The organism is Paenilisteria riparia FSL S10-1204, assembly GCF_000525995.1.
Lineage (GTDB): Bacteria > Bacillota > Bacilli > Lactobacillales > Listeriaceae > Listeria_A > Listeria_A riparia.
In genome coordinates this window covers 1-57,671 of the sequence record NZ_AODL01000004.1, presented here as the reverse complement: position 1 = coordinate 57,671, position 57,671 = coordinate 1, and the positions used below count along the sequence as shown (strand labels likewise).

The 57,671-nt window shown below is 41.0% G+C and carries 48 protein-coding genes, 1 other RNA gene, 10 pseudogenes and 1 other annotated feature; of the genes and pseudogenes, 12 read left to right on the top strand and 47 right to left on the bottom strand.

What is annotated here, in order from left to right; genetic code table 11:
* Nucleotides 1-10: 10 nt before the first annotated feature.
* A complete protein-coding gene (gene hemW, locus PRIP_RS02320; protein ID WP_036099227.1) occupies nt 11-1,138 on the bottom strand; it encodes a radical SAM family heme chaperone HemW in 1,128 nt (375 codons plus the stop codon).
* A gap of 86 nt (nt 1,139-1,224) precedes the next feature.
* Entirely contained in the window at nt 1,225-3,048 is a 1,824-nt protein-coding gene (lepA, locus tag PRIP_RS02315) for a translation elongation factor 4 (protein WP_036099225.1), read from the bottom strand.
* 244 nt (nt 3,049-3,292) lie between these two features.
* Between lepA and rpsT the strand changes: the two are divergent.
* Nucleotides 3,293-3,544 (top strand): annotated as a pseudogene (gene rpsT / locus PRIP_RS02310) (30S ribosomal protein S20); the annotation flags it as partial.
* A gap of 111 nt (nt 3,545-3,655) precedes the next feature.
* Here the strand turns inward: rpsT and holA are convergent.
* The 12 genes and pseudogenes from holA to PRIP_RS02250 all read right to left on the bottom strand — a co-directional run bounded on the left by holA (nt 3,656) and on the right by PRIP_RS02250 (nt 13,421).
* Nucleotides 3,656-4,682, bottom strand: a pseudogene (gene holA, locus PRIP_RS02305) (DNA polymerase III subunit delta).
* A gap of 70 nt (nt 4,683-4,752) precedes the next feature.
* A complete protein-coding gene (locus tag PRIP_RS02300; protein WP_052008679.1) occupies nt 4,753-6,990 on the bottom strand; it encodes a DNA internalization-related competence protein ComEC/Rec2 in 2,238 nt (745 codons plus the stop codon).
* Nucleotides 6,991-7,145: 155 nt separating this feature from the next.
* Nucleotides 7,146-7,584, bottom strand: a pseudogene (locus PRIP_RS02295) (ComE operon protein 2); the annotation flags it as partial.
* 67 nt (nt 7,585-7,651) lie between these two features.
* Nucleotides 7,652-8,269, bottom strand: a complete 618-nt coding sequence (locus PRIP_RS02290; RefSeq protein ID WP_036099222.1) for a helix-hairpin-helix domain-containing protein — start codon at nt 8,267-8,269, stop codon at nt 7,652-7,654.
* Between the two features lie 107 nt (nt 8,270-8,376).
* On the bottom strand, nt 8,377-9,108 hold the full coding sequence (locus PRIP_RS02285) for a class I SAM-dependent DNA methyltransferase (RefSeq protein WP_036099220.1): 732 nt from the start codon (nt 9,106-9,108) through the stop codon (nt 8,377-8,379).
* 52 nt (nt 9,109-9,160) lie between these two features.
* Nucleotides 9,161-9,518: pseudogene (rsfS, locus tag PRIP_RS02280) on the bottom strand (ribosome silencing factor).
* Between the two features lie 3 nt (nt 9,519-9,521).
* Nucleotides 9,522-10,097 carry a bis(5'-nucleosyl)-tetraphosphatase (symmetrical) YqeK gene (gene yqeK / locus PRIP_RS02275; RefSeq protein ID WP_036099218.1) on the bottom strand — a complete coding sequence of 192 codons (576 nt, stop codon included), beginning with the start codon at nt 10,095-10,097 and terminating at the stop codon, nt 9,522-9,524.
* The gene (locus PRIP_RS02270; protein WP_149023740.1) at nt 10,090-10,659 is read right to left on the bottom strand and encodes a nicotinate-nucleotide adenylyltransferase; all 570 of its coding nucleotides are present in this window, start codon (nt 10,657-10,659) and stop codon (nt 10,090-10,092) included. Before PRIP_RS02270 ends, yqeK begins: the two co-directional genes overlap by 8 nt.
* A 15-nt stretch (nt 10,660-10,674) precedes the next feature.
* On the bottom strand, nt 10,675-10,965 hold the full coding sequence (gene yhbY / locus PRIP_RS02265; protein ID WP_036085231.1) for a ribosome assembly RNA-binding protein YhbY: 291 nt from the start codon (nt 10,963-10,965) through the stop codon (nt 10,675-10,677).
* The gene (aroE, locus tag PRIP_RS02260) at nt 10,959-11,786 is read right to left on the bottom strand and encodes a shikimate dehydrogenase (RefSeq protein ID WP_036099216.1); all 828 of its coding nucleotides are present in this window, start codon (nt 11,784-11,786) and stop codon (nt 10,959-10,961) included. The genes yhbY and aroE overlap by 7 nt, the downstream gene beginning before the upstream one ends.
* 16 nt (nt 11,787-11,802) lie before the next feature.
* Nucleotides 11,803-12,903 (bottom strand): ribosome biogenesis GTPase YqeH, encoded by a 1,101-nt coding sequence (gene yqeH, locus PRIP_RS02255; RefSeq protein WP_036099215.1) that lies wholly within the window; start codon nt 12,901-12,903, stop codon nt 11,803-11,805.
* A complete protein-coding gene (locus PRIP_RS02250) occupies nt 12,900-13,421 on the bottom strand; it encodes a YqeG family HAD IIIA-type phosphatase (protein ID WP_036085226.1) in 522 nt (173 codons plus the stop codon). Before PRIP_RS02250 ends, yqeH begins: the two co-directional genes overlap by 4 nt.
* A 139-nt stretch (nt 13,422-13,560) precedes the next feature.
* Between PRIP_RS02250 and PRIP_RS02245 the strand changes: the two are divergent.
* Nucleotides 13,561-15,367 (top strand): annotated as a pseudogene (locus tag PRIP_RS02245) (M3 family oligoendopeptidase).
* Between the two features lie 46 nt (nt 15,368-15,413).
* Here the strand turns inward: PRIP_RS02245 and mtnN are convergent.
* The 6 genes and pseudogenes from mtnN to mltG form a co-directional block, all read right to left on the bottom strand.
* Nucleotides 15,414-16,115 carry a 5'-methylthioadenosine/S-adenosylhomocysteine nucleosidase gene (mtnN, locus tag PRIP_RS02240; RefSeq protein WP_036099214.1) on the bottom strand — a complete coding sequence of 234 codons (702 nt, stop codon included), beginning with the start codon at nt 16,113-16,115 and terminating at the stop codon, nt 15,414-15,416.
* A 54-nt stretch (nt 16,116-16,169) separates the two neighbouring features.
* A pseudogene (locus PRIP_RS02235) lies at nt 16,170-16,808 on the bottom strand (YrrS family protein).
* An 85-nt stretch (nt 16,809-16,893) separates the two neighbouring features.
* Nucleotides 16,894-17,370 (bottom strand): transcription elongation factor GreA, encoded by a 477-nt coding sequence (gene greA / locus PRIP_RS02230; protein WP_036099213.1) that lies wholly within the window; start codon nt 17,368-17,370, stop codon nt 16,894-16,896.
* Between the two features lie 183 nt (nt 17,371-17,553).
* Nucleotides 17,554-18,183, bottom strand: coding sequence for a uridine kinase (gene udk / locus PRIP_RS02225; protein WP_036099458.1), 630 nt, complete (start codon nt 18,181-18,183; stop codon nt 17,554-17,556).
* Nucleotides 18,184-18,185: 2 nt separating this feature from the next.
* On the bottom strand, nt 18,186-18,833 hold the full coding sequence (locus PRIP_RS02220; RefSeq protein WP_036099212.1) for an O-methyltransferase: 648 nt from the start codon (nt 18,831-18,833) through the stop codon (nt 18,186-18,188).
* A gap of 82 nt (nt 18,834-18,915) precedes the next feature.
* The gene (gene mltG / locus PRIP_RS02215) at nt 18,916-19,983 is read right to left on the bottom strand and encodes an endolytic transglycosylase MltG (RefSeq protein ID WP_036099211.1); all 1,068 of its coding nucleotides are present in this window, start codon (nt 19,981-19,983) and stop codon (nt 18,916-18,918) included.
* Between the two features lie 159 nt (nt 19,984-20,142).
* On the opposite strand from mltG, the gene PRIP_RS02210 reads away from it, so the two are divergent.
* Nucleotides 20,143-20,766 carry a DedA family protein gene (locus tag PRIP_RS02210; RefSeq protein ID WP_036099210.1) on the top strand — a complete coding sequence of 208 codons (624 nt, stop codon included), beginning with the start codon at nt 20,143-20,145 and terminating at the stop codon, nt 20,764-20,766.
* Nucleotides 20,767-20,827: 61 nt separating this feature from the next.
* Here PRIP_RS02210 and PRIP_RS02205 read toward each other — a convergent pair whose 3' ends face one another.
* From PRIP_RS02205 to alaS, 4 genes and pseudogenes are all read right to left on the bottom strand, one after another.
* Complete coding sequence (locus PRIP_RS02205) at nt 20,828-21,121, bottom strand: DUF1292 domain-containing protein (protein ID WP_036085215.1); 294 nt, start codon at nt 21,119-21,121, stop codon at nt 20,828-20,830.
* A gap of 19 nt (nt 21,122-21,140) precedes the next feature.
* A complete protein-coding gene (gene ruvX / locus PRIP_RS02200) occupies nt 21,141-21,557 on the bottom strand; it encodes a Holliday junction resolvase RuvX (RefSeq protein WP_036085214.1) in 417 nt (138 codons plus the stop codon).
* Complete coding sequence (locus PRIP_RS02195; protein ID WP_036099209.1) at nt 21,554-21,823, bottom strand: IreB family regulatory phosphoprotein; 270 nt, start codon at nt 21,821-21,823, stop codon at nt 21,554-21,556. The genes ruvX and PRIP_RS02195 overlap by 4 nt, the downstream gene beginning before the upstream one ends.
* Before the next feature lie 120 nt (nt 21,824-21,943).
* A pseudogene (gene alaS / locus PRIP_RS02190) lies at nt 21,944-24,574 on the bottom strand (alanine--tRNA ligase).
* A gap of 403 nt (nt 24,575-24,977) precedes the next feature.
* On the opposite strand from alaS, the gene PRIP_RS02185 reads away from it, so the two are divergent.
* Together PRIP_RS02185 and PRIP_RS02180 are read left to right on the top strand one after the other, a co-directional pair.
* Nucleotides 24,978-25,427, top strand: coding sequence for a MarR family winged helix-turn-helix transcriptional regulator (locus PRIP_RS02185; RefSeq protein ID WP_036099207.1), 450 nt, complete (start codon nt 24,978-24,980; stop codon nt 25,425-25,427).
* Nucleotide 25,428: 1 nt separating this feature from the next.
* Nucleotides 25,429-25,857 carry an EVE domain-containing protein gene (locus PRIP_RS02180; protein WP_036099205.1) on the top strand — a complete coding sequence of 143 codons (429 nt, stop codon included), beginning with the start codon at nt 25,429-25,431 and terminating at the stop codon, nt 25,855-25,857.
* 111 nt (nt 25,858-25,968) lie between these two features.
* Here PRIP_RS02180 and PRIP_RS02175 read toward each other — a convergent pair.
* Together PRIP_RS02175 and PRIP_RS02170 are read right to left on the bottom strand one after the other, a co-directional pair.
* A pseudogene (locus tag PRIP_RS02175) lies at nt 25,969-26,656 on the bottom strand (ABC transporter ATP-binding protein).
* 14 nt (nt 26,657-26,670) lie between these two features.
* Nucleotides 26,671-28,162, bottom strand: a pseudogene (locus tag PRIP_RS02170) (ABC transporter permease).
* Between the two features lie 178 nt (nt 28,163-28,340).
* Here PRIP_RS02170 and pieR point away from each other — a divergent pair.
* Together pieR and pieS are read left to right on the top strand one after the other, a co-directional pair.
* Complete coding sequence (gene pieR, locus PRIP_RS02165) at nt 28,341-29,033, top strand: two component system response regulator PieR (RefSeq protein ID WP_036099203.1); 693 nt, start codon at nt 28,341-28,343, stop codon at nt 29,031-29,033.
* Nucleotides 29,030-30,470: pseudogene (gene pieS / locus PRIP_RS02160) on the top strand (two component system sensor histidine kinase PieS). Before pieR ends, pieS begins: the two are co-directional and overlap by 4 nt.
* Before the next feature lie 110 nt (nt 30,471-30,580).
* Here pieS and PRIP_RS02155 read toward each other — a convergent pair.
* The 8 genes from PRIP_RS02155 to PRIP_RS02125 all read right to left on the bottom strand — a co-directional run bounded on the left by PRIP_RS02155 (nt 30,581) and on the right by PRIP_RS02125 (nt 38,916).
* The gene (locus PRIP_RS02155; protein WP_036099201.1) at nt 30,581-30,937 is read right to left on the bottom strand and encodes a DUF4180 domain-containing protein; all 357 of its coding nucleotides are present in this window, start codon (nt 30,935-30,937) and stop codon (nt 30,581-30,583) included.
* Nucleotides 30,938-30,951: 14 nt separating this feature from the next.
* Nucleotides 30,952-33,345: an SF1B family DNA helicase RecD2 gene (gene recD2, locus PRIP_RS02150; protein WP_036099199.1), complete on the bottom strand. Its 2,394-nt coding sequence runs from the start codon at nt 33,343-33,345 to the stop codon at nt 30,952-30,954.
* Nucleotides 33,346-33,375: 30 nt separating this feature from the next.
* Nucleotides 33,376-34,044 carry a tetratricopeptide repeat protein gene (locus PRIP_RS02145; RefSeq protein ID WP_036099197.1) on the bottom strand — a complete coding sequence of 223 codons (669 nt, stop codon included), beginning with the start codon at nt 34,042-34,044 and terminating at the stop codon, nt 33,376-33,378.
* 12 nt (nt 34,045-34,056) lie between these two features.
* On the bottom strand, nt 34,057-34,782 hold the full coding sequence (locus tag PRIP_RS02140) for an alpha/beta hydrolase (protein WP_036099195.1): 726 nt from the start codon (nt 34,780-34,782) through the stop codon (nt 34,057-34,059).
* 69 nt (nt 34,783-34,851) lie between these two features.
* Complete coding sequence (mnmA, locus tag PRIP_RS02135; RefSeq protein WP_036099194.1) at nt 34,852-35,961, bottom strand: tRNA 2-thiouridine(34) synthase MnmA; 1,110 nt, start codon at nt 35,959-35,961, stop codon at nt 34,852-34,854.
* 18 nt (nt 35,962-35,979) lie between these two features.
* The gene (locus tag PRIP_RS02130) at nt 35,980-37,122 is read right to left on the bottom strand and encodes a cysteine desulfurase family protein (RefSeq protein ID WP_036099192.1); all 1,143 of its coding nucleotides are present in this window, start codon (nt 37,120-37,122) and stop codon (nt 35,980-35,982) included.
* Between the two features lie 204 nt (nt 37,123-37,326).
* Nucleotides 37,327-37,519, bottom strand: a non-coding RNA gene (ssrS, locus tag PRIP_RS16605) — 6S RNA.
* A 119-nt stretch (nt 37,520-37,638) separates the two neighbouring features.
* Nucleotides 37,639-38,916: a replication-associated recombination protein A gene (locus tag PRIP_RS02125; protein ID WP_036099191.1), complete on the bottom strand. Its 1,278-nt coding sequence runs from the start codon at nt 38,914-38,916 to the stop codon at nt 37,639-37,641.
* A 178-nt stretch (nt 38,917-39,094) separates the two neighbouring features.
* On the opposite strand from PRIP_RS02125, the gene cymR reads away from it, so the two are divergent.
* From cymR to PRIP_RS02105, 4 genes are all read left to right on the top strand, one after another.
* The gene (gene cymR / locus PRIP_RS02120) at nt 39,095-39,514 is read left to right on the top strand and encodes a cysteine metabolism transcriptional regulator CymR (RefSeq protein ID WP_036085183.1); all 420 of its coding nucleotides are present in this window, start codon (nt 39,095-39,097) and stop codon (nt 39,512-39,514) included.
* Between the two features lie 316 nt (nt 39,515-39,830).
* Complete coding sequence (locus PRIP_RS02115; protein ID WP_036099189.1) at nt 39,831-41,042, top strand: ammonium transporter; 1,212 nt, start codon at nt 39,831-39,833, stop codon at nt 41,040-41,042.
* A gap of 5 nt (nt 41,043-41,047) precedes the next feature.
* The gene (locus PRIP_RS02110; RefSeq protein ID WP_036099186.1) at nt 41,048-41,410 is read left to right on the top strand and encodes a P-II family nitrogen regulator; all 363 of its coding nucleotides are present in this window, start codon (nt 41,048-41,050) and stop codon (nt 41,408-41,410) included.
* A 138-nt stretch (nt 41,411-41,548) separates the two neighbouring features.
* A complete protein-coding gene (locus PRIP_RS02105) occupies nt 41,549-41,923 on the top strand; it encodes a hypothetical protein (protein ID WP_036099184.1) in 375 nt (124 codons plus the stop codon).
* 187 nt (nt 41,924-42,110) lie between these two features.
* On the opposite strand, the gene PRIP_RS02100 is transcribed toward PRIP_RS02105, so the two are convergent.
* From PRIP_RS02100 to hisS, 3 genes are all read right to left on the bottom strand, one after another.
* Nucleotides 42,111-42,488 (bottom strand): hypothetical protein, encoded by a 378-nt coding sequence (locus tag PRIP_RS02100; RefSeq protein WP_036099183.1) that lies wholly within the window; start codon nt 42,486-42,488, stop codon nt 42,111-42,113.
* A gap of 181 nt (nt 42,489-42,669) precedes the next feature.
* Nucleotides 42,670-44,439 carry an aspartate--tRNA ligase gene (aspS, locus tag PRIP_RS02095; protein ID WP_036099181.1) on the bottom strand — a complete coding sequence of 590 codons (1,770 nt, stop codon included), beginning with the start codon at nt 44,437-44,439 and terminating at the stop codon, nt 42,670-42,672.
* A complete protein-coding gene (hisS, locus tag PRIP_RS02090) occupies nt 44,439-45,719 on the bottom strand; it encodes a histidine--tRNA ligase (RefSeq protein WP_036099180.1) in 1,281 nt (426 codons plus the stop codon). The genes aspS and hisS overlap by 1 nt, the downstream gene beginning before the upstream one ends.
* 80 nt (nt 45,720-45,799) lie before the next feature.
* Nucleotides 45,800-46,032 (bottom strand) — a binding site (T-box leader).
* 156 nt (nt 46,033-46,188) lie between these two features.
* Between hisS and PRIP_RS02085 the strand changes: the two genes are divergently transcribed.
* A complete protein-coding gene (locus tag PRIP_RS02085; RefSeq protein ID WP_036099177.1) occupies nt 46,189-47,472 on the top strand; it encodes an N-acetylmuramoyl-L-alanine amidase family protein in 1,284 nt (427 codons plus the stop codon).
* Nucleotides 47,473-47,539: 67 nt separating this feature from the next.
* Here the strand turns inward: PRIP_RS02085 and dtd are convergent, their stop codons facing one another.
* The 10 genes from dtd to yajC all read right to left on the bottom strand — a co-directional run.
* The gene (gene dtd / locus PRIP_RS02080) at nt 47,540-47,995 is read right to left on the bottom strand and encodes a D-aminoacyl-tRNA deacylase (protein ID WP_036099175.1); all 456 of its coding nucleotides are present in this window, start codon (nt 47,993-47,995) and stop codon (nt 47,540-47,542) included.
* Between the two features lie 23 nt (nt 47,996-48,018).
* The gene (locus PRIP_RS02075; RefSeq protein WP_036099173.1) at nt 48,019-50,238 is read right to left on the bottom strand and encodes a RelA/SpoT family protein; all 2,220 of its coding nucleotides are present in this window, start codon (nt 50,236-50,238) and stop codon (nt 48,019-48,021) included.
* 168 nt (nt 50,239-50,406) lie between these two features.
* Nucleotides 50,407-50,928, bottom strand: coding sequence for an adenine phosphoribosyltransferase (locus PRIP_RS02070; protein WP_036099172.1), 522 nt, complete (start codon nt 50,926-50,928; stop codon nt 50,407-50,409).
* A complete protein-coding gene (gene recJ, locus PRIP_RS02065) occupies nt 50,925-53,291 on the bottom strand; it encodes a single-stranded-DNA-specific exonuclease RecJ (protein ID WP_036099171.1) in 2,367 nt (788 codons plus the stop codon). The genes PRIP_RS02070 and recJ overlap by 4 nt, the downstream gene beginning before the upstream one ends.
* A gap of 100 nt (nt 53,292-53,391) precedes the next feature.
* Nucleotides 53,392-53,727 (bottom strand): LapA family protein, encoded by a 336-nt coding sequence (locus PRIP_RS02060; protein ID WP_036099170.1) that lies wholly within the window; start codon nt 53,725-53,727, stop codon nt 53,392-53,394.
* 110 nt (nt 53,728-53,837) lie between these two features.
* Entirely contained in the window at nt 53,838-54,086 is a 249-nt protein-coding gene (locus PRIP_RS02055) for a hypothetical protein (RefSeq protein ID WP_036099169.1), read from the bottom strand.
* Nucleotides 54,087-54,123: 37 nt separating this feature from the next.
* Entirely contained in the window at nt 54,124-54,390 is a 267-nt protein-coding gene (locus tag PRIP_RS02050; protein WP_036099168.1) for a hypothetical protein, read from the bottom strand.
* Between the two features lie 100 nt (nt 54,391-54,490).
* Nucleotides 54,491-56,752 carry a protein translocase subunit SecDF gene (gene secDF / locus PRIP_RS02045; RefSeq protein WP_036099167.1) on the bottom strand — a complete coding sequence of 754 codons (2,262 nt, stop codon included), beginning with the start codon at nt 56,750-56,752 and terminating at the stop codon, nt 54,491-54,493.
* A 70-nt stretch (nt 56,753-56,822) separates the two neighbouring features.
* A complete protein-coding gene (locus PRIP_RS02040; RefSeq protein WP_036099166.1) occupies nt 56,823-57,110 on the bottom strand; it encodes a post-transcriptional regulator in 288 nt (95 codons plus the stop codon).
* A gap of 225 nt (nt 57,111-57,335) precedes the next feature.
* The coding region (gene yajC, locus PRIP_RS02035) for a preprotein translocase subunit YajC (RefSeq protein WP_077912879.1) at nt 57,336-57,671 on the bottom strand (336 nt) is incomplete at its 5' end.

Below are 57,671 nucleotides of genomic sequence, written 5' to 3'. Positions count from 1 at the left end.
CGAGTGATACTTACAAAAATTCCTGAAAAACATTGTTCCCTAAAAAACGGCCTCGTCGTGTTAAGCGGACGCTTTCTGGCGTAGACTCTAGCCAGCCTTTTTCGGAGGTTTTGTCAATAGCGTTAGCAAATATTGTATCTAACGACTGACCGAATTTAGCTTGAAAATGGGCTTTGTCAACCCCTGCGACTTTGCGTAAACCGAGAAACATTTCTTCTTCCATTTTTTCTTTGAGCGAGAGTTCTTTTTGTTGGAAGATTGGTAGCTCGTCGTTTTGTAGAGGCTGCATGTATTTTTTGAGTGGGCCGTAGTTCGCATAGCGTGTTTCTCCGATGTAGCCATGTGCGCCAGCGCCAAATCCGAAATAGTGCTCGTTGCTCCAATAGACGATGTTATGACGACTTTCGTAGCCTGGTTTCGCAAAGTTACTAATTTCGTATTGTTTTCGCCCGTGTTTTTCCATAGTAGACATTAATTTTTCGTACATATTTGCCTCTGCATCTTCGCCGGGCAGAATTAGTTTGCCTTTTTGCATGAGGTTGTAGAAAATTGTTTTTGGTTCGATGATTAGTGAATACGCGGAGTAATGCGGTAAATCTAGGTCGAGCGCTTTTGTTAAAGTGTCTTCGAAATCGGCTTCCGTTTGACCTGGCAAACTGAAAATAAGATCGATGCTCACATTTTCAAAGCCAACTTGTTTTGCATTATTAACAGATTGGTATACATCGTCCACAGTATGGATGCGTCCAATTTTCTTTAGCAATTCATTGTTAAAGCTCTGTACACCCATGCTTAAGCGATTGACGCCATGATCTTTCATAACTTGTAGTTTACTAATCGATAAATCACCAGGATTGGCCTCAAAACTGAATTCTGCGTTCTCCGTCATCGGGAAAAGGCGCGAAATAGCAGAACATAATTTGGCTAGTTGCGCTTCGGTCAAGGTAGTCGGCGTTCCTCCACCAACAAATACTGTCTCAACAGGACTTATCGGATGCTTCTCCGTCAATATTTCCATTTCTTTAATCAATAAATCGACATATTCATCGACTGGCTGACCTTCTAAAAATACTTTGTTAAAATCACAATAGTAGCAAATATGTTCACAAAACGGAATATGAATATATACCGCGGTCATTTTGACTCACTCATTTCTTTAAGGGAAAAAGCGACAATTCTCTGTTCTACCTAAGCACAGAGAAAATCGCTTTTCCTACCAACTCTTTATTTATCATCCATTTTCAAAATAGCCATAAATGCTTCTTGTGGTACTTCAACAGAACCAATGGACTTCATACGTTTTTTACCTTCTTTTTGTTTCTCAAGTAATTTACGTTTACGCGAAACATCGCCACCGTAACATTTAGCAAGTACGTTCTTACGCAAAGCTTTGATTGTAGAACGCGCAACTATTTTCGTGCTAATCGCTGCTTGAATCGGAACTTCAAACTGCTGACGCGGAATAAGTTCTTTTAATTTCTCGACGATGATTTTCCCACGATCATACGAAAAATCACGATGGACAATAAAGCTAAGCGCATCAACTTTCTCATTGTTAAGCAGAATATCCATTTTCACAAGTTTCGATGGGCGATAACCAATGAGTTCATAATCAAAGGAAGCATAACCTTTCGTACCCGATTTCAACTGATCGAAAAAATCATAAACAATTTCTGAAAGCGGCATTTCATAAATAACACTCACACGGATATCATCCAGATACTCCATCGTCATGAAATTGCCACGTTTATTTTGCGCAAGTTCCATCACAGCACCAACATAATCGTTAGGAACCATAATCGTTGCTTTTACATATGGTTCTTCTACCGATTCTATCACACCGGGTTCCGGCATTTCAGCAGGATTATCAACGACGATTTGCGTACCGTCTGTTAAATTCACGTGATAGATAACACTTGGCGCCGTTGTAATCAAATCAATATTAAACTCACGCTCAATACGTTCTTGGATAATTTCCATATGGAGCAAACCAAGGAAACCACAACGAAAACCAAAACCTAAGGCCTGCGAGGTTTCTGCCTCATACTGTAGTGCCGAGTCATTTAATTCTAATTTCTCCAGTGCATCACGCAAGTCATTGTATTTAGCAGAATCGATGGGATACAAGCCACAGTACACCATAGGATTTAATTTACGATAACCTGGCAATGCTTCTGCGGCGGGGTTATTAGCCAATGTAATCGTATCCCCAACGCTTGTGTCGCTCACATTCTTAATTGCCGCAGTCAAATATCCAACATCTCCGACCATTAATTGATCTCTTGGCGTCGATTTAGGAGTGAAGACACCAACTTCTGTTACTTCAAATTCACGACCATTTGCCATCATACGAATTTTATCACCGGCCTTCACAGAGCCTTCCATGATTCGAATATTGGCGATAACGCCACGATAAGCATCAAATACAGAATCAAAGATAAGTGCCTTCAATGGCGCATCGATATCCCCTGTTGGAGCAGGAATTTTAGCAACCACTTGCTCTAAAATTTCTTCAATACCAATGCCAGATTTCGCCGATGCCAGCACTGCATCTGAAGCATCTAGCCCAATAACATCCTCAATTTCACCACGAACCCGTTCTGGTTCAGCAGCCGGCAAATCAATTTTATTAATAACAGGCATAATTTCCAAATCATTGTCTAACGCCAAATATACATTGGCAAGCGTCTGCGCTTCAATACCTTGTGCCGCATCTACAACTAAAATAGCACCTTCACAAGCCGCCAAACTACGTGACACCTCATATGTGAAATCGACATGTCCAGGTGTATCAATCAAGTGAAAAATATATGTTTCACCATCTTTGGCCGTATAGGATAATTCCACGGCGTTCAATTTAATTGTAATTCCACGTTCACGTTCCAAGTCCATCGAATCAAGCAATTGAGCCTTCATTTCCCGATGCGTTAAAGCATTCGTTTTTTCAAGGATACGATCGGCAAGCGTTGATTTACCATGATCAATATGTGCTATTATCGAAAAATTTCTTATTTTCTTTTGTCTTTCTAGCATTTCTTCTTTCTTCATTTCTCCAGCTCCCGAATTCGAACTCATCTTATTAAAACGATGGCAAGCTAAGATAGATTATATCAGTAGAGCTCGCTATTTTCAATCACTTCCGATGTTTTTCATGGAAAAATAAATAAATTAGTAAAGTAATATTGCAATATCCGCTCCATTTAGGTATAATAGCATTTGTTCTAGTGTAATTTTGAAAGGTATGGTATATATAATAGATACTACCTCATAAATTTGGGCGGAGGTGAATGAAATGCCAAATATTAAATCAGCAATTAAACGTGTAAAAACAACTGAAACTCGCAACAGTCGCAATGCATCACAACGTACTGCAATGCGTACAGCTGTTAAGAAATTCGAGCAAGCTGCAGAAAACAATGCAGATAACGCAAAAGAATTATATGTTGAAGCTAGCAAGAAATTAGACAGCGCAGTTAACAAAGGTCTACTTCACAAAAACAATGCAGCACGTAACAAATCTCGTTTAGCTAAAAAACTAGCTAAAATAATCCGATTGAATGATCACCGAAACATCGCACATTGTGTGGTGTTTTTTGTTTTAAAGAAGAAAAGATTCCTAACCTTTTCTTCCCCGCTTAACCTCATATCTAAACTACTATTTAACTCTTTGATCCTGTAACGAGAATAAAAACCATTCTAACTTCTGCGCCTTATCTCCGTACCCTGTCTTCATTTCAAAATCCATTTCTGCCAAACGTTCCAATGTTGTAGTTAGCTGTTCATATGAAAAACTTTTCGCCTGTCTAGCGCCAATTTTAACTCGGAAAGGATGTACTTTTAGTTTCTGAGCAACTTGTTGTTGGCTAAACCCTTGTTTCTCTAGTAGCTTTATCTGCGTTAATAAGCGGAACTGGCTTGCGATAAGCGCCAGTATTTTTATCGGTTCTTCTTTTTGCTTCAACAAATCATAATAAATACTAAGCGCACCACTAATATCTAGCGTAATCATCTTATCTAGCAGCAAGAAAATATTCTGTTCTAGTGATCTAACTACCAAGCTTTCGACATCTGTTACGCTAATTTCACGGCTTTCTAATTTATATAACATCAACTTATCTAGCTCATTCATCGCTGTAGTTAATTGTCCACCAGTCAGCTCCATCAACCGTTCAATAGCTGGCATTTCCATACTGAAATCATTATTTTTAATGGCTGACTGAATCCACTTTCGCAATTCAGCATCATTCGGACGTTTAGCATCCACAATAGTCGCTTGTTTCTTAAGCAATTTCGATAACTTCTTACGTTCATCAAGTTTCTCTACTCTTGCAATGAGAACTAAAATAGAATAATCGACAGGTTCATTTAAGTAATCTTCAAACCTAGCTGTTCGGTGTTCTATCTTGCTCTTCGTTTTTTCTGTCGTTAAAAATGATGGGTTCGAAGCTATAATTAGGCGGCGATCACCAAAGAAAGGAATCGTTTCGGCTTCCTCAATCACTTGTTCAATGGCTGTTTCACCTAAATCAAAATTAGCATAATTAAAATCGGTATCTTCTGTATCCAAGATGTTTGCAACTAGTCTTTTTTTTCGTTTCGTTAATGATATAATCTTCCGTTCCGATAATTAAATAAATCGGTGCAAATTGCTTTTTCTCGATTTTTTTCCACTCTGCAATCATCTCTTACCCCCACTTTCCATCGTCTCAACATCTATCGTAAATCAACTTCGGACTTTACGCAAGCACAAAATCATTCAAGCCCAAAGCTGAATCCTTTTGAAAAAGTATAAAGAATCTCTCCTTGTAAATCGGTTCGATAAATAGTAGCCTGTGCATCTTGCAATGTCGCCAATGTTTCTTCACGTGGATGTCCAAAGCGGTTTCCTAGTCCGCAAGAAATAATCGCAATACCTGGTTTAACTTTATCAATAAATGCTGGCGTTGTAGATGTTTTACTTCCATGGTGCCCAACTTTTAGAATGTCAGCTTTTATTAACGGGTTATCAAGTAAAGCATGTTCTGCCTCTGCTTCAATGTCACCTGTGAATAGCCATTTCTTATTATCTAATGTTGCCGCAATGACAATAGAATCGTTATTTCCACCTTCTCCTCTTATTTTTGGACTAATGACTTGAAACATAGACGCTCCTTTTCGCCAACTATATCCAGCTACTACTTTCCTTGTTGGCGTTTCCGGTAGCGCCTGTAATGCTTTTTTCATAATGCTTTTCGTTTCTCCACCATCTGCATAGATTAGCTCTTTTATGCGAATCATGCTTCCAACATCAATTAGCCCTTCCATATGATCCGCATCACTATGTGTAATGATTAACTTATCAATTTTAGAAATGCCTCTTGATTTGAGAGCAGGCACTACAATGTTTTTCCCGATGGAGAAGGGTTCTTTACGCTCTGCCCATTTCTCCTTCTCAAAAATCATTTGGCCGCCGACATCAATGACATAGTTGCCTTTGTTCCAAGGTAACTGGATTAATATGCTATCGCCTTGTCCAACATCAATTAAGGAAACCTTCCCTACCCAGTTAACGGAGCTAATAAACAGACATAACGCTATTGGGAATAAATAACGACAAGTCTTCCCAGTCTTCTCCCACTGATAAAAAAAGAAAAAGATAAGAATCACAAGCAAAATTACGAAGATGTTACTCGGTCTACCCGTTACCCACGTAGTAAATGGGATACTTTGTAACATGACGGCAAAAATTTCTGAAACTGTAACGGCTATTTTCATGATAGCTGTTGGAATGTCTAATAAAATCGGTACTAAATTCAAACAAAATAGTAGCAAAAAGCTGAGTGGTAGCAGTATAAATGTAAATAAAGGTACATATATGATATTTAGAAATACACCAATAATCGAGAATTCATAAAAATGATAACTCATAACTGCAATTCCAGAAACAGTGGATATTAGTGAGACGTATAATGAGCTTAATAAATTAGATGTTGCTCGCCGCATGATTTTTCGTCCAGATAAAATAATCGCAAAAGAGACTGCGTAAGAAAGTTGAAAACCAATTTCAAATACACAATATGGTGAAAATAAAAAGACAAGCATGAAGCTGCAGCATAATGCCTGTAAAGAAGTTATACGAATCGGTAGTAAGTTGCCGAGGATTAAGCAAATTGTCATGAGAGCAGCTCGAACAACTGGAGCATTACCGCCTGTCATTAGGCAATATAAAGGTAATAAACACATGATAGTTATGGCTGTTTTCTCAATTTGGAACCCTAATCTGCGAAATAATAGCAAGAAGCCTGACACAATAAGGTTTACATGCAGACCAGATATAGCTAATAGATGGACAACTCCTAAACGTTGATAATTATTATATACAGTTGTATCTATATAACTTCTGTCACCATAAATCAATGATGCAACATAGGGCGAGATTTTAGTATCTAATGTTGTATCTATCTTCTCCAACTGGGATTTTCTGAGATTCTTCATTGTATGCAGCGGCGATTTGTTCAATATCTTAGTAGGCTTCAATGAATTCGCTTTCCATAGCCAATGCACTTTCTTATGGTACAGAAAAGCTTGATAGTTGAATTGATCTTTATTTCGATTCTTTTCGGGAGCTTCCAGAACACCATTTACTTGCAACTGATCGCCGTACTTCAACTGTTTTAACTGTTGTTGTTCTTTTTCATTTTCGATTTTATAGCTCAGTTGAAGACGCTCTCCTCTGTACATAACTTGTGCTCGAAAGGTGTCTCCATCAATTGTAATCGCATCATTTAGCGTAGCAACCGCTTCTATATCGCCTGATTCAAGTACAGATTGATTCTGATTATCAGAAAACCAGAAAAAACCTCCTGCTAAAAGCGCAATACTGAAGAAAACTACTAGATTAAAACGTTTGAATAGGACAGTAAGTATAAGTAGTATGCCCAGTAACAGAAAGGTTTTTATAGAAATAACCGTACATATTACAGCAAAGATAATCGCTATAGTAGCCGTCAAAAAAAGACGCTCTATAAGACTCACCTCGCTTTATTTTAAAAATTGTTCTTTTAATTTATCTTCTAAATGCGTTATTGTTTCTTGTGGGATGTCTTCTTGTTGCAAGACTTCCTGCACCGTTTGAATGATAGTTTGCTCAATTTGCGCAGTATTGCTAAGCACATGTTCATCGAATGGTACTTTCTTTACTTCGACGCCAGCTCGTTCGAACAATTCAATCGCATATGGATGGTTCTTATAATCTTTCGCGTAATAAACGGCTTTTATTCCAGCTTGAATAATCGATTTGCAACAAGCCACACACGGAAAATGGGTGACATACATCTCTGCATGATCCGTTGATGCACCAAATTTTGCGCATTGCAAAATTGCATTCATTTCCGCATGAATGGTGCGAATGCAGTGTCCTTCTACTACATAGCAACCTTCTTCACTGCAGTGATCACCACCTGCAATAGAACCGTTATAGCCACCTGCGATAATACGTTTATCTCGAACAATAGTAGCGCCAACCATTAGGCGAGTGCATGTACTTCTAGAAGATATTAAATGACTTTGTGCTAAAAAGAATTGATCCCAAGCTATTCTTTGCATATTTGTCGCTCCTTTAAAGTTGATGCTTTAAGTATATGCTTTTCGAATTCGCTACGTCAATAACTTTTCACTCCACTGTAATATGTTCGCTCAAGCGTTCTACGGTTTTAGCTCCAATGCCTGAAACTTTTGACAGATCCTCTACTTTCTGGAACAGTCCTTCTTTTTCTCGATGATCGATTATTGCTTGTGCTTTTGCTGCGCCAATGCCAGGAATGGTTTGTAATGCTGTAGTATCTGCCGTGTTGATATTTACTCTCTTGGAATCACTACCCCCTGGCGCTTCGGCTTGCGCTGTCGTGACTGGTTGAATGCCCTCTTCACCTACTTTTCCAGCATAAATAACCATCTCATCAGTGACTTTTTGAGCCATGTTGAGAAGTTTTACGTCTGCTTCAGGTGATAGCCCTCCCGCTTTTAGAATGGCATCTTTCACGCGACTATCTGTTGCTAACTCATAGACGCCAGGCTTGTTTACAGCGCCTTTTACGTCCACGATTAATACTTTGGATATCGTTGGTTCCTGTTTCTCGGCTTTTGCCTCAACAACGGGGGCTTCTTTTGCTGCGGCGTCTGTTGTGGTCACTTCTTCGTCTTTTTGCATGAGGAAAAATAATCCTACTGCGGCTAATAATGCGGCGACAACAATAATGTACTTCTTGTATGTTTGCCATAAATCTAACATCTTCTTCACCTGCCTTTAATAATTTTATTCGCCATCCCCTTTCTTTTTCCTTCTTTCAATCGCCGCCTTCTAAAACGCAAAAAAAAAAGAAATGACCAGTAGAAAAGTCATTTCTCGCAGATGAAAAAGATTCTTTCACTTGTTTTAGTGGGCTCAGAATTTGTAAAATCCGCACAAATTTTTATTTTACGAAAGCCAGCTTCTGTAATTGCTTTTTGGTACCATTCGACAGGATATGTTCGTTCTTTATGTAGCTCGTCATAGCGCTCATACAAGCCGTTTGGTGTTTCTCGGAAGAACGTTAATTCATGTTCTACGGAATGTGGAAATTCCCCAGGAAACGAGTTCCAGACACATGAAATTTCGATATCACTATCGCCATAACTGTAATCTTTGAAGCATTCGTCCACTTTATAAACGGAATGGACGTCGAACAAGAAAATACCGCCTTCTTTTAAGTTGGCATATACGCTTTGCAGTGTGCCGTGAACTTGTGCTTGGGTTTCTAAATAGTTAAGCGAGTCGCAAAAGCACGTCACCAAATCAAATGTATCTAGCGCTTCTATCTGCGACATATCCTGTTTTAGCAACGTTAGTGGCACATCTTCGCGCAATGCTTTCTCACTTGCAACGGCTAGCATTTCTTCTGATAAGTCTACACCTGTCACTTCAAAACCGTTCTTTGCCAATCTAACAGCAAGCTCAGCCGTTCCACAAGCCACGTCAAGCACTTTTCCGCCTAGTTCGGGTAAATAGGGCTTTGCAAAAGAAAACCAATTGTCGTACAGCTCCTCGTCCATGAGTGCATCATAAAAATTAGGAAAATACTCGTAACTCATTTTTATCTCCTCCAATAAAAAAAGGAGCCGTCTCCAGCCCCTCTCGCATTCTTTACATGGTAAAAGCTGCTTCAATATTTTCTAACGGTGCATCTCCCCAAAGTTTCTCAAGGTTGTAGTAGCTACGCTCATCTTTGTGGAATACGTGAACAATCACATCGCCAAGATCAAGCAAAATCCATTTAGCGGCATCAAAACCTTCTAAGCGTTTCACATCTACATCATTTTCTTGCGCTTTTTCTTTTGATTTCTTGAGCAATTGCTTGTACTTGCTTATCGGAATTACCGTGACAAATAACGAAATAATCGGCAAATGCGGATAAGCCTTCCATATTAAGCGCCAGAATATCCTCTGCTCGCTTATCATCCGCTGCTTTCGCGGTTAACATTAATAAATCATGACTTTTCAATAGTTATACCTCACCTTCAATTTGTAAACGTGCAAAATAATTATATGCTTCAAATGTATCTGGAAAAATCGGTTGTCTTTTCGTGATTAAAAAAGTAATAGTGTTTGCTAGGGCAAAAAGCATCGCGGCATCCAACGAGTCAAAAGACAAACGGCGAGCCTTGTAAACGCCAGGGAAAGAGCGATTTGGTTCCGTATAGTCTGCCAAATAAATAATTTTATCCAGTGTACTCATCGCAGCATTTCCTGTTGTATGGCAAGCGATTGCTTGTAAAATAGCTTCGTCTTCTACGCCAAACTTTTCTTTTGCTAAAAAAGCGCCTACGGGAGCGTGCCACAGTTCTTGATTGTAGGTGAATAGTTTTGGATCCATTTTTTGTTCGACCATCATTGCCATCATTGCTTCTTTATCCACATATTTCGCATAATCATGCAATAAAGCCGCAGTACTCGTTTGTTTTACGTCAATATCGTAATGTTCCGCAAGCTCTAATGCTGTTTTTTCAACACCTAACGTATGGATGAAACGTTTTTCAGGCATAGCTTCTTTTACGGCTTCTAAAATTTCTTCTCTATTCATATAAATGATGCTCCTTTATATACTTGCTCACTTGTTCAGGAACGTAATAATCAATTGGCAATCCTGCTGCCAAGCGCTCTCGTAGCAAGGACGAAGATATGTCCATCGCGGGAACTTGAATTTCCTCAATGTCGTATGGCGTGTTTCCTTCATAGTGAGGTCGATTGACGCCAACAAAGTTCACAAGCTTTATCAATTCATTAATATGATACCACTTTGGTAAATATTCAACCATATCTCCGCCAATTATAAAGGAAAACGCGGCATTTGGAAACTCTTTTGTCATTTCCAACATCGTATCGTACGTATAGGACTTCCCTGTTCGCTTCATTTCGCGGTCATCTATTTCGAAATAGGGATTATCTTTAATTGCCAAGTCAAGCATTTGCAAACGGTCTGCATTGCTTGCTAAGCCACTTTCTTGTTTGTGTGGTGGAATAGCATTTGGTAAAAAAATAATTTTTTCAAGGCCTAGTTGGATGCGCGCTTCATTAGCAATAATTAAATGTGCGTGATGTGGCGGATCAAATGTACCACCTAAAATACCGATTTTTGCGTTCAAAGCAATTCCACCTTCTTATGGCAATTGGATTTGTTTTTTATTGCGCGATTCTTTGTATAGAATAATGGTGCGACCAATGATTTGAACAAGTTCAGAGCCAGAGCGCGAACTAATCATTTCGGCTACTTCTTCTTTTGGCTCGTCACAATTTTGTAGAATCGAGATTTTGATTAATTCGCGAACTTCAAGAGCTTCTGCGACTTGCTTGATTAAATTCGGCGATACTCCACCTTTTCCTACTTGAAAAATGGCATCGATATCATGAGCTTCTTTACGTAAAAAACGCTTTTGTACATTGGTTAACATTCGGTTCCTCCTACTTGTTTCAATACAATTTGTTTCATTAATTCACGGTCCGCATCAAGGCCTGTCCAGAGTTTGAAGGCAATAGCGGCTTGATTTACGAACATTGGTAAGCCGTTTTGAATGATGGCACCGCGAGTTTCTGCTTCTTCTAAAAAGGCTGTTTTAGCGGGATTGTAAATAATGTCTGAGGCGATGGTGCCTGGTGCTAAATTTTGCAGACTGATTGGTAATTCTGGGTTTTCTTTTGTGAGACCTGCGGATGTTGTTTGGATGATAATGGTGTAATTCGCGAGATTGGTCTCGGCTTCCTGCAAGCTAATTGCCGCGTGGGTGGTGCCCGTCACCATATTTACCGCTTTTTCTACTGTGCGATTGGCTATGGTTATGTTGGCATCTGTGCGATTGGCTAGCGCGTGGAAAATCGCTTTACTTGCACCGCCAGCACCTAAAATAAGCATTCGATCTGTATGTGTGATTGGTTTGATGGTTTGGAGTCCTTCCAAATAGCCTGCGCCATCTGTATTATAACCGGTCCATTTACCATCGCACACAACCACTGTATTGACAGCACCACAAGCTTTTGCTTCTGCATCAATTACATCCAGATACGGCAAAATTTTCTCTTTGAACGGGCTTGTGATGTTAAAACCACTGATACCAAGCGTTTTTAAACCTAGCATGGCATCAGCGAATGTTTCTTCTTCCAGCAAAAATGGAACGTAGCTTGCATCTAGCTGATTTTTTTCTAAAAGGGCAGTATGCATCGCTGGAGAAAGGGAATGAGCAATTGGGTTGCCGATAACGCAATACAATTTCTTCATAAATTGGCTCTCCTCCTTATACGATAGATCTGCGGATAGTAACACTTACGCCATCTGGTACCCAAGCAGTGACTTTTGCTCCGCCTTCTGGGACTGTAATCCAGCCTAATCCGGAAAAGACGATATCTGCTTTTTCTTTGATGGAGAATGTGTACGGTACTAATTTTGGTAAGGCTTCAACATCTGTCTCGCCTGGTGGATATAGCAATTTGCCGGCTTGTGTTTCGTATAGATTATCCGCTTTTTCAAGCTTCGTGCGGTGAACCATTAAATTATTTGATGTGTAGACGACAAACGATCTCCTGCCACCACTTGTGTAGTCAAATCGTGCCAGTGCGCCAAGGAATAATGTTTGCTCCTCGTTTAGCTGGAAGACAAGCGGTTTGATTTCTTTTTTCGGTGAAATGACTTTTAGTGTCGCTGCATCAACGACGTGCGCGATTTGATGGTGATTGATAATTCCTGGTGTGTCGACTAGTACGCTTCCATCATCGAGTGGAATTTCGATTTTATCTAATGTCGTACCTGGGAATTGGGATGTTGTAATGACGTTATTTTCGCCAGTAGCCACTTTGATAATGCGGTTAATTAGTGTGGATTTACCAACATTTGTACAGCCTACAACGAAGACATCACGACCATCACGTTCTTCTTCAATCTTCTCAAGCAGTGCTTCAAAAGAATGGCCTTTCTCGGCGCTAACAAGGACGCAATCTGTTGGCGCTAAGCCAAGTTCACGGGCACGACCACGCATCCATTGTGTCAAGCGCTCTCGTTTCAATGATTTCGGTAATAAATCCGCTTTATTTCCAACGAGTAGCACCGGATTATTGCCGACAAAACGGTGTAAGCCCGGTAACCAGCTGCCATCAAAGTCGAAAATATCGACAACATAAACAATCAAAGCTTCTTTCGTTCCTAATTGATTTAAAATCTTCAAAAAGTCATCGTCAGTTAGTGGTACATCTTGAATTTCATTGTAATGTTTCAAGCGGAAACAACGCTGGCAAATAACGTCTTCTTTTTCTAAAGAAGATTCAGGCGCGTAGCCCGGTTTGCTTTTATCGATTGTTTGAATCACGGCTCCACAGCCAATACATCTAATTTCTTCGGTCACAGAGAATCCTCCCATTTTAGTTCTGATTTTTTAGCTAGTTTTTTCAAAATTATTCGTTCCATGAAACGATTGAACTTCGTCGCAAAGCCGTCTGTGTCTTTTACAGGGCGCACGAAAATAGTCGTCAAACGTTGGCGATTGCCACCAAATATATCAGTCATGATCTGATCGCCTATCATCACGGTTTCTTCTGGCGTTGAACCAAGGTCGGCTAACGCTTGTTGGAACGCCGTTGCTAGTGGTTTCTTCGCTTTTGCTAAATACGGAATTTTAGTTGCGATGGCCACTCGCTTCACGCGTTCTTCGTTATTATTCGATACGATCATCACTTTAATACCTTCTTCTTCTAACAGACGAAACCAGTTCGAGATTTCATCGGTCGCATCGAGTTGATCCCAAGCGAGTAACGTATTATCTAAATCAGTTAATACCGTCGTTTTCCCCATTTTTCGCAGTTGGTCGGCGGTAATACCAAACGGCGATGTTAACATTTTATCCGGCGAGAATTTTTTTAGCAAAATAGGCACCTCTTCTTATTTAATCAGTTCACTAACTTGTAATCCTAATAAATTTTAACATCTTTCGGCGTATTTTACAAAAAAATCTGTAAGAAGTGCTATAATGAAGTGGAAAATACCTATTTCAAGGGGGATTATTATGTCAAAAAACTATGCTCTAGTCTGGGATTTAGACGCGATTTATTCGGGTGGAAGTGGCTCAGAGGCGCTTTTAGAAGCCTTGGCGGAAACAACGAAGGAAATCGCATCATTTAAACAAGCGGTGCGCACTTGGGATATTCCAAGCGGCTCAGCGGATGTGAGTGAATTTTTATTATTGATTAACCAAAATGCAGAAATTGCGAAACAATTAATGAACGCAGCGGCATTTTTAGAATGTTTATCTTCTGCCGATACGCGTGATTTGAGAGCGGTCGAACTTTCTGGCGGCGTGTACCAACAATTATCTGAATTAGAAACGATTGAAAATGAATGGCATGAGAAATTCACCCTTATTTCAGATGATGTCTGGACTTCTTTACTACAAGAAAATGGCTTGAACGAGATTGCCTTCGTATTAAATGAGGCTCGTGATAATCGGAAGAAAAAAGGAACACGTGATGAGGAAACGGTGATTAGCGCGCTAAATGTCGACGGTTATCGCGGTTGGTCGGATCATTACGATACGATTGTAGCAACGATTCGCGTGCCTGTAACGATTGATGGCGAGGACAAAGAAGTTTCAGCTGGTCAAGCATTGAATTTGCTTAGCCATCCTGACCGTGCCGTTCGTGTCGCTGTTTTTGAAGCATACGGGAAAGCATGGCAAGAGAAATCGCAATTATTTAGTGATACGCTAAATCACCTTGCTGGCTTCCGACTTGCTGTATATCGCACACGTAAATGGGACAACGTTCTCTCTGAACCGCTAGCTATCAACCGTTTGGATGAAAAAACGCTCGCAATTATGTGGGAAGTTATCGAGAAGCATAAAGCAACATTCGTGGACTTTTTTAAATCGGAAAGCCCAACTTTTCGGTATTGAAAAATTGAGTTTTCATGATGTTTTTGCACCACTTACGCTGGATTCTGAGCCAAAGAAATATACGTACCAAGAAGGTGCGGATTTTATTTTGACACAGTTCTCGAAATTTAGTCCCAAAATGGCTAGTTTTGCAAAACACGCGTTTGAACAGCAATGGATTGAGGCCGAAGACCGCGATAATAAACGCCCTGGTGGCTTTTGTACAGATTTCCCATTAGAGAGGGAAAGTCGGATTTTCATGACGTATGACGGCGCTCCTGGGACGGTTGCGACATTGGCTCACGAATTAGGACATGCCTTCCACTCGCACGTGATTCGTGATGAACCGTTCGAAAATACGAATTATGCGATGAATGTGGCAGAAACTGCTTCTACTTTTGCAGAAATGATTATTGCCGATGCTTCCGTGAAAGAGGCTACGACAAAAGAAGAAAAAATCGTTCTTTTAGAAGATAAAATTGGTCGTAGTATTGCCTTCTTTATGGACATTCGCGCTCGTTTCTTGTTTGAAACACGTTTTTATGAGGCGCGGAAGGATGGGCTTGTGTCCGCAGATCAACTAAATACATTGATGGAAGAAGCGCAACGTGAAGCGTTTAAAGATGCGTTATCAGAATATCACCCACAATTCTGGTCTTCCAAATTGCATTTTTACATCGCAGAAGTGCCATTTTATAACTTCCCTTACACATTCGGCTATTTGTTCTCGTTAGGCATTTACCACCAAGCATTAGCAGAAGGAAGCGGCTACGAAGACAAATACATTGCCTTACTACAAGACACTGGCGCGATGACAACCGAACAATTAGCTCAAAAACATTTAAACATCGACTTAACAAAACCAGATTTCTGGGAAAGCGCACTAGAAATCGCTGTTGACGACGTCAAGGAATTCCTAGAGTTAACAAACGACCTCGTATAAAAGCAAAGCCCGCCAAGCACAATCGTGTTTCGCGGGCTTTTTTTGACTATAATCGCGCTAATAACTGCAAAATGCACACAGATGAGTTCGCAGCAGCCGTCGCCAAGAATTCATCAAAAGAAATGCTCGCTTCACTATCTGCAACATCAGAAAGTGCACGGATAATTAAAAACGGTATCTCGAATTGGTAGGCTACTTGCGCAATCGCACAGGCTTCCATTTCTACAGCCTTCACTTCTGGGAAAAATGTCGTAAGCATCTCTCTTTGGTCTGGACGATGGATGAATGAATCCGTTGTTACAACAAGGCCATACACCGCTTTGTTACCTTCAGAAAAATTGTCTTGATATACTTGTTGCGCCAGTTGCATCGCGTTAGCATCGCCTTGATATTGTGCTGGCATTTGTGGAACTTGTCCATATGTATAGCCAAATGCAGTTGCATCCACATCTCCGTAAGCAACATTGTCAGAAATAATGACATCCCCTACTTCTAGTTCTGCGCCAATTCCGCCTGCCGAGCCCGTATTAATGATCAATGAAATATCATAATGATCGCATAATAACGTGGTGGATAACGCAGCATTTACTTTCCCGATACCAGATTTCAGCAAAACAACTTCCTTTCCTGCAAGTTCCCCTACGTAAAATTCTGCACTAGCAATCGTTACTTCTTCCAAATTCACGAGCTTTTCTCGTAATATCATTACTTCTTCTTCCATCGCACCAATAATAGCAATTTTCCCCATGTGTCATCCTCCTAAAAAAACTGTGCCCGAACAGAGTCGAAACACAGCTTTGTACTAATTTTTCTTGTCATTTGATTTCAGTTCTTCTACTTTTGTTGGTTGCCACCCTGAACCGTCTTTCCATGTAATGTAAATGCGGTACGCCTTGTCTGGATCTTCTTTTGTGGAAATAGTTCCTACAGATTGTGTTGCCGGATTTTCTCCACGTCCCACATACCAAACCGTCATATCACCTTTATCAATGCCTGTTGCTTCTGAAAAAGCAGCCACTTTTTCGCTCCAGTCTTGACTATCCATTTCATAGGAATTAATGTGATCGCCTTTTTGCTCTGTTGGGATCACTTTCCAGTCTTTCGTAATTACTTTCGATACGTTTGGATCATCGCTTTTCTCAGTAACTGTTTCTTCTTTTGGCTTCTCGGGTGTATCTTTTTTCTTGGTCTCATCTTTTGTTTGTATCTTTAGTTTGTTGTGTGGTTGCTTGCTTTGTTTCTTGCGGTTCTTTTGTATCCTCAGCCGTTAAAAAAAAAAACAGAGCCATAGAACTGCAATGATGAGTACACTTACTAAGATAATAAGAACATTCAGTGTGATGCTTGTTCTCTTATGTTTGCTATTTTGTTCGGAGCGTGATGCTTCTACTTTGTTTTCGGCAATGCGTCGTTGCTCTTCTTTTTGTGATTTTTGGTCCATTGTGACACCACCTTATTCATCCAAGGAAACAAACAAGCTTCATCTACTACTTGCTTCCCTGAAAGTTTCTCATTGTATGTTTTCGTTATGCACTAATTTTGACGATTTTAACGTTCATTTCGCCACCTGGTGTTTGGATGGAAACTTCGTCGCCTTCTTTATAGCCCAAAAGTGCTTTAGCGATTGGTGAGTCGTTGGAAATAAGACCTTCAAATGGATCAGCTTCTGCGCTACCTACGATTGTATACGTTTCTTCGTCGCCGTTTGGTAATTCTATGAAAGTAACGGTATTTCCTAGTGCTACTTCTCCGCTCATTGCACTTGCATCAATGATTTGTGCATTGCGAATCATATTTTCAAGCGTTGTGATTCGGCCCTCTACAAATGCTTGCTCGTCTTTTGCTGAATCGTACTCGGAGTTCTCTGAGAGATCGCCGAAGCTACGCGCAATCTTAATACGTTCTACGACTTCTTTACGTTTTACTGTTTTTAAATCTGCTAGTTCGTTTTCTAATTTTGCTTTACCTTCTAGTGTCATTGGGAATACTTTTTCTGTAGCCAAATTCTTTCTCTCCTTCATCTGTTTATTAAAAGAACGAAAAAGGTGGCTCCTTTTTCGCACTATAACATGTATTTACTTCACGCCTGAAAGATTAACACGATTTTCAGGAAATGTCCAGCAAATTTTGTCCAATAGTGAAATTCTATCTTAATTTGTTGATAATTACAAGCCTTAGTCTCACAATTATAGGTGCGCTTCTAGGATTGTTGCAACTTTTGTTGTCATTAAATCAATGGCTACCTTGTTTTCGCCACCTTCAGGAATAATAATATCTGCATATTTTCTTGTTGGCTCGATAAACTTCTGGTACATCGGCTTCACAACGTTTAAATACTGCTCAATAACTGATTCCATCGTCCGACCACGCTCGTTCACATCGCGAACCATACGTCGCAAAATCCGAATATCATCATCGGTGTCAACGTACACTTTAATGTCCATCAAGTCACGTAAACGCGGATCTTCAAGAATCAATATTCCTTCTAAAATAATGACTTCTTTTGGTTCTTGGTGAATAATTTCGCTGGATCGCGTATATAATTCGTAATCGTAAACCGGCTTATCGATTGGTTCATAACGTAACAATTGCTTCAAATGTCGAATTAAAAGGTCGGTATCAAAGGCTAGTGGATGGTCATAATTCGTCTCCAAACGTTCTTCAAACGCCATTTCTGCCTGATCTTTATAATAAAAATCTTGTTCTAACATTAAAATCGAGTGGCCTGTGAAATGATCATAAATCGCCTTGCTAACACTTGTTTTCCCTGAACCACTTCCACCAGTGACACCCACCACTATCGGCTTTTTCTGCAACATTATACATCCCCCTTTCTGCGACTAATCGCAAGACCATCTCCAAGTGGAATCGTTGTTGTTGTGAAATTAGGATTTTGCAGTAACCAATCGTTGAATTCGCGCATTTTTCGTGACACGCGTTGTTTTTGCTGCGCTCGTGGTGAATCGTGTAGCGCCAACCCTTTGAAAAGGACATTATCACTGTAAATAACACCATTTGGAGCCAGTTTCTCAATATAAATATCAAAGAACTTCGCATATTGGGCTTTGGCCGCATCGATAAAAATTGCATCAAAATTCTCTTTTTCAAGTATGATAGAGCTATCTTCTAACGCATCCATAAGTAAAACTTCGACACGGTCTTCAACACCAAACGCACGAACGTTATGCCATGCGCGATCGTATCTCGTTTCATCGCGTTCCATCGTCACAATATGTACATTCGGCAAGACATCTGCCATCCGTAAAGCAGAATATCCAATCGCAGTACCAATTTCTAAAATTCGTTTTGGCTGTTGAATCTGCATAATTTGCAACATAAAATGCATCGAATCAATTTCCATAACCGGTACTTCGTGTTCCTTAGCATAAGCTTCCAATTCCATAAAAAATGGTTTGCGTTCTGGAATATGTGAAAGCAAATAATTATGAATTAGCGTATCATTCACGGCTTTTTATCCCCTTTAATCAACTAATGATAAGCGTCTGTCATACCAAAGGCATACAACAAACGCTTATCGCAGCTTTCATTTAATCATTATTCGTAATGTGTTCTTGTTTTAACTTATTATGCTCTTCTAATGTTTTTGAAAAGTAAACTTGTCCCGTTTTCGTATTCGCTAAGAAGTACAGGTAATCCGTCTTCTCAGGAGCCAACGCAGCTTCCATCGATGTTTGGCCACTGTTAGAAATCGGACCAGGTGGTAGACCTTTATTTTTGTAGGTATTATATGGGGAGTCGACTTCTAAATCTTTGTACAGCGTCCTTGATTTATGTTTTCCAAGCGCATAAAGTACCGTTGGGTCGGTTTGTAATGGCATCTGGGCTTTTATTCGGTTATAGAAGACACTGGAAATCTTCTTGCGGTCCACATTCGCAGTTGCTTCTTTCTCAATTAGAGAAGACATCGTCAAAAAGGTATGGACAGACATTTTCTGTTTCGTAAGTTCCGGCTTAAACTGAGCAATATTAGTATCTGTAGCCTTCACCATTTGCGTAATCATTGCTTTCGCATCTTGCTTACTATCAAATTCGTATGTGGCTGGATATAAATAGCCTTCCAGAGGATGCTTCACATTCGGCGCTAACACGGCGTTGCTAAGCGTATCCGGGTAAGCCTTAATCAGTTCTTTCACGAACGCTTGATCATCCATTACTTTTAGAACATCTTCTTTTTTTAATGTCGGTTGATATATTACCATTCGATCAGCAATCTGATCTAGCGTATAGCCTTCTGGGATGACAAGCTTCGAAGGCGCAACAACCTGACCTTTCTTTAGTTCAGAAATAACTTGTTCCACAGACATCGATGGGCTTAATTTGTATCTTCCCGCTTTTAAATTCACTTCATTTTTATATTTCACATAATACGTAAAAATCATACTGCTATGAATCACTTGGTTTTCTTCTAGGATATCGCCTATTTCTGACACTTTAGAACCTTTTGGGATATCAACAATAATGGATTCATTGCTTTTGGCGTTCACGGCTTGCAATTGCGAATCCACATAAAAATAGCCTCCAACCGTTACGGCAACAAGTATCAACGCAATACTTGAAATAATTAGCGTGATCATTTTGCTCTTGGATTTTTTCATATCTAAACCTCTTTCATTCGTCTATACAAAACTATTCCTTATCTATTATAACGGTAATGCGTATGATTGTTCAACCACATTCTACAAAAAATATAAATTCGTGACGTTTTGGACATATTTAGCTATAATAGAACAATACAAAAAGAAAGAAGGCTTTCTATGCTACATTCTGTTATTGAAGGACTACAAAACTTTGTGATGACATTAATTGATTTATTTGGCCATTGGGGCATTTTCTGGGCAATGGTGATTGAAAGCGTCTGTATCCCACTTCCAAGTGAAGTCGTGATGCTGTTCGGCGGTTTCATGGCAGAGGCTGGCAATTTGAACTTTTGGCTCGTTGTTTTCGCGGGGATTGCTGGAAATCTAGTTGGCTCTCTAATCGCATACTATATAGGGAAATTTGGCGGTCGCGCACTTGTTTTAAAATTCGGGAAATATATTTTCTTAAATGTTGGTCATCTGGATTTGGCGGAACATTGGTTTCAGAAGTATGGCGCATCGGCTGTATTTTTCGGGCGAATTCTACCGGTTATTCGGACGTTCATTTCACTTCCTGCTGGTATTGCAAAGATGAATATTTGGAAATTCGTCGTTTATACGATTCTTGGCTGTATTCCGTGGAACATTTTCCTGACCTATTTAGGATACAAACTTGGTGCCAACTGGAGTGTTGTAGAACAATATACACGCCCAATAAGCTACGCCATGCTTGCGCTACTTGTCATCATCGTCATTTATTTAATCGTAAAAATTGTTAAAAAACGTAAACCAACAGCTTGAAGGATCAACAAAAGAGGCAGGAGATACACACACAACGCGTGTATATCTCCTGCCTTTATTTTTACTCTTCGTCCTCATCTTCCAGGAATGTTGCTAGAACTTCTTCAATCATATCCCACTCTTCTTCTGTTTCTACAGGTTTTAATTCACCTTGTGTACCATCTTCGTTTTCGATGAAGGAAGAAGCTTGTAATTCGATTTCTTCTTCATCTTCAGCGCTTTCTGGGTAATAAAGAACGTAAGATTTCTCAAACTCATCGGAATTAAACGAGAAAAGGACCGCATAAAGCTCCTCGTTACCATCTTCGTCTACTACTGTAATGTGTTCGTGATCATGTTCATGATTTTCTGTCATAATGGACACCTCTTTATCATTAATTGTTTGCATCTAAATAAGATTGCAAAATCATTACTGCTGCAAGCTTATCGATAACTTTCTTGCGTTTCTTGCGGCTTACATCAGCTTCTAATAATGTGCGTTCTGCAGCGGCTGTCGTCAATCGTTCATCCCATAAAACAACTGGAATTCCCGTACGACTCTCCAACACTTCTGCATACTTTTGCGAAGCTTCTGCGCGCTCGCCAATCGTGTTATTCATGTTTTTTGGCAAACCGACCACAATTTTCGTGACCTCATTTTGTTCTGCAAGCTCTTTTACTCGGTCGTAGCCGAATTGTTTCGCCTGCTCATTTATTGTGATTGTCTCAATGCCTTGTGCGGTCCAGCCTAGTGCATCACTAATTGCTACGCCAACAGTCACTGAGCCAACATCTAATCCCATTGTTCTCATTTGTCACCAATCTCATTGTTTTTTAGGTACGCCTTTACGAGTTCTTCGATAATCTCATCACGCTCTAAACGGCGAATCAAATTACGAGCGTCATTATGGCGTGGAATATACGCTGGATCACCAGATAGTAAATAACCAACAATTTGGTTAATCGGATTATATCCTTTTTCTTCAAGAGCCACGTAAACTTGCCCCATCAAAAGCTTTACATCTTCTTCGATTGAATCATCGCCAAAATTATAGAACATTGTTTTATCAGAAGCCATCTTGACCAGCACCTCTTTTCCATTGTTATCACACTACTGTTCATCATTCATTCTACACTAACTTGTGAAAAATAACAAAGGAGATGCTGATTTTAGATGATATTTATTACATGCCAGTGCTTATTGCTGGGCTGCAACCCATTCTGTGACGTAAGCTAATGCACTTGCTAACTTCTCTGGGTCTTTTCCTCCTGCTTGGGCTGTATCAGGACGCCCACCACCGTTACCGCCGCAACGCGTTGCTACTTCTTTTAGTAGTTTTCCAGCATGATAGCCTTGTTTGATTAGGTCCTCTGAGACAGCAGAGATGAGACTCACTTTATCGTCATGTGCGGCGCCTAGGACAAGAATGCCGCTTGCTTTTGTTTCTTTCCAATTATCCATGTATTGACGTAATTGGTTCATGTCTTTTGCGTTTACCTGCTTAGCAATAACTGAAATACCACCAACATCTTCTGGGTTACTGAAAATATCAGCACTTGCAACGTTTGCTAATTTAGCATGCAAAGATTCGTTTTCGCGTTTTAATTCGCGCACTTCTTGGTGTAATTGTTCTACTTTTTGCGGAGATTCTCTTGGTGTTGTTTTTAGTAAATTGGCTGTTTCTTTTAGATAGTGTTCTTGCTGGTTTAAGAAACGATATGCAGATTCACCTGTAACTGCATCGATGCGTCGTGTTCCTGCACCAATACCGCTTTCAGAAATGATGTTGAAAAGGCCAATTTCAGCTGTATTTTTGACATGGATACCGCCACAAAGTTCGATACTGTAATTGCCAATGCGTACCACACGAACAACATCGCCATATTTCTCGCCAAAAAGCGCCATAGCACCGAGCTCTTTTGCTTCTTTGATTGGCATTTCTTTAATGTCAACAGCCAATTGATCCCAGATTTTACGGTTAACGATGTGTTCCATTTTGGATAGTTCGGCTTCTGTAATTTGGCCAAAATGTGAGAAATCAAAGCGCAAACGGTTCGGTTCTACAAGGGAACCTGCTTGGTTGACGTGATCACCTAATACGTCTTTTAGGGCACGGTGTAATAGATGGGTTGCTGTATGGTTTTTGATGATCCCGCGGCGAGATTCTTTGTCTACTTCTAGTGTCACATGGTCGCCTTTGTTGAGACTACCCGATTCAATGCGGATTTCGTGGATATTTTGTTTGTTTGGTGTTTTTTGAACGTTTAAAACGGTTGCTGTGAATCCTGCTTTTGTGATGACGCCATGATCAGCTACTTGTCCACCACTCTCTGCATAAAAACGGCGTTTCTTTGAAGATGACTTGCGCTTTTTCACCACGTGACGCACTTTCGGCTAGACTACCTGATTTAATGATATAAAGCACTTCGGTAGCGACTGTTGTTGCTTCATAGCCTACAAATCGGCTCTTTTCAGTAAGACTCGTTAGTAATTCGGTTTGCACGCTCATCGATTTGACGTCAGCGCGGGCATTTCGAGCACGATCTCGTTGTTTGTTCATTTCTTCTTCAAAACCAGCATGATCCACTGTTAAGCCATTGTCCTCGGCGTATTCTTCTGTCAATTCGACTGGGAAACCAAATGTATCATACAACTTGAAAATATCTGCACCACTCATTTGGCCTGATTCTTTCGCAGCAGTCATCATTTCTTCTAAAATAGCTAAGCCTTCGTTTAGCGTCTCATGGAAGCGTTCTTCTTCTGTACGGATGATTTTTTGGATGAATTCAGTTTGTTTTTCAACTTCTGGGTAGTAGCTGTTCATGATTTGGCCGACTACTGGGACAAGTTTGTACATAAACGGCTCGTTGATGTTGATGTTTTTGGCGTAACGAACGGCACGGCGCAGTAAACGACGTAATACATAGCCTCGTCCTTCGTTTGATGGCAATGCGCTGTCGCCAATGGCAAATGCTACAGTACGAATGTGGTCCGCGATGACTTTAAATGCCGTGTCTGTTTCTGGGTTTTGACCGTATTTTTCTCCTGAAATTGCTTCTACTTCACGAATAATCGGCATGAATAAATCTGTTTCGAAGTTTGTTGGCGCATCTTGGATAATGGAAACCATACGTTCTAGCCCCATCCCTGTATCGATGTTTTTCTTTGGAAGTGGTGTGTATGTGCCGTCTGCATTGTGATTGAATTGCGAGAATACGAGGTTCCAGATTTCTAAGTAACGCTCATTTTCACCGCCTGGATATAGTTCTGGGTCAGTTGGATTATTGCCATAAGCTTCGCCACGGTCATAGAAAATCTCACTATCTGGACCACTTGGGCCTTCCCCAATATCCCAAAAATTATCTTCAATTGGCACAATATGATCGTCTGTTAAACCAACTTTTTCTTTCCAAATATTTTTTGCTTCTTCGTCTTCTGGATAAACCGTTACGTATAATTTATCGGGATCAAAGCCAATCCATTTCGGGCTCGTTAGGAATTCCCAAGCCCAGACGATGGCTTCTTCTTTAAAGTAATCTCCAATGGAAAAATTCCCTAACATTTCAAAAAATGTGTGGTGACGCGCTGTTTTTCCTACATTTTCGATATCATTTGTACGGATTGATTTTTGTGCATTGGTAATACGAGGATTATCTGGAATGACACTGCCATCAAAATATTTTTTTAGTGTTGCAACGCCACTATTAATCCATAATAATGATGCGTCGTTAATTGGTACGAGCGGTGCGCTTGGCTCCACTTGGTGCCCTTTTTCCTGGAAAAGTCTAGGAACATTTGTCTTACTTCAGCACTTGATAATTGCTTCATCTTTATTTCCTCCTTTTGATTGGCGCGAGCATGGATACAAAACAAAAAGCCTTATATCGTCTCGCAACACAGGGACGAATATGTTCGCGGTACCACCCTGTTTGCAATGATATAAGACTTGAATCATTACCTCTTTAAATCCCTTAACGCGGGAAAACGAAAAATAGCCATCGTAATCGTGAGTTAGCACAGAAATCGCATCTCGTTTGTGTTCTTACAGCCAAGGAACACTTCTCTAGTAAACGCGCGTCTTTCTTTAGGCTCACACTATTTTTAATTGTATGATACTTGAAATTATAAAGGATGTGTCTGGCTGTGTCAATGATTAATGAAGTATGTTTGCTTGACTGAAATTGTAAATAGACATATAATAAGTGTACATATTAAAAAGGAGGGGCTAGACATGGATTTCCCATCAAAATTCGGGCGTAATGCTTCTGAGTCTACTGGATTTCTATTCATGCGAGCATATAATCATTGGCATACACGCGTTAAACAAGCGCTACAAGGGATTGATTTAACGCATCCGCAATTTGTTGTTTTGACCGCTGTTGGGTATCTTTCTCAATCCAGTGAGGAAGTTTTTCAAGTGACTATCGCAAATTTTTCGGACATGGATGTAATGACGGTCTCTCAGGTTTTAAAATTGCTTGAAAAAAAGGCACTTATTTGGCGAACGGTAGCCAAAAATGATCCACGTGCAAAAGCAATTTCACTCACTCACGCTGGTCAGGCGAAACTTGAAATCGCACTTCCGATTGTTGAAAATATTGATACAGTCTTTTTTTCCAATGTGTCGGAGTTGAAACAATTCCAGCATGCCTTACAAGAATTAACGAAAGAAGATGATTAAAGTGACAAAATATTGGATTGGTGTGGCATCTTTGAATCATGTTACACTCGGTGTTGAAGGTGGTTTTTCACAGTTATGTCATGGAAAAGAGGCTCCATTGAAACGGATGAAGCCTGGGGATTGGTTGATTTATTATAGTCCGAAGCGGGAACTTGGAAGCAAAGAGATGTGCCAATGTTTTACAGCTATTGGGCGTGTGAAGGGTTCGGATGTGTATCCTTTTGCAATGACAGAGACTTTTATTCCTTATCGAAAGGATGTTGATTTTTTTCCTAATGCGAAGGAAGTTCCGTTACATGCTATTTCGAAACTAGATGCGTGGCAAAAATACCGTTCTTCTCTTCGTTATGGGCATTTCGAGATTGATAAAGCTTTTTTTCTAGTGCTTGCTGAGAAAATGGGCTTACCGATGAAGTATGAAAATGGATAATACGAGCTTATCTGGTATCATGAAGCAATGTGGAATCATCGTTTTTTAATCTTTTTATAAGAACAAAACTCGCCGAGTCAGCAATGACGCTTCATCAGGCGAGTTTTTTCGTTATACCATTGCGGCAATTTGTTCTTTCACTTCAAAATTACCGTTCTTCATCGTTATTTTTACGTCAGATACTTTAGCAATTTCGGGGTCATGCGTTACCATGATGACGCATTTGCCTTCTTTGTGTGCTAGGTCTTGGAATAGTGTGACGACTTCCTTACTTGTGCGTTCATCGAGGTTTCCTGTTGGTTCGTCTGCTACGATTAAATCGGTTTCGCAACACAATGCTCGGGCGATGGAAACGCGTTGTTGCTGGCCGCCACTCAATGTTAGTACTTTTTGGCGAGCCATTTTTTTCGTCGATGCCTACTTTAGCTAGCATGTCGAGTGCGAATTGTTTTTTGTCTTTTTGATTCACATGGGTGATTTCCATTGCGGTTGTCACGTTTTGAAGGGCTGTCATGTAAGTTAGTAAGTTGTAGCTTTGGAACACGATTGACACGTATTGATTGCGGTATCTGTTTAGGCCGATTTTTTTGAGTGATAAGCCTTTGTAAAAGATGTCGCCGCCTTTTGGTGCGTCAAGTCCGCCAGCCAAGGATAGGAAAGTCGTTTTTCCTGATCCTGAGCTACCTACGACGGTGTAAAAAACGCCGGTTGCGAATGTGTAGTTAATGTTGTCTAAAATGGGATTATCGCTTTGGTTATAGCTATATGTTACGTCGGTGAATTCGAGAATTTTTGTCATTGTGGGTCACGCTCCTATTCTTGTTTTGTTAAGATTGTTTTTGGATTCATGCGTAGAACAAGGATCGATGGTAGTAATACAGAGATGAAGGCAATGCCAACGCCGATTCCGCCCATTTTCAACATGTCTTCTAGGCTTACTTGGATATCTAGTGATTTGATTTCGCTTGTGTTCGCTGTTAGTGATGCGCCAAATCCTGGGCCACGACCGTTTCCGCCTGGACCTCTTTGGTTACTGCTTGATGTGTTTTCCGATGCGGTTGCGTTTTGTTGTGTCAATAATTGGTTTCCGACGACTTGCGCCACATAATGGCTACTTACCGCGGCAATTCCGAATGACAAGACCGCCACTACCAAAATTTCAACTAAGAACTGGCCAACTAGTTTCGAGCGTTTTTCACCGATTGCAAGTAATACACCCATTTCATATTTTCGTTCTCGAATTTGCATCATAACGAGTAGCCCTAGAATTAAAGCTCCTGCGATAGATACGATATATACGACATTTTTAGAGAAGGAAGCTACATTGTCGATTGGGCCAATCATTTGTTGGTAAACAGCGTCATTTGCGTCTAATTTGAACGTATCCCAATCTACTGCGGATACTTGTTTTGCTTCTTTTTCAAAAGCACTGATGTTTGCTGCGTCATCCATGAAATAAATCGCGGAATCAACGGTATCTTTGCTGTCGCTGCCTTTGATGGTATTAGCCACTGTGTATGGTACGTAAATCGTATTGTATGGATTTAAGAAGGAGAAGTTTGTTGCTGCATCGCTTCCTGAATCATTTGTTTCGTAAATACCTTGAATCGTAAGTTCTACTGTTGTTGCTTCGTCGCTTGATTGGATTTTAATTTTATCACCGACTTTAAGGTCGTTTTCTTCTGCAAGTGTTTTTTCAATCATGACAACATTCTTGCCAACATCGCTTGCTGTGATTGCTTTTCCAGATACTAATTTGTCTGTTCCAGCTTTAAATTTTGTTGCTGTGGCAGAGTCTAGAACGCCTGATACGCTCAAGTCTGCTTGAACCATTTGCGGACGGTTTGTATCATTGCTATTCTCCCCTCTTGGCCCTTGTTGTGTTGTGGATGAAGAGCTATCTTGGGATGTATCATTGGATGATTTAATTGGGTCAAAGCCAGATGCTAGTGCTTGTGTGTTGGAATAAAGATTATAACCCGCTACGTGGTCTAATTTGGCTAATTTTTCAGTTGCGGATACGGCGATTGGTGTTGATTCAAACATGCGTCGCTGTGTTGTGCTTCCATTGCTACTGCTGGAGGATTCTTTTTGTTGTGCCTCCATTTGTTTTTCGCGGTCAACGGATAATGTCACGTCTCCCCCCAAGTTCTTTTCGTGCTAGTTCACTCGCTTTATTTGCAGCGGATTGAATAGTAAATCCGGAAAGAATAAGGACACACACAATTGTAAAAATAAATAATTGCAATATTGTTCTTCCTTTTCGTGCCTTCATACTAAGTAATGCTCGTTTGATAAAATTCATATCGTTTCCTCCATTTCGTCTTGCTCTGTTTATAAGATTAGAGGTAAGGTGTAGAAAAAAATATGAACAAATTGTGTGCGGTGTTTTAAACTTTTAGGAAAAACATTATTTAGCTTGATTTCGAGGGCTTTTTAGTCTAGTTTTAAGAGAGAGCTATAATGAGAGCGAGGCAAAAATGATGAAGTTATTAATGATTGAGGATAATGTCAGTGTTTGTACGATGATTGAAATGTTTTTTATGAAGGAAAAGATAGACGCAACGTTTGTGCATGATGGGTTGGAAGGTTTTGAAACGTTTGGCAAGGACGATTGGGATATTGTGATTATTGATTTGATGTTGCCAAGTATGGATGGCATGACGATTTGTCACAAAATTCGCGAGACGAGTGATGTGCCGATTATTATTTTGACGGCGAAAGAATCAGAATCCGATCAGGTGCTTGGTCTTGAGATTGGCGCGGATGATTATGTGACGAAGCCGTTTAGCCCGCTGACGTTGATGGCGCGGATTAAAGCCGTAACTCGTCGTAAAGGACAAAGCCAGTCGGTAAAAGCTGTAGAAGACGATGATATATTAGAAACAACCTATTTCAAAATTAGTAAAAAGACGCGGGAAATTTATTTTGAAGGTAAGTTACTTGAAGCGCTGACGCCGAAGGAATTTGATTTGTTATACTTCTTAATGCAGCATCCACGCCAGGTTTTCTCACGGGAGCAGTTGTTGGAGCAGGTTTGGGGATATCAGTTTTACGGGGATGAGCGGACGGTAGATGTGCATATTAAGCGACTCCGCAAGAAAATCGCCACGGAAGCGCATCCATTTTTGCATACGATTTGGGGCGTTGGTTATAAATTTGATGAAACGGAATGAGTCGCATGAAATTTAAATACTTTTATCAGCTTTTTTTTGACACAGTTTATTATTTTGTTCATTGCGTGTTTGATGATTGGCTTGTTGATTTCGCATTTTATGAAGGATTATTTGTATCAGTCTGAGGTTGCGGATTTGACGGCTTACGGAGAAGAGATTGCGAAAGATGTGCAAGGCATGTCAAGCGAGGAAGTGGCGAGCCCTATTTTGCGGACGTATCAGCAGATTTTGAGCGTGAAGAATATTCATTATGTAATTTTCGATGATACGGCAGCGATTATTTATCCGAAAAATGACCGTCCTCTCCCTCCTGATTTTCGTTTAAAAACAGATGAATGGAAGGAGTTACAGGATAGTAAAACGGTTTCGACATTGATGGATACGCGTTTTAGCGAGCAGTTGACGCGCGTGAGTATTCCGATTGAAAAAAATGGTGAATTTGCTGGTGGGATCATGTTGACTTCACCGATTAGTGGTACCGAGAAAGTTATCGGTAAAATTAATTGGTACGTGTTCTATACGATTCTTATTTCAATTACGATTGCCCTTATTTTGAGTGCGATTATTGCCAAACTGCAAGTGAATCGGTTCCGAAAATTGAGTTCGGCGACCAAGGAAGTAATTAAAGGCAATTATAGTGTGCGTTTGAAAGAGAGTTCGATTGATGAGATTGGCGCGCTTGCTGGGGATTTCAATAAGATGACGCAAACGTTGGAAGAATCGGCCATTGAAATTGAGCGTCAGGAAAAACGCCGCCGCCAGTTTATCGCGGACGTCTCTCACGAAATGCGGACACCGCTTACGACGATTAGTGGTTTGACGGAAGGTTTAGTGAATGACATTATTCCGAAAAGCGAGACGGATCGTTGTATTGCATTGATTGATACGGAAGCAAGACGTTTGGCTCGGCTTGTGAATGAAAACCTGGATTATGAGCGGATTCGTTCTAATCAGATTCAACTAAATAAGACGACATTTACAGCGCATGAATTTTTGGATATTATTAAAGACCAGTTGCAATTGACAGCCGAGGATAAAGGCAACCAAATTATTGTGGACGCGCCAGATTCTGTGCAAATTTTTGCGGACTATGATCGATTGATGCAAGTCTTTATTAATATCGTGAAAAACAGTATTCAGTTTACCGAGAATGGGACGATTACACTTTCAGCCAAGCAGGAATATAAAGCAACTATTTTTGAAATTAGTGACACTGGGATTGGCATGGATGAATCCGAAGTGGAGCAAATTTGGGATCGTTTCTATAAAGCGGACATGTCGCGGACGAGTACGAAGTTTGGCGAATCTGGCATTGGACTTTCGATTGTGAAGCAACTGATTAGCTATCATGATGGTGAGGTTAGCGTGCATAGTGTGCCAAATAAAGGAACGACTTTCACTATCTCACTACCCTTCTTTACGGACAAAGAATTATAGAACGTTCATCTGTTAGCTAAAAGTGCTATCCCCTCAAAGCTTGAAAAAAATAAGATACCACACAAAAAGAAGATTCTCCCTTTATCATTTTAAAAGGAGGATCTTCTTTTTCATCGTTTTAATTTCTCCACAGCTTCCAGCTCTGTCGCAACAAAATACACATTATTCCCCTTATTACTCTCGAACATATAATCTTGCCAGCTCTTGCTAACATAACTAGAATAATCACCAATAATGGCAAGTCGTTGTTGATATATTACTAATTTTTGAAATGCCTCGCCTAATAATTTTGTTTTGAGATCAAAGAAAGCTTCTAAAATAGTAGCTTTGTCCACGATAATTTGACGATATCCAGTTTCATATTGCACGCCCATAACGATATCAAGCAATGTTTGTGTATCCTTAATTGATACTTCATCACTTACAATTCGTGCAATTTCCTCGTTCTGTAATTTTATTATTTTCATATTTAGACTCCTATTCAAGCTCGCATGAATTGAAACGGCGTGATTCCTTCCATCCCAATCATCGGATCGATCTGCGCCCAATTTTCCTCCGTCAATAACTTCCGATTGCTCACCGTTGCCAACATCTCCTCTTCGCTTAGCAGTCGCTCGTACAACGTCGTATTTCGCTTTTCTTCATCAATCCGCTCGACACCCATACGAAACGCGTCTTCTTCCCCGCAAATAATCAAGAATTGCTTGCTCCGTGTCACCGCCGTATACAAAATATCACGTCGCAACATCCGGTAATAACTCCGCACCACTGGCAAAATGACAATTGGAAACTCACTGCCCTGCGCTTTATGAATTGAACAACAATACGCATGTGTTAACTGACCAAATTCCTGCCTGAAATACTCGACCTCCGTCTGATCAAACTGCACCACAACCATATCTTGTTTTTCCGTATTTTCCTTCGCATAAATAATCGAGACAATCTCGCCAAAATCACCATTGAAAACATTTTTCTCCGGCTGATTCACCAGTTGCAAAACCCGATCTCCAATTCGAAAAACCGCATCACCAAACTTCACTTCTTTACGCTTTCCGTCTGGATTAGCATTGAAAATCTCCTGCATTTTGCGATTTAAAACATCGATTCCTGCAGGCCCGCGGTACATTGGCGCCAAAACTTGAATATCTTTTGCCCGAAATCCTTTTTTCTTCGCGTTTTCCACGACTTTTTCAACGACTTCGGCGATTTGATTCACTGTACAATGAAAGAAAGAGCGATCCGCACTATTTTTGGTGAATGTCGTTGGTAGGAAACCTTGACGAATGTCATGGGCCAACTCAATAATCGATGAACCATCCTCTTGACGATAAATATCCGTTAACTCCACCGTCGGAATTTCCTGCGAACGCAACATATCTTTCAAAACTTGGCCTGGTCCTACAGAAGGCAACTGATCTTGGTCTCCAACTAAAATGACTTGCATGCTCGCCGGCAAGGCCCGGAAAAGCTGATTCGCCAGCCAAATATCGACCATCGACATCTCATCAATAATGAGCAACTTTCCTTCAATGGAACGCTCGTTATCATCATCCAACTGCTCTTGCCCGTTCATTCCCAGCAAACGATGAATCGTCATCGCTGGAAGCCCCGTTGATTCCGTCATTCGTTTCGCCGCACGTCCTGTTGGCGCAGCTAGCAAAATCGGTAACTTCTGCCCATCCTTATACGACATCGGGTCCAAATTAACACCGTTAAGCTCAGCATAAAGCTCCACAATCCCTTTAATAACTGTCGTTTTCCCTGTACCTGGCCCACCAGTCAAAATCAACATCGGAGACATCAAGGCCTTTTCAAGCGCAACCTTCTGCGTTTCCCCGTAAGAAACCCCAATCCGTTCCTCCAGCTCACCAAGCGCAATATAAAACTCCGATTTTGGAAAAAGATCCTCGTAATGCTTCTGCTTCATCATTCGCTTCACATGCGCCGCAAATCCAGACTCCGCAAAATAAAGCGAAGGCAAATACACCCGCGTGTTCTCCGTCATCACCTTCATATCTTCCTCAAGCGCCGACAATTGCTTCACAAGTTCCTCCTGCTCAATCCGAATCGGTTCACTGTTTTCCAGCAACTGCGTCACCGATTCCAGCAACACTTCCCGCTCCATAAACACATTCCCTTGCTGCAACGACTCCTGCTCCAACATGTACAAAATCGCCGCCTGCAACCGCGCATAATGGTTCCCGCCAAGCCCAAGCTTGCGTCCCAACTCATCCGCCCGGTTAAAACCAATCCCCTTCACATCTTCAATCAGCTTATAAGGATTGCCCTCCAGCACATTCAACGTATCCTGCTTATACGCCTGAAAAATTTTCATTGAAAGCTGTGGTCCAAAACCATAATCATTCAGACTCACCATAATATGTTCCAAACCTTGATTCTCACGAAGCGAATCCAACAAATTCTCCGCCGTCTCAAGCGGCAACCGCGGCACCGTTTGTAGCAAACTAGGATCACTCAAAATACGACTAATCGCGTCCTCGCCAAGCGTATCCACAATCCGTTCCGCCGTCTTCTTACCAACTCCCTTAAAAAGTTCGCCAGACAAATATTGCACAACGCCTTGTTTTGTTTGCGGTATGTCCTTTTTAAATCGGTCCGCTTTAAACTGCTGTCCAAATTTGGCGTGATCCATCAGTTTCCCATGAAATATGTACACCTCTTGCTCATGAAGGGCGGGAAAAAAGCCAGTCACCACAATGTCCTTCTCGTCCCACGTCGTATTCGTATCTTGCACTTGAATCCGCACAACAGAAAACAAGTTTTCACTATTATGAAAAATCGTCGACATCACGAGTCCTTTCATGTACAATTCTTCGTTCTCGCCTAGCAATCCCAACGTTTCTTGCGTGTCCATTTTCCCACCACCTTCCGTCTACTCTTTTTTCTAATTTCCGCTAGCTTCTAAATCTTGAATCGCCGCCAATGCATTCGCCGCTAATTCATGATTCGCGTCACTTTCCACCGCTTTTTCAAAGTAACTTTTACCGACTACCAAATCCCCCTGCCACGCCAGATAAGCCGCACCAATATTGTATAGCGCATCCGCATCGTTCGGTTTTAGCATCAAGACATTCTCAAGTGCCGCAATGGCCTCTTCAAACATATCCGACTTCGCAAGAGCGATCCCGTATTGGAAAGCCGCTTCTACATCATCCGGCGCCAATTCCACAGCACGAAGCAAATAAGGAATCGCAAGGCGCGACTCTTCCATCTGCATAAAACTCATACCAATCATAAAATAAACATCCGCCGATTCAAGCCCCGTTGCAATCGCCTGTTCAAATTGCTTCGCCGCATCCTGATAGCGCTCCAACACATAATACAAATTTCCTAAACTATAATACGCCGCAGAAGCCTTCGGATCAAGCTCAATCCCACGCTCAAAAAACCGCTCTGCACGTTCAAAATCATCCATAGATAACAAAACGTTCCCAAAATTAATAAAACCTACCGGATCATTCGGATGCTCTTCAATCACTTCTGTGAAAAGTCGTACCGCTGTCTCCAAATCATTATTTTGCATTGCCTCAATACCTTGTGCATTTTTATCCACGTTCATTTCCTCCTATTTTACCGCAAGCGCCAGCCAATCTTTTATAGCCGTCACGGTCTCCTCTGTTTGCTTTGTCACGCTAATCGTCGCATCGTTATCGCCATTTTGTTTTCCATACGCGCCAAATTGAGCGTGATTCCCACCTTTAATCGAGACAAACGTCGTGTTTTCCGGTAAGTATTTCTTGTTTTTGTTATACGTATCCCAGTTCAACACACCATCACGAGTCGCTGTAATCGATAACGCCGGAAAATTCGCTTTTGCAAGGGAACCTTTCTCATCCGCATAACTTGCCAAAAAGAAAATCCCGTCCAAATCCGCCATATTGTCATGCGCAAATCGCGCTGCCATAGCACCACCAAGTGAATGTCCACCAATCACGAAATGTTCATCCGTATTCGTATCTACAATATCCGCCGCCTTATTCTTCCCAAAAACAGCCAAATCCATCGGCATTTCCGCAATATACACTTTATACCCAGCATCCGCAAGCCCTTTCGCCATCGGAGCATAACTCAGTGCATCAATAAACGCACCTGGATAAAAAATCACACTTTCCTTCACATCTTGATTTAACGGCGTAAACATCAAGAAGCCACTATCGTCCACGACATCCACTTGCTTCGTCGAATTCCCAGCCTCTTCCGCAAAATTACTCGGTGACGTATTAAAATAAAAATAACTGCCCCCAATCGCTAAAATCAAAACTACCAATACAATCCAAAGCGTCTTTTTCATACATATCCTCATTTCTAAAAAAAGAGCCTGGGAAACCAGCGTCCCGTTACCCAAACTCTTTTCTAGTCATTAACCTACATATTTTAATTGTGCATCCTCTTTATAAATCTCATCAATCGTTCCGCCACCTAAGCAAATTTCTCCATCATACAAAACAAGTGCTTGACCCGGAGTTACCGCGCGAGCTGGCTCATCAAAAACAACATTTGCTTTGTTTCCATCCAACAAATGTACCGTCACGCCAACATCTTCTTGACGATAACGAAACTTCGCCGTACAATGAAACACCGCTTCTTTTGGTCGGTCCGATATGAAACTCATGTCTGTTGCAATCAACGAATCCGAATACAAACTTTCATGCTCAAAGCCTTGCTCCACGAATAGCACATTGTTTGCTAAATCTTTCCCAACAACAAACCAAGGATCACCGTCTCCACCAATACCTAAGCCGTGTCGTTGCCCAATCGTATGATACATTAAACCATCATGTTGCCCCATTGTTTTTCCATTTAATGTCTTCATCGGACCTGGTTGCGCTGGCAAATACTCACTCAAGAACTGCTTGAAATTCCGTTCACCAATAAAGCAAATTCCCGTACTATCTTTCTTACCAGCTGTTGCGAGCCCAGCCTCTTCCGCAATTTTGCGAACTTCTGGTTTTTCCATGCCTCCAAGAGGGAACATCACTTTTGCAATTTGCGCTTGAGATAATTGATTCAAGAAATACGTTTGATCTTTGTTTCGGTCCACCCCGCGCAACATTTTCACTTCATTATCAATCGTTTCTACGCGCGCATAATGCCCCGTTGCCACAAAATCTGCACCCAAGCTTTCCGCATGTTCCAAAAACGCCTTAAACTTAATTTCTTTATTGCACATCACATCCGGATTCGGCGTCCGTCCTAATTTATACTCATCCAAAAAGTACGTAAACACCTTGTCCCAATATTCCTTCTCAAAATTCACCGCATAATATGGAATACCAATTTGGTTTGCCACACGAATCACGTCATCATAATCTTCCGTTGCCGTACAAAAACCGTTTTCATCCGTGTCATCCCAGTTTTTCATAAAAATTCCGATGACATCATAGCCTTGTTGCTTCAACAAATAAGCCGTCACCGACGAGTCCACGCCGCCAGACATACCAACAACTACCCGTGTCTTACTATTATCCATTTCATTTGCTCCTCACATTTATTTACGAAGTCGTTCTACAACTTTTACAATTTCTGCTGCTACTTGTTCCATTTCCTCATACGTGTTTCCAAGACCAAAACTAATTCGAATAGACTCGCGCACGCCATCATGGTCTTCACCAAACAATGCAACGAGTACATGCGAAGGATCTACCGTGCCCGCTGTACAAGCAGAACCACTAGAAACAGCAATTCCTTCCATGTCCAAATTCATCAACAACTGCTCCACTGAAACACCAGGAAAGCGCACATTCATTACATGTGGCAAACTATGCCGAAGCTTTCCATTCACCTCAAAAACAATTCCTGCCTCCTCAAAAGTATCAACGAACACTTGCTTATACTCCATAAAATCCGACCGTTTCTGCTTTCTTGACTCCTGTGCAATCCGTACAGCCTCCGCGAGACCGCTAATCCCCGACAAATTCTCCGTCCCAGCCCGACGCTTGCGCTCCTGCTCACCACCATGAAACGGATATACTAAATTCACGCCATTCTTCACGTATAAAAAGCCAATCCCACGCGGCCCATTAATCTTATGCGCCGTCACCGTCAACAAATCCACACCAAGCTGCGTTACATCCATATCAAACATCCCAAACGCCTGCACCGCATCCGTATGAAAAAGCGCCGTATGATTCGCCAAACGCTCACCAATCTCTCGAATCGGCTGTAATGAGCCAATCTCGTTATTTCCATACATCACAGAAACAAGCACCGTCTCATCCGTAAGTGCCGCATCAAAATCCGCAAGCGAAATCACGCCATCACTATCCACAGGCAAATACGTCACCATAAAGCCTTGCGTCTCTAAATATTTACACGTCTCAAGTACCGCTGGATGCTCAATCGCCGTCGTAATAATATGCGTACCATGCTCCTTGTTCGCCAGCGCCGCACCAATCAGCGCAATATTATCACCTTCCGTGCCGCCACTTGTAAACACAATCTCTCGCTCATCAGCCTGAATACTCTGCGCCACAATGGCCCGCGCTTCATCCAGTGACTTCCTTGCCTCTCTCCCCGCATAATGAATGCTAGAGGGATTCCCATAATTATTCGTGAAACTAGCCAACATTGCCTGCACAACCTCAGGATGAACTGGGCTAGTTGCTGCATGATCCAAGTATACACGTTCCATAAAATCGCTTCTTTCTATTTAAAAAACTGAATTTCAGCCTTTAAAAATCATTTTTGTAACACATCCCATTTTAGCAAGAAATACGCCCGAAAGCAAAGAACCAGTACGTATGTTCACAAATACCCATAAAAAAAGCACCTCATCTTTGCAAACAGTCATAGACCGTTCACAAACCGAAGCACTGTTATCGCTAATTCATAATAAAGGAGCCCCAATCGTACCGTCCTTTGATACCATTGTTTGAACCCGCTATCAAGACAGCAGGTGGGTGCCCTGTCTAACGTCTTACAAGTCCCCGTGTAAGGGCATGTGCGCCACGCTCGAACTTAAGCTCCCTAGGTAGATCAAATTGTTCGGTTCAATAATATTGGCACCATAACGCATACATTAGGGTTCCTTTATTGACCTAAGAATATCATAAAAATATGGATATTTCAATTTGGAAGACTTTAAAATCGCGAAAAATGTGTAACTTCTTTTACGAATGATGTACAAAGACAACCAATTGTAAGCGTTCTATTCCTTTTTATTACTATTAATCTTCTCATATACCCCAGCAATCGTCTGTTCATATTTCGACGTCAGCCTCGGTTCATAATACTTCGCTTTCAATAAACGATCTGGTAAATACTGCTGATCCACCCATGCGCTCTCATAACTATGCGGGTATTTATAATCAAGCGCCCTACCAAGCTCCTTCGCGCCAGAATAATGACCGTCTCGCAGATGATCCGGAACTTCACCACTTTGACCCGCCCGAATATCTGCCAGCGCTGCATCAATCGCACTGATAGCAGAATTGGATTTCGGTGATAAACATAACTCAATGACCGCATTAGCAAGCGGAATCCGTGCTTCTGGAAAACCGATTTTCTCCGCCGTCTGAATCGCTGATAACGTATGCGTTGCAGCTTGCGGATTTGCAAGTCCCACATCCTCATAAGCCATCACTAATAAACGCCGGCTAATGCTAACCAAATCGCCAGCCTCAATAAGGCGCCCCATATAATGCAACGCCGCATTCACATCACTTCCACGAACAGATTTTTGAAAAGCGCTCAAAACATCATAATGCGCATCCCCATCCTTATCATGCGCCAAACTCTTGCGTTGCAGACACTCCTCGGCGACTTCTAACGTCACATGAATGTTACCTTCTGCATCTGGCTCTGATGAAATCACCGCAAGTTCCAATGCATTCAGCGCACTTCTGACATCGCCATTGCTAGCCGTCGCCAAGTGCGTCTTCGCATCCGAATCCAACACGACATCGTACGTCCCTAGTCCGCGCTCTGAATCGGCAAGCGCCCGCTCCATTGTTAACGCAATATCTTCCACCGATAATGGCTTTAGCTCGAAAATCTGCGTCCGACTCCGAATCGCTGGGTTAATCGCAATATACGGATTACTCGTCGTTGCCCCAATCAAAATAATCTGGCCACTCTCTAAATGCGGTAATAAAAAATCTTGTTTCGGCTTGTCCAAACGATGTACCTCATCCAAAAGCAAAATAACCGTCCCGCTCATCTTCGCCTCCGCCGCAACAATCTCCAAATCCTTCTTATTATTAGTTACCGCATTCAACATCCGAAACGCATATTTCGTACTTCCTGCAATCGCACTAGCAATTGATGTTTTCCCAATACCAGGCGGTCCATATAAAATCATTGAAGACAATTGCTTCGCCTTCACCATTCGATATATAATCTTGTCTTTCCCAACCAAATGTGTCTGCCCAACAATATCATCAAGCGACTTCGGCCTCATACGATAAGCTAGTGGTTGAATAGCCATAACAACATTCCTCCGCACTTCACTGAATTAAGTAGACTCTCTAGCCTCTTATTATAACACAAGAACACATGTTCTTCCACTCAAATCATTCTTTTGCTCGCATCTTTTGCCAAATTGCTTTATAATTACTTTGGGAATCATAAGAAGAATTTTTACATACACACACTTGGAGGTTATTATGAAAATCACGACAAAAGGCCGTTATGGCTTAACGATTGTATTAGAATTGACGCGATGTTTCGGACAAGGCCCCATCTCCTTGCGCTCCATTGCTGAAAAGAAAGGCTTATCCGAACATTATTTAGAACAACTGATTGGCCCATTGCGAAATGCAGGTATCGTAAAAAGTATCCGCGGAGCACACGGTGGCTATATACTTGGTGACGAGCCAGCAAAAATCACTGCCGGCGACATCATTCGTACATTAGAAGGCCCAATCGTGCTTGTAGAAAGCATAGAAGACGAGGAAGCCGCACAACGCGAACTCTGGATGCGTATTCGAAATGCAGTTAAAGACGTTTTAGATAGCACCACACTGGAAGACCTAGCAAGCCACGGCGATGACCCGCTTGTCGATGGCTATATGTTCTACATTTAATAAAGGCGATATCAACAGTCTCACGCAACTATGTGAGAGCCCGTTGATACCGTCTTTTTTCTTGCCCTCATAAACAACCCAATCACATCTCGATGTCATCTATTTCCTTACAAAAAATTAACTTCCAATAGACAGAAAATTATATCTCGCATCCTATATCAGCCAAAAACCATAAAAAGAAAGCGCTGTATGTTAGATTATCTAACAAAATTTAAATTTTCAGTTAAAATAACTTGCTTTATTTTCAGTTTGCAGTATTATTATCACATAAACAAAATATCAATGTTAGATTATCTAACAAAAAGGAGAGTGGCACATGGAAGCCGTATTTATGTTTTTCTGTACCTTGCTTGTTTGGTTAATGACGCCTGGGATAGCTTTATTTTATGGAGGGATGGTTCGTAGCAAGAATGTGCTTAGTACAGCAATGTATAGCTTTAGTTCAATGGCACTTATTTCGATTCTTTGGGTCATTGTTGGCTATTCCCTTGCTTTTGCACCTGGGAATGCTTTTATCGGCAGTTTCGATTGGACATTCTTACACGGCGTCGGTTTTGATGCCAATGCAACGTATTCCGATGCGATTCCACATATACTCTTCATGATGTTTCAAATGACATTCGCGATTTTGACAGTAGCGATTATTTCAGGGGCTTTTGCAGAACGAATGAATTTTGCGGCATACTTAATTTTCATTATTTTGTGGTCATTGCTTGTTTATGCACCAGTTGCTCACTGGGTTTGGGGCGATGGTGGTTGGTTGCGCGAACTTGGAGCGCTTGATTTTGCAGGTGGGAATGTAGTTCATATTAGTTCCGGGGTTACTGGGCTTGTCTTAGCTATCATTATTGGACGACGTAAAGAAGCGGAGAACTCCTCTCCTCATAATCTGCCACTTGCCTTGATTGGTGGTATTCTCGTCTGGTTTGGTTGGTATGGTTTTAATGTTGGTAGCGCGTTAACGATTGATAACGTTGCAATGACAGCATTCGTCAATACAAATACAGCGGCAGCAGCTGGCATGATTGGTTGGGTTGCAGTGGAATGGATGGTAAATAAAAAGCCCACAATGCTCGGCACAATTTCCGGGGCAATTGCAGGACTTGTCTCCATCACACCTGCTGCAGGATTTGTAACGGTTGGTAGCTCCTTATTAATTGGCTTTATCGGTGGCGCGATTTGTTTCTGGGGTGTATTCTGGCTCAAAGGAAAAGTTAAATACGATGATGCGTTGGATGCTTTTGGTCTTCACGGTATTGGCGGCATTTGGGGCGGTATTGCTACTGGACTTTTCGCCACAACAAAAATTAACGAACTCGGAGCAGATGGTTTATTTTACGGCAATCCAGGTCTACTGCTCAAACAAGTCATCGCAATCGGTTCAACGGTTCTCTTTGTTGCAGTCGCTACGACAGTCATTATTTATGTTATCAAAATATTCATACCTATCAGAGTAAACGAAGAACAAGAATTCAAAGGGCTAGACTTAACGCTTCACGCGAAAAAGCCTATCACGATTAAGGGGTGATTTTATTGTCAAACTTAACAAAAATAGAAATTATAACGCGTCCTAACCGTTTTTACGATTTCCAAAAAGCACTGGCAGAAATAGGTGTCAGCGGTCTAACTGTTACAAAAGCACTTGGAACTGGTCTTGAAAAAGGTCTGATTGAACTATATCGTGGTAAAAAGAAAGAAAACAATATTCACGAACGAATGAAAATCGAAATTGTCGTGAGTACTGTTCCTGTTGAGGATGTTTTAGAAGTCGTTAAGAAGACGTTGCGAACTGGCGAACCAGGCGATGGTAAAGTCTTTATTTACCCATTAGCCGAAGTCGTTAAAATTAGTACCGGAGAACGCGGGGTTGATGCCCTCCAAGACCATCCCAAATGAGAGTAATCACAGCAAATCGCGATTAATTCTAAAAATATAATGAGAATTCGCCTTTTCCCCTTCACGAATTGAAAAACAGCGCTTATAATGAAGAAGTAGCTAATGGCTGTTTTATATACGAAGGAGAGATAGATAAAGATGCGAAAAATCCCCTTTTTTACAATTATCGCGATTGTGTTTTTAGCAGGCGGTTATTATTTTCTGCATAATTCTTCTTCTCCAATCGATGTTTCGTTTAACTTTCTTGTCACGCAAAAGAATGACGACAATTCCATTTCAGGAAACATTGAAGGAGCTGGAGACAAAAAAATCAAGCTAGATTTGGATGAATCACAATGGGATTCAATCAAAGTCGGTAATCGCTATAGCGTAGAAGCTAGATTTTATGATAAGCATAAACTGAGCAACAAAGAAAAGAAAACACTAGAAGGCCCATTTTGGTCGAACGAAACGAACACTGGTATTTTAGCAAACGATGTAGAAGTTACGATGATTGATACGTCGGTAAATTAAAACAAGATTCATTTGATGCTCAACTTAAATGAGTCGGTAGCAAGTGCTTGATTTGTAACAAGTAGGATTCACGCCATACCCGAAGAATGGGATTCGTGATTTCCTGCTTGTTTTTGTTTGAAATTTCGTTTTGTCCTAATCTCCCTATAAGCATTGGACAAAACCAAAATTATAAATCCTGAAATTTTTACAGATTATTTGTTTTATTTACTTGTTCAACGGATGTAGTGTTGATTTGTACAGGCGCTGTTTCCATTACTTTACTAATGATTATTTTTACATACGTATTAGTAGGAATCTTATTTGCACTACTCGGCATTTTTGAAATAACTTTTATATTAGAATCAAAGTCCCGATTATTTCGCTTTTTCAAAACTCCATCGCAAAAAGTTGTTCTTTGCGATTTATCTTTAATCTCCTTGCTCTCAGCAAAAATAATTTCATTCCCGTTTTTAATTAAATAACCATACTCTCCTTCGTTGTTATTATCTTTTGAAACATAAATAACTAAAGCAACACAAGCTATTAAAAGTATTATTAAACTAAATATAATCCATTTTTTCATTATGCACCCACCTCTCTTGATTTACCAAGATATTAAAACATAATATTGAAAAGATAAACTGATAAATTAGAGAGGAAAACTGCACACTAAAAACAAACAGGAATCTTATACCATCCATTTCAACTCCATCCTCACAAAATGGTCTGTACAGACTCCTGTTTTTCAATTTATTTAATGGTCTTTACTCCGATTTTTTCGCTTCAATCGCTAATGCTAATTCTGCTAACTGGGCTGCACTTACTTCGCTCGGTGCATTGGTTAGTGGGTCTGCCGCGCTCCCTGTTTTAGGGAATGCAATGGTGTCGCGCAAATTCGTGCGTCCTGCAAGAATCATGATGATGCGGTCTAAACCTAATGCGATTCCGCCGTGTGGTGGTGTTCCAAGGTCTAATGCTTCTAACAGGAAACCGAACTGCTCTGTCGCCTCTTCATCCGTGAAGCCTAGTGCGCGGAACATTTGTTGTTGCATTTCTTTTTTGTAAATACGTAAGGAGCCACCGCCAATTTCATAACCGTTCAAGACGATGTCATATGCTTCTGCCATCGCTTTTTCTGGTGCTGTTTCAAGTAATGACGCGTCTTGAGGCATCGTGAATGGATGGTGGGCTGATACGAAACGACCTGCTTCTTCATCATATTCAAACAATGGCCAGTCTGTTACCCAGAGGAAAGCTAGTTCTTCGTGATTGATGAGTTCTAATTCTTGTCCTAATTTCTGGCGTAATGCTCCGAGTGATGCTGCAACAACTTCGGCTTTATCCGCAACAAACAATAATAAGTCGCCTGCTTCGGCATTTAGCGTACTTGCTACTACTTCTTGGTTTTCTGGCGTGAAAAATTTGGCAATTGGACCTTTAAAACCATCTTCTTCGACTTTCATCCAAGCAAGACCTTTCGCGCCGTATCTACCGACAAATTCGCCTAACGCATCAATGTCTTTACGAGAATATTTCGCTGCCGCTTGTTTGGCGTTAATTGCTTTTACTTCTCCGCCACTTTCAAGCGCATTTGTAAATACTTTAAAATCAACATTGGCTACAGCTTCTGCCATGTTTTGTAGCTCTAAACCAAAACGAACATCTGGTTTATCGCTACCGAAACGGTTCATTGCTTCTGCATATGTCATACGTGGAAACGGTTGCTCGATTTTGATTCCTTTCGTTGCTTCCACAACGGCTACTAGCATTTCTTCCGTCATCTCTTGAATTTCTTCTTTTGTTAGGAAACTAGTTTCTAAATCGATTTGGGTGAATTCTGGTTGACGATCACCACGCAAATCTTCATCACGGAAACAACGTACGATTTGATAATATTTATCGAAACCAGCAGACATCAATAATTGTTTCAAAATTTGTGGTGATTGTGGTAGCGCATAGAAATTACCTGGATATACGCGACTCGGAACTAAATAATCACGCGCGCCTTCTGGTGTACTTTTTGTCAAATAAGGTGTTTCAATATCGAAGAAGCCCATTTGATCTAATTTTTGGCGGAATGTTTTCGTTGCTGTGTGACGCATTTGGAAAATCTGGTTCATTTCTGGACGTCGCAAGTCTAAATAACGATATTTCAAACGCAATTCATCAGATACGTTCACACCATCTTCAATATAAAATGGCGGTGTTTTCGAAGCATTTAAAACTTCAATTTCCTCCGCTAAAATTTCAATGCGACCTGTTGCTAACTTATCATTTACCGCACCTTCACTTCTTGCCGCTACCGTCCCAACGACCGTCACAACGAATTCATTACGAACAGATTCTGCAATCGCTAATGCTTCTGCTGAAAAGTCCGGATTGAAAACGACTTGAACCAATCCTTCACGATCGCGCAAATCAATAAAAATAAGCCCACCTAAATCACGACGTTTTTGCACCCAGCCATGTAATGTTACTTTTTCGCCAATTTGTTTTTCTGTTACTTCTCCACAATATAACGTTCGTTTCTTCATTATTTATCCCCCTTTAATAATTGTTGTAAACCAGCAACAACTGCATCTAGTCGTATTTCCGTTTGTTCACCGGTTTGCATGTTTTTCAATTGACATACATTATTTTCGATTTCTGTATCACCAAGAATCATTGTAAAACGAGCATTTTTGCGATCAGCGTCTTTTAGTTGGCCTTTCATTTTGCGCCCCATGTAATCTTTCTCCACGCTAAAACCGTTTAGGCGCAATGTGTTTACGATGGAAACAGCCGTTACTTCCGCACTTTCCGTCGCCGTAATCACATAGCAATCCAAATCATGCGCAATCGGCAGTTCAATACCTTCGACATCTAGCGCGGCAAAGAGACGCTCCATACCAAGACCAAAACCAATACCTGGCGTTTCTGGACCATCAAATTCTTGCACCAAACCATGATAACGACCACCACCACAAAGCGTTGATTTCGCGCCAAATCCTTCCGCCGTACTCATAATTTCAAATGTCGTATGATTGTAATAATCCAAACCACGAACGAGCGTCGGATCAACCGTATACGCAATACCAAGCGCATCCAGATATGTTTTTACTTTTTCAAAGTAAAGCATCGACTCTTCATTTAAAAACTCCAAAATCGATGGTGCCGTCGCAATTAACGGATGCGCATGATCCACTTTACAATCCAAAATGCGCAACGGATTTTTGTGCAAGCGTACTTGGCAATCCGCACAAAACTCATCAATCCTCGGTTCAAAGTGGGCTACTAATGCCTCTTTATGTTTGGCACGGCTTTCTTTGTCCCCTAAACTATTAATAACCAGTTCGATGTTTTCCAAACCAAGTTCTTTATAAAATGCCATGGCTAGCGAAATAATTTCCGCATCAATTGCCGGATCATTACTGCCTAACGCTTCAAGTCCCATTTGTGTGAATTGGCGTTGTCTCGCGCCTTGCGGACGTTCGTAGCGAAACATTGGTCCAGAATAATACAATTTCACCGGCTGATTCACCTGACCAAAAAGCTTATGCTCTACAAAAGCGCGCACCACAGAGGCTGTACCTTCCGGACGCAGCGTCAAGCTACGATTTTTCTTATCCTCAAATGTATACATTTCTTTAGACACAATATCGGTCGTATCACCAACACCACGCTGGAATAACTCGGTATGCTCAAAAATCGGCGTTCTGATTTCTTCATATTGGAATCTTTCACAGATTGATTGGAAAGCACGCTCCACATAATGCCATTTCTCTACTTCTCCAGGTAAAATATCGCGCGTTCCTCTTGGTAACTTCATTTGCATGCCAATTCCCTCCTAATTCACTAAAAAGCGTCAACAGACGGATATCAAAAAACTCCCGCCCCTTGTCTTAACTTAATAAAACAAGGGACGAGAGTTAACCCGTGGTACCACCCTAAATTGAGGAAAAATTCCCCCACTCAAAACAGTTAACGCCTGTCAACGTCTTTACTTACTAAGCACGATAGCTTTTTCAGCAAAGATCCTCTGGAGTGTCCTTCTGGCGATTTCAACTATTGATAAACCTCTCAGCCCTAGGGTCTATCTCTCTGCTTTAGCAAATGCCTGCCATACTTTTCTCCGTCATCGGTCATTTATTAATTACCATTAAGACTACTAGAATTTGTCTTGAAAGTCAATAACGTTTTTTAAAATAATCATAAAAAAATCAAGTTTAATGTTTCCTATTGTAACGATTTATGATAATCTTTTGGTAGTAGATATTTTTTTTAGAAGTATAGGTGGTGTCAAAATGAAAAACAAGTTCTTATTTATTACCTTGCTTTCTTGTTTACTCATTGCGGCAGGTATTTTGTCTACAATCGCAATGGCTAACGCCAACACAGTACAAGTAAAAGCTGAGGTATTAAATGTAAGAAGCGGACCCGGACTCGCTTTTGACGTCACATCTCAAGTCAGAAAGAATGAGATTTTAAACGTCATTGATGAAGAAAATAAATGGTATAAAGTTCGCCTAAGCAATGGTCAAAGTGGCTATGTCGCTAGCTGGCTCGTTCAAAATGTAGATGTCAGTGCTTCTAGTAATAGTTTAGCAACCGTTACAAGTGATGGCAGCCTCAACGTTCGTAGCAAGCCATCAACTAACAGTACCGTACTAGGCACATTAAAAAATGGGGATCAAATCACGGTTTCAACACAATCCAATGGTTGGACACAAATTCAATATCAAGGCCAATCAGCATGGGTCAGCTCGTCTTTCATTAAAATGCAAGAATCAGCAACAAAGGAATCTAGTAGTAGTTTACAAACAGTTACTATCCGCTCGAATGACACAAATATCCGTTCAGGTCCAAATCGTGACAGCAAATCTGTCGAAAGAGTCGACGCAGGTACAGTCTACGATATCGAAGGCGTACAAGGGGATTGGTACCAAATCACGACAGCATCCGGCGCTACAGGCTACGTTGCCAACTGGGTAGTCGATGTATCCAGCTCCAAGACAAAAAGTGCACCGAAAGCTAAAACAACATCGCTCGCGGAAGCAACCATCGTTATTGACCCTGGACACGGCGGAAACGATCCTGGCGCACAAAGTCAAAACGGAACAGTCGAGAAAAAAATAACCTTAAAAACTGCTAAAGTAGTCGCAAAACGCCTAGAACAAAGTGGCGCAAAAGTTATTCTGACACGCGATTCCGACGAGTATGTTTCACTCAAAGAACGTGCCCAAAAAGCCGAGAAATACAACGCAGACGCATTCATCTCACTCCATTATGACTCGGTACCGGATGCTAGCAAAACCAGCGTTCATGGCCAGACAACTTACTATTACAAAAATAAAGATCAAAGCCTAGCAGACAACATCAATGCAGGTCTAGCGAATAATCTAGCAAGCAAAAACCGCGGCACACGCTCTGGCGATTTCTATGTGCTCCGCGAAAACACACAGCCCTCTGTTTTACTAGAACTTGGCTATGTGAGCTCTAGCATTGATGAAAAGCAAATAAACTCCTCAGGTTTCCGTGAAAAAGTCGCCGATTCCATTTATGATGGATTGAGTAATTATTTTAAATAGAAAGTGCTAAAAAAACCGTCAAACATGATTAGAAATCTAATCCAAGTTTGACGGTTTTTTCATTTACTTATTTCCCCAAAAGCTCCTGTGAATCCAAAATAATCGTAATCGGCCCATGGTTCACAATACGAACATCCATAAAAGCCCCGAAAACCCCAGTTTCCACAACAAGTCCTTCTGCCGCTAACATGTCATTAAACAAATCATACAATTTAGATGCCTCATCTGGAGAAGATGATTTCGTAAAACTAGGACGCCTTCCCTTCTTCACATCTGCGTATAACGTGAACTGAGAAACACTTAATATCGCGCCACCAGCCTCTTTTATCGATAAATTCATCTTATCCGAATCATCTTCAAAAATCCGCAAACCTACAATTTTTTTCGCGATATACGCCACGTCTTCTGCCGTATCTTCATGGGTAAAGCCAACGAGCAAACAAAGCCCGCTAGCGATCTCTCCCACACTTTCGCCATCTATCGTTACACTTGCTTCATAACATCTCTGTGCCACCACTCGCATGTAAACACCCTCCTGCTACTTCATTAATTCATTAGACGACGCACAGTATATACATCTGGAATTTGCTTAATTTTGTCCACAACGCGTTGTAAATGATTAATATTATGAATTTGCAACGTGAGTACGAGCGTCGCCATTTTGTTATTATCCACTTTTGCGTTTACACCATTAATGTTGCTTGTCAGGCTATTTACGACCTGCAAAATATCATTGAGCATCCCATTTCGATTATAACCAAACACTTCAATATCGACGTTGTAATCCGTTTTAGCGGTCATATCCGCATCTTCCCAATCCACATCAATCAAGCGTTCCACATCAGGACCAGTGACATTCGGACAGTCCTTACGATGAATGGAAATCCCGCGGCCTTTTGTAATGTAACCAACAATAGCGTCACCCGGAACCGGATTACAACAACGTGATAAACGAATCAATAGATTACCGACACCTTGCACAACCACACCGGCATTATGCTTAATTTTCAGGCGTTCATTATTACTGTCCGCTGGGTTTTTCGCTTTCGTTTCCACTTTATTTAAAAGTTTCTCCGTTTGCTCCTCTAGTTCACGCTCGCGACGTTCTTTCTCTGTCAAGCGATTCGCGACTTGCAAGGCTGTAATACCGTTGTAACCCACAGCCGCAAATAAGTCATCTTCATGACTAAAATTCAACCGTTCTGCTAACTTCTTAATATTCTCCGCCGTCATCACTTTCTTAGGCTCAAAATCAAGCTGACGTAGTTCTTTTTCGACCATATCGCGACCTTTTTCAACATTCTCTTCCTTCGCTTGGCGCTTGAAGAATTGGCGAATCTTGTTCTTGGCTTGCGAGGTCTGCACGAGTTTCAACCAGTCACGACTTGGTCCATATGAATGCTTCGACGTCAAAATTTCAATGATATCGCCCGTTTTCAATTTATAATCCAAAGTCACGATTTTACCGTTAATTTTCGCACCAATTGTCTTGTTTCCGATTTCCGTGTGAATTCGATAAGCAAAGTCAAGCGGTACAGAACCATTTGGCAACTCAAAAACGTCTCCTTTTGGCGTGAAAACATACACCACATCGGTAAATAAGTCTAATTTCAGCGATTCCATGAACTCTTCGGCGTTCTCTGACTCATTCTGATACTCAATAATTTCACGGAACCAGCTCATTTTATTATCAAATGAAGTCTTCGAGTTGATGACTTTACCTTCTTTGTAAGCCCAATGTGCCGCCACCCCATATTCTGCAATTTGATGCATCTCAAGCGTTCTAATTTGCACTTCCAAAGGATCACCTTGTGGACCGATTACCGTCGTATGAAGCGATTGATACATATTCGACTTCGGCATCGCAATATAATCTTTGAAACGGCCAGGCATCGGTTTCCAGCGCGTATGAATAATGCCTAAAACCGCGTAACAGTCTTTAATACTATCCACAATAATCCTAACTGCCAGCAAATCATAAATTTCGTTAAACTGCTTGTGTTGCTCTGACATTTTGCGATAAATAGAGTAAATATGCTTCGGTCTTCCCGAAATGTCTGCCTTAATATGCAAGTCATCCAAATTCTCATTCACACCATCAATCACATCACGCAAATAGCGCTCACGCTCATCCCGCTTCTGTTTCATTAAGTGCACAATACGATAATATTGTTGCGGATTCAAGTAGCGAAGTGCAGTGTCTTCTAGCTCCCATTTCACACGCGAAATCCCCAGACGATGCGCAATTGGTGCAAAAATTTCAAGCGTCTCGTTCGCAATCCGACGTTGTTTCTCAACTGGCAAATGCTTTAGTGTACGCATATTGTGTAGTCTGTCTGCCAATTTTACGAGCATAACACGAATGTCTTGTGCCATGGCGATGAACATTTTACGGTGGTTTTCTGCCTGTTGTTCTTCATGTGATTTATATTTAATTTTCCCTAATTTCGTTACACCATCAACAATCATTGCAATCTCTGGTGTAAATGTTTCTTCCAAATCCTGAATAGTAACAGGCGTGTCTTCCACAACATCATGTAAAAAGCCTGATGCAACTGTTGCTGGATCCATTTCGAGTTCAACGAGAATCCCTGCAACTTGGATTGGATGAATGATATAAGGTTCCCCCGATTTACGGAACTGATCCTTGTGCGCTTCCCGTGCATAATCACAGGCTTTTTTGACAAGCGCAAGGTGCTCCTCATTCATATAATGAGAAGCCAGTTCAATTACTTGATCCGCTGTTAAATTTTGTTCTTTAGCCATAATCCCCTCACACCCTCTTCATCCCAGCTATTATAAGTATGTAAAAGCACCCACGCAAATGAGTGCTTTTTAAAACGATTCTTATTTGGTATTATATCATGTTTTGTGTGGCTAACAAAGTAATTTTGTTGCATTATGCCATAAAAAACACAATTCAATAGCCTTTACTTAGAAATCCATTAAAATAAGACGATCGTAACCCGCTAATTTCTTGTGGCCTTCGAGCTCTGTTAATTCGATTAAGAACGCACACCCAGCAACGACGCCTCCCAATTCTTCCACCAGTTTAATCGTTGCTTCAATCGTACCACCAGTCGCCAACAAATCATCCGTGATTAACACGCGTTGCCCTGGTTTAATTGCATCTTTATGCATCGAAAGCTTATTCGTACCATATTCCAAATCGTATTCCATATCCACTGTTTCACGTGGTAATTTATTCGGTTTACGAACTGGCGCAAAGCCAATACCAAGAGAATAAGCCACTGGACAGCCAATGATAAAACCACGTGCTTCTGGTCCGACAATAACATCCACACTTAGCTTCTTCGCGTAATCCACAATCTGATCCGTTGCAAATTTGTAAGCTTCTCCATGACTCATCAGAGGGGTAATATCTTTAAAGACAATCCCTTCCTTCGGCCAATCATTTACAATCGCTACATAACTTCTTAATTCTTCTAAGTTCATTGTACTATTTCCTCCAAAATTGAATTCCCCTTCGAATTCATCAACTTCTCAATCCACGCATACAACTCGTTGTAGTTAGAATAGAGTAACTTCTGTTCCATCGCCATTCGATATTCTCTCACTTTATACACTTGTGAGTCTTCCAAATTGCGCTTTTCTTGCACGTCATTCAATCGAACCACGCCATCTTTCATTGTAGCAAAGTTTAAGTCAAAAAACACGCGAGACATAAAATCCACTTGCTCATTTGTCCATTGAAACTGTTTACAAAGTCGCGCCATGTTTTGCTGTAGCGGGAATGGTTGATGTTTTTTTAGAACCGCATAAAATTGTGCAAAATGTTGTCTATTTGGCATAGACGCAATCGCGTTTCCATTTTCCGATGCAACATGTAAATAAATTCGCTGCGTTTGCGTTTTAGCAACAATAGCCTCTAATAACGCTATATCATCTGGCATATCTGCAAAAATAACATCTTTCATTGTTAACTCATCCGCAAAATCAGTCACCGTCTTCACTTGTACGCAAATAAGCCCTGGATTCGCCGCAAGTAATGCTTCACGTGTTGCCTGTTGGAAACAAATAAATACTTTGTCACTAGTTCCGCCAGCTTGCAATAGTTTTTCCCATTCTCCGCGACTACGTACATCAAAAAGTTGCCAATGATCAATTTTCAAATCAACAATACGCAGTTGGGGTTTTCGCATATTGTTCCATTCGTTAATCGATAGTTCGCCGACAATGTCCACACGCGCCATTGGAGAGATTTTTTCAACCAATTCACCAGTACCGAAACCGACCGCATCAAGCACCGCGCCTGATTCAGAAGTGATTGCCGTTTTTAGATGCGTTTTATCCGCGCCAATTCGTTTCGTGCCATCCAGCTTCACGCCTTCTAACGCAAAAACTGGTTTCGGATTATCCGTCCCAAATGGTGCCAACTTATTCAACTGACCGATAAATTCAAGTGTCACCGCCTCAACTGGAATCACCTCTTCCACGCGTAGTACCGAAACAAAATCTTCTGGCGTCAACGTTTCGCGAGCATACTTCGCTAAATTAACACGCAAAGTCGGTATATCCGCCACATTAAGCGTCATACCAGCCGCCATCGGGTGACCACCAAACGCCGTTAACAACTCATGATTCGCCTCCAGCGCCTTATACAAATGAAGCGCCTCAATACTTCGGCCAGAACCTTTCGCGATCCCAGTCACTTCATCTATGCCAAGCACAATCACAGGTCTCGCATAGCGATCCACTAGACGTGAAGCCACAATCCCAACAACACCAGGATTCCATCCCACTTTACCGAGCACAAGAACCTCATTCCCATCACCAAGAAATTCCGCTTCAATCATTTCAATCGCTTCCTCGGTAATTTGCGTAACAATCGCTTGCCGTTCCTTGTTGGCTTCATCAATTTCTTCCGCTAAAAATACTGCTTCCTCTGGATCTTCCGTGAGCAATAAGTCCGCCGCTGGGTCTGCAGGGCCCAGACGTCCAATCGCATTCAAACGTGGCGCTATCATAAAACCAATCGTTTCTTCTGTCGCTTCCGAAAGTTTCGTACTAGCGAGTTTGGCAAGCGCAGCCACACCAATATTCGAATTATCCCGCAAGATTCGCAATCCTTTTTGCACAAATAGGCGGTTTTCATCTGTTAGTGACACCAAGTCGGCCACCGTCCCAATTGCTACCAAATCCAATAACTCCGTCGGTTCCTCACCTAACAACGCGTGAGCCAACTTATAAGCCACGCCTACGCCCGCTAAATCAGGGAATGGGTAATTCGATTCCGGGTGTCGCGGATGAATCACAGCGACCGCCTCAGGCATCGTCTCCTTCGCCTCATGATGATCCGTCACAATCACATCCAAACCAATCTCTTTCGCATGCGCCATCACATCCAGCGCCGCAATCCCATTATCCACCGTAATCAGCAACCCCACACCAGCATCTTTCGCCTGTGTAAACGCCTCCTTATTCGGCCCATAACCTTCCGTAAACCGATTCGGAATATAAAATTCGGCCTCCGCACCGAGTTTGCGCAATGTTTTCAACAACAACGTCACACTCGTCACGCCATCCGCATCATAATCCCCAAACACGAGAATTTGTTCCCCCGCTTCAATCGCTTGCCTAATTCGCGTTACCGCAAGCTCCATCTCCGCAAGTAAAAATGGATTATACGCTTCATATTTATCAGGATGTAGAAATTTATCTAATTGACCAGCAGTCATCACTTTGCGACGTGCATATAATTCCGCCATCGGCAACGTGCATTGCAAAGCTTGTGCAATCTGCTCCGTTACACTTTCATCCACCGTTTCCAACTGCCATTTATATTTCGAATGAATCATGCTCTCAAGCCTCCCTCAACCTTACCCATTATACCGAAAAAATCCTAAAAAGTACATGAAACAAAAAAGACCGCTAAAAGTAGCGATCCTTCCCCAATTATTACATTGTTGGTGTCGATTGTTCTGGTTTGTCCGCCACTTCCACTTCTGAAACTTTCACTTTACGCGATTTTTCAGCAGCCAATTGACGTTCCAATTCCTTTTTCGCATTTTCTGATGTCTTCACTTGCTTTTTGAGCGCATTTACACGCACGATGTTCAGACAGAAGAAAATCAGACAGCCTACTAACACCGATCCTAAAATCACCAAAATCAGTGGCCATTCCGCTTTTGCAAATAAGAAATTGACCTCGACCCCATCCACATTCATAATCGCAAACACTGCAATAATAATTGCTAAAATAATACCTACGATTACTTGCCATTGTACTTTCATCTTCAAGACCTCCCTACTTGTTATCGTACAGCATTGCTACATCTCGAAAACACGTGTCCCCATTTGAATATCCAAAATCGTCGACAGCTCAAAATGCACTTGCCATACGATTACGCGTTCTCATCCAAATCATCAAAAACCACATGATTATCAACGAAGTAGCGCACATACCCCTCTAACATTTCACGTTCTCCATATTGATCTAAATAAATTCCCAGCGGTATTTTCTGCGCCAACGCTAAACGAAGCATATTCACAAATAAATCACCAAACATCGGCAATTCCAAATCTTGATGTCGTTCCGCATGTAAAGCATACAACTTTTCTGGCCGTCTGGCAATATGTCCACCATCGCCCATCAAAATCTCCTAATTTCAAACATAGTCATCCATCTCCTTAAAAGGTAAATACCCAACCTGCCATATAAATAAGCGTTAATCCACCTAAAATAAGTAATGTTTTCAACACATACCACGGCAAAATCATCAAAATGAACGCAAAAATACCAAGTATGACTGAAAATATAAACGAATCCACCCCATCAAAATCAGGCCAACCAGTGTCCAGCCCTCCATTATGCCATTTCTTTGAATAAAGTAATCCGATAGCAAAAATACATACTCCCAAGATTATCAATAAAATCTGCCAAAACATGTTTTTCATAGTGTCCTTCCTGCATATAAAAAAACGAATGCTTATCCCGACCTGATTTCTCAGATTGGATAAGCATTCGGCACGAAACATAGCTTATCATGTCGAAAGATTAAACGACAGGTTGATCATTTCTAGCGCTTTTTTTCTTCTTCTGTGTCTGGATAACGCCTTTTTTCTTTAATTCACGTCTCTTGAATACATACCACAATTGCATTGCCATGAATATAGATGAGAACACACTAGATACTAATCCCACTAATAGCGCAATCGAGAAGTTCAAAATCGACTCATTACCAAAGATAATTAAAGCGACAACCGTGAATAACACTGTCAAAATCGTATTAATCGAACGGATGAATGTTTGACGTAGCCCGTGATTGACTGCAAACGCAATATCCTCTGGCTTCTTAAAGCGTCCCATTTTGTTGGAAACATCGCGAATCCGGTCTGCCGTAACAATCGTATCATTAATCGAATAACCGATAACCGTCAACACCGCAGCGATAAATGTTAAATCAACTTCCAATCGGAAAATACTAAAGAAGACAAAAATCACGAATGCATCGAATAAGAGTGATAGAATCGTCGCAATCCCCATAGATACTTCAAATCGGAAAGCAATATAAATGACAATTAAAATAGATGCAATTGCCAGTGCCCATAAACCATCTTTCGCGAGCTCCTGCCCAACTGTTGGCGTTACCGTACTAATATTCGGGTCTTCGCCATACTCCTTCTTGAAGTGCTCTTTAAATGTAGCAATTTCGTCTTGACTTAGCGCACCTTTATAACTAACAACCGCTGTTTTATTATTATTTTGGAAACTAACATCGTTCGAAGGCATATCAATCGATTTCAAATCTTTATTAATCTGTTCCTCCGTCAGTGCATGCGTTGCCGTAATCTCAGCACGCGTACCACTAGCAAAGTCAATACCAAGGTTCAGCTTGAACACAGAAAGTATCACAATACCAATGACAACAATCACTGCGAATGTCGTCAAGAAAGCACGATGATGTTTGACAAAATCATATTTATCAAAATGCGTTTTCAAGTCGAACGTTTGCTTACCTTCGTGTAGGTCATGAATATCCTTACGACGAACAGCAAACAGTCCAGGTTTATTGTTCAAAGCATTACTACTTACAAGAAGCCCCATAAGCGCTCTTGAACCCCAAACTGCTGTTAAGAAACTTACTAAAATACTAATAATCAATACCGTCGCAAAGCCTTTAATGGAACTTGTACCGAAGTAGAAAAGAACCCCAGCAACAATCAGTGTAGAAATATTCCCATCAAAAATTGCTCTGAAGGATTCTTTCCCACCTATATCGAATGCTGTTTTCGTAGACTTCCCAACCTTGAGTTCTTCCCTTATCCGCTCATAGGTAATAACGTTGGCATCTACCGCCATTCCTATACCGAGAATCAGCCCGGCAATCCCTGGTAGTGTAAGGGTTGCATTTAATAAACCTAAAATTAATAAGACAATATACGTATATGCAACTAACGTAATCGATGCAATAACACCAGGCAAGCGATATACAGCCATCATGAAAATAAAGATTGCAGCGACACCAATAATACCTGCCAAAATTGTTTCCGCTAATGCGTCTTGACCAAATTGCGCACCAACAGATGTAGAGTAAACTTCCGTTAATTTAACAGGAAGCGCTCCGGAATTTAGCAAATTCGCCAATTCTTTTGCAGAATCCATCGTAAAGCTACCAGAAATCTCTACTTTTTTCGTATCCAGTTCTCGGTCTACATTAGGTGCAGAAAGATATGCTGGTTTTTCTTTTGAACGCTCAGTTTTATATTTCAAGCCTTCTTTCCAATCCAACCAAATAACTAATTGATTGTCTGGAGCCATCCCCGCAACTGTTTTAGTTACACTAGCAAATTTACTTTTATCTTTCAATTCTAGTGTAACAATTGCTTGGTTCTTGTCATTTGTGACAGCTTTAGCACTGCCTGGCACGAGATCACTACCGTCCATCATCAGCTTATCATTCGCATCACGGAACGATAAGACTGCTTGTGTTGATAGGATTTTACGTGCTTCGTTTTGATCGGTAACACCCGCCAGTTGTACACGAATCCGGTTACCACTTTCAATAGTGATGACAGGTTCATTAACCCCTAGAGCATTGATACGTTGATCCAGTGTCGCCACTGTCTCTTTTAATACATCATTGGTTACTTCGCTTTTCCCATCGGCCGGCTTCACTTGGTATAAAACCTCAAAACCACCTTGTAAATCTAGGCCTAGATTGATTTTATCCAGAACTGGTTTTGCTGTAAAAATAACTGTCCCGAAAATAATCGCCACGACAAGGAAAAACGTGATTAGCTTACTTTTCTTTATCATTTCTTTCTAATTCCTCCCTCATCTACTAACAACAGACACCCTTGTAAGTGCCATTACGCTATGTAGACTGCTACTCTTGACCTTCTGGAAGCACTTCTATGATTTCTTCTATTGGTGCTTCTTGCGATGGTCCCATGGTTACGAAATCCATGAGTGATGCTATTTTCATTTGTAAAATGTCGTGAATGCGTTGATGTAGTGGTGGGTTTTCTTGATCTTTCCAAACAACTTCATTCAAAAAAGACCAGATGTGCTCCGCTTTAATTTCGCGATACCCCATGAGTTGAAAATCTTCTACTCGAATTAAAATGGCTGGTTCTATTTGGTCATAGCTTTCCATGTTGAAACTCTCTCTCATTCCTTACACCTTCTTTTTCAAACAACATAGATTCATTTTATCTAATTATCTAGGAAATGGGAAGCATAATCTACAAAAAAAACAAATCTTTCTGCCAAATGTGTCCAAGAAAACGGTTAACAACCTAAAAATCCATCAAAACATAGTTCTTATATACCCAAATCTAAACAAGAAAAAACAAGCCAATACAAGGAATTTTCATTCATGGCTTGTTCTTTTTACCTCTTATTTTGAATTTTCCTTTGTTTCTACTTCCGTTGTTGGTTCTTCCTCAACTTCTGCTTCCACAACTTCTTCCTCAACTGCGTCTGACTTCGCTAATACAGTACGAACTGCATTGCGATCAAAAGTTAGCTCACTACCAGCACAATCAAGTACAACATTGCCATCTTCAATTGCTACAACTGTTCCGTGCAATCCTCCGATAGTAATGATTTTATCACCTTTTGATAAACCACTTTGCATTGCATTGACTTCTTTTTGACGTTTTTTTGTTGTGGACGAATAAGCAAGAAGTAGAACAATAACAATCATAAGTAATAATGGGATTAACATTGCCAT

Coding starts and splice junctions, on each gene's coding strand:
- mtnN (WP_036099214.1), bottom strand. CDS start 16,115: ATGGGGAAAATTGCTATTATTGGTGCGATGGAAGAAGAAGTAATGATA.
- PRIP_RS02100 (WP_036099183.1), bottom strand. CDS start 42,488: ATGAAAAAATGGATTATATTTAGTTTAATAATACTTTTAATAGCTTGT.
- hisS (WP_036099180.1), bottom strand. CDS start 45,719: ATGCAAATGAAGTTACCAAGAGGAACGCGCGATATTTTACCTGGAGAA.
- PRIP_RS02050 (WP_036099168.1), bottom strand. CDS start 54,390: ATGAAAAACATGTTTTGGCAGATTTTATTGATAATCTTGGGAGTATGT.
- PRIP_RS02185 (WP_036099207.1), top strand. CDS start 24,978: ATGGATTTCCCATCAAAATTCGGGCGTAATGCTTCTGAGTCTACTGGA.
- PRIP_RS02085 (WP_036099177.1), top strand. CDS start 46,189: ATGAAAAACAAGTTCTTATTTATTACCTTGCTTTCTTGTTTACTCATT.
- PRIP_RS02130 (WP_036099192.1), bottom strand. CDS start 37,122: ATGGAACGTGTATACTTGGATCATGCAGCAACTAGCCCAGTTCATCCT.
- PRIP_RS02070 (WP_036099172.1), bottom strand. CDS start 50,928: ATGAACTTAGAAGAATTAAGAAGTTATGTAGCGATTGTAAATGATTGG.
- PRIP_RS02060 (WP_036099170.1), bottom strand. CDS start 53,727: ATGAAAGTACAATGGCAAGTAATCGTAGGTATTATTTTAGCAATTATT.
- PRIP_RS02115 (WP_036099189.1), top strand. CDS start 39,831: ATGGAAGCCGTATTTATGTTTTTCTGTACCTTGCTTGTTTGGTTAATG.
- PRIP_RS02205 (WP_036085215.1), bottom strand. CDS start 21,121: ATGACAGAAAATCATGAACATGATCACGAACACATTACAGTAGTAGAC.
- PRIP_RS02210 (WP_036099210.1), top strand. CDS start 20,143: ATGCTACATTCTGTTATTGAAGGACTACAAAACTTTGTGATGACATTA.
- secDF (WP_036099167.1), bottom strand. CDS start 56,752: ATGATAAAGAAAAGTAAGCTAATCACGTTTTTCCTTGTCGTGGCGATT.
- lepA (WP_036099225.1), bottom strand. CDS start 3,048: ATGAAGAAAGAAGAAATGCTAGAAAGACAAAAGAAAATAAGAAATTTT.
- PRIP_RS02285 (WP_036099220.1), bottom strand. CDS start 9,108: ATGAGTTACGAGTATTTTCCTAATTTTTATGATGCACTCATGGACGAG.
- recD2 (WP_036099199.1), bottom strand. CDS start 33,345: ATGGACACGCAAGAAACGTTGGGATTGCTAGGCGAGAACGAAGAATTG.
- aroE (WP_036099216.1), bottom strand. CDS start 11,786: ATGAAGAAATTGTATTGCGTTATCGGCAACCCAATTGCTCATTCCCTT.
- PRIP_RS02195 (WP_036099209.1), bottom strand. CDS start 21,823: ATGGCTTCTGATAAAACAATGTTCTATAATTTTGGCGATGATTCAATC.
- ruvX (WP_036085214.1), bottom strand. CDS start 21,557: ATGAGAACAATGGGATTAGATGTTGGCTCAGTGACTGTTGGCGTAGCA.
- cymR (WP_036085183.1), top strand. CDS start 39,095: ATGAAAATCACGACAAAAGGCCGTTATGGCTTAACGATTGTATTAGAA.
- PRIP_RS02075 (WP_036099173.1), bottom strand. CDS start 50,238: ATGGCTAAAGAACAAAATTTAACAGCGGATCAAGTAATTGAACTGGCT.
- dtd (WP_036099175.1), bottom strand. CDS start 47,995: ATGCGAGTGGTGGCACAGAGATGTTATGAAGCAAGTGTAACGATAGAT.
- PRIP_RS02125 (WP_036099191.1), bottom strand. CDS start 38,916: ATGGCTATTCAACCACTAGCTTATCGTATGAGGCCGAAGTCGCTTGAT.
- mnmA (WP_036099194.1), bottom strand. CDS start 35,961: ATGGATAATAGTAAGACACGGGTAGTTGTTGGTATGTCTGGCGGCGTG.
- hemW (WP_036099227.1), bottom strand. CDS start 1,138: ATGACCGCGGTATATATTCATATTCCGTTTTGTGAACATATTTGCTAC.
- recJ (WP_036099171.1), bottom strand. CDS start 53,291: ATGATTCATTCGAAATATAAATGGCAGTTGGAAACGGTGGATGAAAGT.
- PRIP_RS02290 (WP_036099222.1), bottom strand. CDS start 8,269: ATGTTAGATTTATGGCAAACATACAAGAAGTACATTATTGTTGTCGCC.
- yhbY (WP_036085231.1), bottom strand. CDS start 10,965: ATGTTAACCAATGTACAAAAGCGTTTTTTACGTAAAGAAGCTCATGAT.
- PRIP_RS02105 (WP_036099184.1), top strand. CDS start 41,549: ATGCGAAAAATCCCCTTTTTTACAATTATCGCGATTGTGTTTTTAGCA.
- aspS (WP_036099181.1), bottom strand. CDS start 44,439: ATGAAGAAACGAACGTTATATTGTGGAGAAGTAACAGAAAAACAAATT.
- PRIP_RS02155 (WP_036099201.1), bottom strand. CDS start 30,937: ATGAAAATAATAAAATTACAGAACGAGGAAATTGCACGAATTGTAAGT.
- PRIP_RS02140 (WP_036099195.1), bottom strand. CDS start 34,782: ATGAAAAAGACGCTTTGGATTGTATTGGTAGTTTTGATTTTAGCGATT.
- mltG (WP_036099211.1), bottom strand. CDS start 19,983: ATGAAAAAATCCAAGAGCAAAATGATCACGCTAATTATTTCAAGTATT.
- PRIP_RS02055 (WP_036099169.1), bottom strand. CDS start 54,086: ATGGGCGATGGTGGACATATTGCCAGACGGCCAGAAAAGTTGTATGCT.
- pieR (WP_036099203.1), top strand. CDS start 28,341: ATGAAGTTATTAATGATTGAGGATAATGTCAGTGTTTGTACGATGATT.
- yqeK (WP_036099218.1), bottom strand. CDS start 10,097: ATGAATAGAGAAGAAATTTTAGAAGCCGTAAAAGAAGCTATGCCTGAA.
- PRIP_RS02040 (WP_036099166.1), bottom strand. CDS start 57,110: ATGAGAGAGAGTTTCAACATGGAAAGCTATGACCAAATAGAACCAGCC.